This is a genomic window from Pseudomonas sp. GD03903 (assembly GCF_029840045.1).
Lineage (GTDB): Bacteria > Pseudomonadota > Gammaproteobacteria > Pseudomonadales > Pseudomonadaceae > Pseudomonas > Pseudomonas pseudonitroreducens.
In genome coordinates, this window is the sequence record NZ_JAOCBT010000018.1 from 53,249 (window position 1) to 109,475 (window position 56,227).

The 56,227-nt window shown below is 64.3% G+C and carries 52 protein-coding genes and 1 tRNA gene (1 of these 53 only partly in view); 27 read left to right on the forward strand and 26 right to left on the reverse strand.

Going from position 1 to position 56,227, the window contains the following annotated elements:
* Positions 1-94 precede the first annotated feature (94 nt).
* The 3 genes from modA to modC are packed head-to-tail and all read left to right on the forward strand — an operon-like array spanning position 95 to position 2,661.
* Positions 95-850, forward strand: a complete 756-nt coding sequence (gene modA / locus N5C91_RS23710) for a molybdate ABC transporter substrate-binding protein (RefSeq protein ID WP_279832437.1) — start codon at positions 95-97, stop codon at positions 848-850.
* A gap of 19 nt (positions 851-869) precedes the next feature.
* Positions 870-1,550, forward strand: coding sequence for a molybdate ABC transporter permease subunit (gene modB / locus N5C91_RS23715; RefSeq protein ID WP_236174956.1), 681 nt, complete (start codon positions 870-872; stop codon positions 1,548-1,550).
* Between the two features lie 7 nt (positions 1,551-1,557).
* On the forward strand, positions 1,558-2,661 hold the full coding sequence (gene modC / locus N5C91_RS23720) for a molybdenum ABC transporter ATP-binding protein (protein ID WP_279832438.1): 1,104 nt from the start codon (positions 1,558-1,560) through the stop codon (positions 2,659-2,661).
* A 188-nt stretch (positions 2,662-2,849) separates the two neighbouring features.
* Here modC and N5C91_RS23725 read toward each other — a convergent pair whose 3' ends face one another.
* From N5C91_RS23725 to N5C91_RS23735, 3 genes are all read right to left on the reverse strand, one after another.
* A complete protein-coding gene (locus N5C91_RS23725) occupies positions 2,850-4,244 on the reverse strand; it encodes an OprD family porin (protein ID WP_276574827.1) in 1,395 nt (464 codons plus the stop codon).
* 178 nt (positions 4,245-4,422) lie between these two features.
* Positions 4,423-5,145: a 4'-phosphopantetheinyl transferase superfamily protein gene (locus N5C91_RS23730; protein ID WP_279832439.1), complete on the reverse strand. Its 723-nt coding sequence runs from the start codon at positions 5,143-5,145 to the stop codon at positions 4,423-4,425.
* Positions 5,146-5,383: 238 nt separating this feature from the next.
* Positions 5,384-6,184, reverse strand: a complete 801-nt coding sequence (locus tag N5C91_RS23735; protein ID WP_279832441.1) for a dienelactone hydrolase family protein — start codon at positions 6,182-6,184, stop codon at positions 5,384-5,386.
* Between the two features lie 182 nt (positions 6,185-6,366).
* Between N5C91_RS23735 and N5C91_RS23740 the strand changes: the two genes are divergently transcribed.
* From N5C91_RS23740 to N5C91_RS23760, 5 genes are all read left to right on the forward strand, one after another.
* Entirely contained in the window at positions 6,367-7,038 is a 672-nt protein-coding gene (locus N5C91_RS23740) for a polysaccharide lyase family 7 protein (RefSeq protein WP_236174961.1), read from the forward strand.
* A complete protein-coding gene (locus tag N5C91_RS23745; protein ID WP_279832444.1) occupies positions 7,035-8,243 on the forward strand; it encodes a lytic murein transglycosylase in 1,209 nt (402 codons plus the stop codon). Before N5C91_RS23740 ends, N5C91_RS23745 begins: the two co-directional genes overlap by 4 nt.
* Before the next feature lie 260 nt (positions 8,244-8,503).
* A complete protein-coding gene (locus N5C91_RS23750) occupies positions 8,504-9,115 on the forward strand; it encodes a hypothetical protein (protein ID WP_279832446.1) in 612 nt (203 codons plus the stop codon).
* Positions 9,116-9,171: 56 nt separating this feature from the next.
* On the forward strand, positions 9,172-9,849 hold the full coding sequence (locus tag N5C91_RS23755) for a response regulator (RefSeq protein ID WP_236174964.1): 678 nt from the start codon (positions 9,172-9,174) through the stop codon (positions 9,847-9,849).
* Complete coding sequence (locus tag N5C91_RS23760; protein ID WP_279832448.1) at positions 9,846-11,189, forward strand: ATP-binding protein; 1,344 nt, start codon at positions 9,846-9,848, stop codon at positions 11,187-11,189. Before N5C91_RS23755 ends, N5C91_RS23760 begins: the two co-directional genes overlap by 4 nt.
* 334 nt (positions 11,190-11,523) lie before the next feature.
* Here N5C91_RS23760 and N5C91_RS23765 read toward each other — a convergent pair whose 3' ends face one another.
* A complete protein-coding gene (locus tag N5C91_RS23765; protein ID WP_279832449.1) occupies positions 11,524-12,525 on the reverse strand; it encodes an AraC family transcriptional regulator in 1,002 nt (333 codons plus the stop codon).
* Positions 12,526-12,886: 361 nt separating this feature from the next.
* Here N5C91_RS23765 and N5C91_RS23770 point away from each other — a divergent pair, with 361 nt between their 5' ends.
* Positions 12,887-14,188, forward strand: coding sequence for a dicarboxylate/amino acid:cation symporter (locus tag N5C91_RS23770; protein ID WP_138526068.1), 1,302 nt, complete (start codon positions 12,887-12,889; stop codon positions 14,186-14,188).
* A gap of 325 nt (positions 14,189-14,513) precedes the next feature.
* On the opposite strand, the gene N5C91_RS23775 is transcribed toward N5C91_RS23770, so the two are convergent.
* From N5C91_RS23775 to N5C91_RS23785, 3 genes are all read right to left on the reverse strand, one after another.
* Entirely contained in the window at positions 14,514-15,905 is a 1,392-nt protein-coding gene (locus N5C91_RS23775; RefSeq protein WP_279832454.1) for an adenylate/guanylate cyclase domain-containing protein, read from the reverse strand.
* 141 nt (positions 15,906-16,046) lie between these two features.
* Positions 16,047-16,631 carry an HD domain-containing protein gene (locus tag N5C91_RS23780; protein WP_236201195.1) on the reverse strand — a complete coding sequence of 195 codons (585 nt, stop codon included), beginning with the start codon at positions 16,629-16,631 and terminating at the stop codon, positions 16,047-16,049.
* A 167-nt stretch (positions 16,632-16,798) separates the two neighbouring features.
* Positions 16,799-17,602: a helix-turn-helix transcriptional regulator gene (locus tag N5C91_RS23785; protein ID WP_236174969.1), complete on the reverse strand. Its 804-nt coding sequence runs from the start codon at positions 17,600-17,602 to the stop codon at positions 16,799-16,801.
* A gap of 208 nt (positions 17,603-17,810) precedes the next feature.
* Here N5C91_RS23785 and N5C91_RS23790 point away from each other — a divergent pair, with 208 nt between their 5' ends.
* The gene (locus N5C91_RS23790) at positions 17,811-19,175 is read left to right on the forward strand and encodes an APC family permease (protein WP_236174970.1); all 1,365 of its coding nucleotides are present in this window, start codon (positions 17,811-17,813) and stop codon (positions 19,173-19,175) included.
* 28 nt (positions 19,176-19,203) lie between these two features.
* Positions 19,204-20,304, forward strand: coding sequence for a P1 family peptidase (locus N5C91_RS23795; RefSeq protein ID WP_279832459.1), 1,101 nt, complete (start codon positions 19,204-19,206; stop codon positions 20,302-20,304).
* A gap of 5 nt (positions 20,305-20,309) precedes the next feature.
* Here N5C91_RS23795 and N5C91_RS23800 read toward each other — a convergent pair whose 3' ends face one another.
* The 4 genes from N5C91_RS23800 to N5C91_RS23815 all read right to left on the reverse strand — a co-directional run bounded on the left by N5C91_RS23800 (position 20,310) and on the right by N5C91_RS23815 (position 25,299).
* Entirely contained in the window at positions 20,310-21,725 is a 1,416-nt protein-coding gene (locus tag N5C91_RS23800) for a glycerol kinase (protein WP_236174972.1), read from the reverse strand.
* 20 nt (positions 21,726-21,745) lie between these two features.
* Positions 21,746-22,978: an FAD-dependent oxidoreductase gene (locus N5C91_RS23805; protein WP_279832461.1), complete on the reverse strand. Its 1,233-nt coding sequence runs from the start codon at positions 22,976-22,978 to the stop codon at positions 21,746-21,748.
* Positions 22,965-24,374 carry an NAD(P)/FAD-dependent oxidoreductase gene (locus N5C91_RS23810; RefSeq protein WP_279832463.1) on the reverse strand — a complete coding sequence of 470 codons (1,410 nt, stop codon included), beginning with the start codon at positions 24,372-24,374 and terminating at the stop codon, positions 22,965-22,967. Before N5C91_RS23810 ends, N5C91_RS23805 begins: the two co-directional genes overlap by 14 nt.
* 148 nt (positions 24,375-24,522) lie before the next feature.
* Complete coding sequence (locus tag N5C91_RS23815; RefSeq protein WP_279832465.1) at positions 24,523-25,299, reverse strand: DeoR/GlpR family DNA-binding transcription regulator; 777 nt, start codon at positions 25,297-25,299, stop codon at positions 24,523-24,525.
* A gap of 370 nt (positions 25,300-25,669) precedes the next feature.
* Here N5C91_RS23815 and eutH point away from each other — a divergent pair, with 370 nt between their 5' ends.
* Both eutH and N5C91_RS23825 read left to right on the forward strand, forming a co-directional pair.
* Positions 25,670-26,905: an ethanolamine utilization protein EutH gene (eutH, locus tag N5C91_RS23820; protein ID WP_236174975.1), complete on the forward strand. Its 1,236-nt coding sequence runs from the start codon at positions 25,670-25,672 to the stop codon at positions 26,903-26,905.
* A 67-nt stretch (positions 26,906-26,972) separates the two neighbouring features.
* The gene (locus N5C91_RS23825) at positions 26,973-27,329 is read left to right on the forward strand and encodes a DUF1937 family protein (RefSeq protein WP_279832469.1); all 357 of its coding nucleotides are present in this window, start codon (positions 26,973-26,975) and stop codon (positions 27,327-27,329) included.
* Between the two features lie 43 nt (positions 27,330-27,372).
* On the opposite strand, the gene N5C91_RS23830 is transcribed toward N5C91_RS23825, so the two are convergent.
* From N5C91_RS23830 to gcl, 11 genes are all read right to left on the reverse strand, one after another.
* Positions 27,373-28,371, reverse strand: coding sequence for a sulfate ABC transporter substrate-binding protein (locus N5C91_RS23830; protein WP_236174977.1), 999 nt, complete (start codon positions 28,369-28,371; stop codon positions 27,373-27,375).
* A gap of 220 nt (positions 28,372-28,591) precedes the next feature.
* Positions 28,592-30,247, reverse strand: coding sequence for a mucoidy inhibitor MuiA family protein (locus N5C91_RS23835; RefSeq protein WP_279832471.1), 1,656 nt, complete (start codon positions 30,245-30,247; stop codon positions 28,592-28,594).
* Between the two features lie 136 nt (positions 30,248-30,383).
* Positions 30,384-31,244, reverse strand: a complete 861-nt coding sequence (locus N5C91_RS23840; protein ID WP_279832472.1) for an ion transporter — start codon at positions 31,242-31,244, stop codon at positions 30,384-30,386.
* Between the two features lie 89 nt (positions 31,245-31,333).
* Positions 31,334-32,578: a serine/threonine transporter SstT gene (sstT, locus tag N5C91_RS23845; RefSeq protein ID WP_279832474.1), complete on the reverse strand. Its 1,245-nt coding sequence runs from the start codon at positions 32,576-32,578 to the stop codon at positions 31,334-31,336.
* Between the two features lie 202 nt (positions 32,579-32,780).
* The gene (dapF, locus tag N5C91_RS23850; protein WP_279832475.1) at positions 32,781-33,617 is read right to left on the reverse strand and encodes a diaminopimelate epimerase; all 837 of its coding nucleotides are present in this window, start codon (positions 33,615-33,617) and stop codon (positions 32,781-32,783) included.
* Between the two features lie 33 nt (positions 33,618-33,650).
* The gene (locus N5C91_RS23855) at positions 33,651-34,565 is read right to left on the reverse strand and encodes an urea transporter (protein WP_279832476.1); all 915 of its coding nucleotides are present in this window, start codon (positions 34,563-34,565) and stop codon (positions 33,651-33,653) included.
* 551 nt (positions 34,566-35,116) lie between these two features.
* The gene (gene pyk, locus N5C91_RS23860; protein ID WP_236174983.1) at positions 35,117-36,547 is read right to left on the reverse strand and encodes a pyruvate kinase; all 1,431 of its coding nucleotides are present in this window, start codon (positions 36,545-36,547) and stop codon (positions 35,117-35,119) included.
* Positions 36,544-37,815, reverse strand: coding sequence for a glycerate kinase (locus N5C91_RS23865; protein WP_279832477.1), 1,272 nt, complete (start codon positions 37,813-37,815; stop codon positions 36,544-36,546). The genes pyk and N5C91_RS23865 overlap by 4 nt, the downstream gene beginning before the upstream one ends.
* A gap of 323 nt (positions 37,816-38,138) precedes the next feature.
* Positions 38,139-39,029: a 2-hydroxy-3-oxopropionate reductase gene (locus tag N5C91_RS23870; protein WP_279832478.1), complete on the reverse strand. Its 891-nt coding sequence runs from the start codon at positions 39,027-39,029 to the stop codon at positions 38,139-38,141.
* A 163-nt stretch (positions 39,030-39,192) separates the two neighbouring features.
* Entirely contained in the window at positions 39,193-39,975 is a 783-nt protein-coding gene (gene hyi, locus N5C91_RS23875; RefSeq protein ID WP_279832481.1) for a hydroxypyruvate isomerase, read from the reverse strand.
* 132 nt (positions 39,976-40,107) lie between these two features.
* Positions 40,108-41,883 carry a glyoxylate carboligase gene (gene gcl / locus N5C91_RS23880; RefSeq protein ID WP_279832483.1) on the reverse strand — a complete coding sequence of 592 codons (1,776 nt, stop codon included), beginning with the start codon at positions 41,881-41,883 and terminating at the stop codon, positions 40,108-40,110.
* Between the two features lie 357 nt (positions 41,884-42,240).
* On the opposite strand from gcl, the gene N5C91_RS23885 reads away from it, so the two are divergent.
* Complete coding sequence (locus tag N5C91_RS23885) at positions 42,241-42,672, forward strand: heme-binding protein (RefSeq protein WP_081518101.1); 432 nt, start codon at positions 42,241-42,243, stop codon at positions 42,670-42,672.
* A 194-nt stretch (positions 42,673-42,866) separates the two neighbouring features.
* On the opposite strand, the gene N5C91_RS23890 is transcribed toward N5C91_RS23885, so the two are convergent.
* Entirely contained in the window at positions 42,867-43,520 is a 654-nt protein-coding gene (locus N5C91_RS23890; protein ID WP_279832487.1) for a TetR/AcrR family transcriptional regulator, read from the reverse strand.
* 192 nt (positions 43,521-43,712) lie between these two features.
* On the opposite strand from N5C91_RS23890, the gene moaA reads away from it, so the two are divergent.
* The 5 genes from moaA (at position 43,713) to N5C91_RS23915 (ending at position 47,538) form a co-directional block, all read left to right on the forward strand.
* Positions 43,713-44,708 carry a GTP 3',8-cyclase MoaA gene (moaA, locus tag N5C91_RS23895; RefSeq protein ID WP_279832489.1) on the forward strand — a complete coding sequence of 332 codons (996 nt, stop codon included), beginning with the start codon at positions 43,713-43,715 and terminating at the stop codon, positions 44,706-44,708.
* Between the two features lie 66 nt (positions 44,709-44,774).
* Positions 44,775-45,605 carry a transporter substrate-binding domain-containing protein gene (locus tag N5C91_RS23900; protein WP_236174989.1) on the forward strand — a complete coding sequence of 277 codons (831 nt, stop codon included), beginning with the start codon at positions 44,775-44,777 and terminating at the stop codon, positions 45,603-45,605.
* Positions 45,606-45,664: 59 nt separating this feature from the next.
* Positions 45,665-46,000 (forward strand): low molecular weight protein tyrosine phosphatase family protein, encoded by a 336-nt coding sequence (locus N5C91_RS23905; RefSeq protein WP_279832490.1) that lies wholly within the window; start codon positions 45,665-45,667, stop codon positions 45,998-46,000.
* Entirely contained in the window at positions 45,997-46,482 is a 486-nt protein-coding gene (locus N5C91_RS23910; protein WP_279832492.1) for a hypothetical protein, read from the forward strand. The genes N5C91_RS23905 and N5C91_RS23910 overlap by 4 nt, the downstream gene beginning before the upstream one ends.
* A gap of 81 nt (positions 46,483-46,563) precedes the next feature.
* Positions 46,564-47,538 (forward strand): formate/nitrite transporter family protein, encoded by a 975-nt coding sequence (locus tag N5C91_RS23915; protein ID WP_236201209.1) that lies wholly within the window; start codon positions 46,564-46,566, stop codon positions 47,536-47,538.
* A 35-nt stretch (positions 47,539-47,573) separates the two neighbouring features.
* Here the strand turns inward: N5C91_RS23915 and N5C91_RS23920 are convergent, their stop codons facing one another.
* Positions 47,574-48,857 (reverse strand): FAD-binding oxidoreductase, encoded by a 1,284-nt coding sequence (locus N5C91_RS23920; RefSeq protein ID WP_279832495.1) that lies wholly within the window; start codon positions 48,855-48,857, stop codon positions 47,574-47,576.
* Between the two features lie 186 nt (positions 48,858-49,043).
* On the opposite strand from N5C91_RS23920, the gene N5C91_RS23925 reads away from it, so the two are divergent.
* Both N5C91_RS23925 and N5C91_RS23930 read left to right on the forward strand, forming a co-directional pair.
* Positions 49,044-49,120 (forward strand) — tRNA-Val (locus N5C91_RS23925).
* 139 nt (positions 49,121-49,259) lie between these two features.
* Positions 49,260-49,781 (forward strand): DUF4946 domain-containing protein, encoded by a 522-nt coding sequence (locus N5C91_RS23930; RefSeq protein ID WP_279832497.1) that lies wholly within the window; start codon positions 49,260-49,262, stop codon positions 49,779-49,781.
* 68 nt (positions 49,782-49,849) lie between these two features.
* Here N5C91_RS23930 and N5C91_RS23935 read toward each other — a convergent pair whose 3' ends face one another.
* Both N5C91_RS23935 and N5C91_RS23940 read right to left on the reverse strand, forming a co-directional pair.
* On the reverse strand, positions 49,850-50,074 hold the full coding sequence (locus N5C91_RS23935) for a hypothetical protein (protein WP_236174994.1): 225 nt from the start codon (positions 50,072-50,074) through the stop codon (positions 49,850-49,852).
* 440 nt (positions 50,075-50,514) lie between these two features.
* On the reverse strand, positions 50,515-50,868 hold the full coding sequence (locus N5C91_RS23940) for a histone-like nucleoid-structuring protein, MvaT/MvaU family (RefSeq protein ID WP_236174995.1): 354 nt from the start codon (positions 50,866-50,868) through the stop codon (positions 50,515-50,517).
* A 256-nt stretch (positions 50,869-51,124) separates the two neighbouring features.
* Here N5C91_RS23940 and N5C91_RS23945 point away from each other — a divergent pair, with 256 nt between their 5' ends.
* The 6 genes from N5C91_RS23945 to pheS all read left to right on the forward strand — a co-directional run.
* Positions 51,125-51,958 carry an alpha/beta hydrolase gene (locus N5C91_RS23945; protein ID WP_279832499.1) on the forward strand — a complete coding sequence of 278 codons (834 nt, stop codon included), beginning with the start codon at positions 51,125-51,127 and terminating at the stop codon, positions 51,956-51,958.
* A gap of 241 nt (positions 51,959-52,199) precedes the next feature.
* Positions 52,200-54,122 (forward strand): threonine--tRNA ligase, encoded by a 1,923-nt coding sequence (thrS, locus tag N5C91_RS23950; protein ID WP_138526039.1) that lies wholly within the window; start codon positions 52,200-52,202, stop codon positions 54,120-54,122.
* Positions 54,122-54,673, forward strand: a complete 552-nt coding sequence (gene infC, locus N5C91_RS23955) for a translation initiation factor IF-3 (protein ID WP_169942760.1) — start codon at positions 54,122-54,124, stop codon at positions 54,671-54,673. The genes thrS and infC overlap by 1 nt, the downstream gene beginning before the upstream one ends.
* Before the next feature lie 60 nt (positions 54,674-54,733).
* Positions 54,734-54,928: a 50S ribosomal protein L35 gene (gene rpmI, locus N5C91_RS23960; protein ID WP_017516491.1), complete on the forward strand. Its 195-nt coding sequence runs from the start codon at positions 54,734-54,736 to the stop codon at positions 54,926-54,928.
* A gap of 21 nt (positions 54,929-54,949) precedes the next feature.
* The gene (gene rplT, locus N5C91_RS23965) at positions 54,950-55,306 is read left to right on the forward strand and encodes a 50S ribosomal protein L20 (RefSeq protein ID WP_003099086.1); all 357 of its coding nucleotides are present in this window, start codon (positions 54,950-54,952) and stop codon (positions 55,304-55,306) included.
* Positions 55,307-55,403: 97 nt separating this feature from the next.
* On the forward strand, positions 55,404-56,227 hold the 5' portion of the coding sequence (gene pheS / locus N5C91_RS23970; protein ID WP_024763164.1) for a phenylalanine--tRNA ligase subunit alpha. The gene runs 193 nt beyond the window's last position; the window shows 824 of its 1,017 coding nt (coding positions 1-824); the start codon lies at positions 55,404-55,406; its stop codon lies beyond the right edge, outside the window.

Below are 56,227 nucleotides of genomic sequence, written 5' to 3' on the forward strand. Positions count from 1 at the left end.
GCTTCGCGCCGGATACATCGCGGGACTGAACTGAGGTTATAGACCAGTCCTGACCGTTCAACGCTTGAAAACAACAACCCACTGGAGCATCACGATGAAACACCGCTTCGCAAGCCTGTCCCTGCTGGTCGCTTCCTGCTTCACCCTGCACTCGGCCCTGGCCGATGAAGTGCAGGTCGCCGTCGCCGCCAACTTCACCGCGCCGATCCAGGCAATCGCCAAGGACTTCGAGAAGGACACCGGCCACAAACTGGTCGCCGCCTACGGCGCCACTGGCCAGTTCTACACCCAGATCAAGAACGGCGCGCCGTTCGAAGTCTTCCTCGCCGCCGACGACAGCACACCGAAGAAACTCGAAGCCGAGAAGGAAATCGTCCCCGGTTCGCGCTTCACTTATGCCATCGGCACTCTGGCGCTGTGGTCGGCAAAAGACGGCTACGTCGATGCCAAGGGCGACGTGCTGAAGAAGAACGAGTACAAGCACCTGTCGATCGCCAACCCGAAAGCCGCGCCTTACGGCCTGGCCGCTACCCAGGTGATCGACAAGCTCGGCCTGAAGGACAAGGTCGCCGGCAAGATCGTCGAAGGCCAGAACATCACCCAGGCCTTCCAGTTCGTTTCCACCGGCAACGCGGAGCTGGGCTTCGTGGCGTTGTCGCAGATCTACAAGGATGGCAAGGTGACCAGCGGTTCCGCCTGGGTCGTCCCGGCTGACCTGCACGACCCGATCCGCCAGGACGCCGTGATCCTCAACAAAGGCAAGGACAGCGCTGCCGCCAAGGCGCTGGTCGAGTACCTGAAAGGTCCGAAAGCCGCCGCGGTGATCAAGTCCTACGGCTACGAACTCTGATTTTCTGAAGGAATAGGCAATGCCCCTCACGCAGGAGGATTTCCTGGCCATCCGGCTCACCATCGAGCTGGCTGCCCTGAGCACCCTGATCCTCCTGCTGATCGGCACGCCGATCGCCTGGTGGCTGTCGCGCACCCGCTCCTGGCTGAAAGGCCCGCTGGGAGCGGTGGTGGCGCTGCCGCTGGTGCTGCCGCCCACGGTGATCGGCTTCTACCTGCTGATCACCATGGGCCCCAACGGCTTCATCGGTCACGCCACCGAGAGCCTGGGCCTGGGACGGCTGCCGTTCACCTTCGCCGGGCTCGTGGTGGGCTCGGTGTTCTATTCGCTGCCCTTCGTGGTGCAGCCGTTGCAGAACGCCTTCGAGGCGATCGGCGACAAACCGCTGGAGGCTGCCGCGACGTTGCGTGCGAGCCCCCTGGATACCTTCTTCTCGGTGGTCCTGCCGCTGGCGCGGCCGGGCTTCATCACCGCCAGCATCCTCGGCTTCGCCCATACCGTGGGCGAGTTCGGCGTGGTGCTGATGATCGGCGGCAACATCCCGGGCAAGACCCGCGTGGTGTCGGTGCAGATATTCGACCACGTCGAGGCCATGGAGTATGCCCAGGCGCACTGGCTGGCCGGCGGCATGGTGATCTTCTCCTTCTTCGTCCTGCTGGCGCTCTATGCGAGCCGCCGCAGCCGTTCGGCCTGGGCCTGAGGTGGGCATGCCGCAAGAGCTTTCCGCACGCGCCATCGAGGCCCGTTTCCAGATCGCCTATTCGGGCTTCAGCCTGGATGTCGACCTGCAGTTGCCGGGCAAGGGCGTGACCGCGCTGTTCGGCCATTCCGGCTCCGGCAAGACCACCTGCCTGCGTTGCGTGGCGGGCCTGGAACGTGCGCCGCTCGGCCGCCTGGTGGTGAATGGCGAGGTCTGGCAGGACAGCGCCAGCGGCGTGTTCCTGCCGCCGCACAAGCGCGCGCTGGGTTACGTGTTCCAGGACGCCAACCTGTTCGAGCACCTGTCGGTGAAGCGCAATCTCGCCTATGGCATGAAGCGCGTGCCGCGCGACCAGCATCGCGTCGAGCTGGAGCAGGCCTGCGAGCTGCTCGGTATCGGCCATCTGCTTGAGCGCATGCCGGGGCATCTCTCCGGTGGCGAACGCCAGCGCGTCGGCATGGCCCGCGCCCTGCTGACCAGCCCGCGTCTGCTGCTGATGGATGAACCGCTGGCGGCGCTGGACCTCAAGCGCAAGGCGGAAATCCTGCCGTACCTGGAACGCCTGCACGACGAACTGGATATCCCGATTCTCTACGTCAGCCACTCGCCAGACGAAGTGGCGCGGCTGGCCGATCACCTGGTGTTGCTGGACCAGGGCAAGGCGATTGCCAGCGGCCCGGTGATGGAAACCCTGGCGCGCACCGACCTGCCGATTTCCCATCTGGAAGATGCCGGCGTGGTGATCGACGGCCAGGTGCTCGGGCACAATGCCGACTACGGGCTGCTGACCCTGGCGTTGCCGCATTGCGAGCAGCGCATTCGCCTGGCCCACGCGCCGATGGACAAGGGCAGGGCACTGCGTATCAAGGTGCAGGCGCGGGACGTCAGCCTGAGCCTGGAGCCGGCGGCCCACAGCAGCATCCTCAACGTGCTGCCGGCGACCGTCGTCGAGATCGTGTCGACGGAGAACCCGGCGCATCGGCTGGTGAAGCTGGATGTGGCCGGCACGCCGCTGCTGGCGCGGATCACCCGCTATTCCCATGACCAGCTCGGCCTGCAGGCCGGGCAGGCCGTATGGGCGCAGATCAAGTCGGTGGCGTTGCTGGCATAGTTCAGCGCGCATCCGCGTTCGTAGGATGGGTGGAGCGCAGCGACACCCATGCTGTCGGTGTGCTGGAACGATGGGTATCGCTGCGCTCCACGCCATCCTACAAGCGCCATGTGTGCCGCGAATTTTTGCGAAAAAGTCAGAAAGAAAAAGGGCGGCTCATGGCCGCCCTTCCTGTTTCATTCCGCGCCTTACAGCAGCGGGATGGTGTAGCTGACGATCAGGCGGTTTTCGTCCTGGTCACGCTGATTGGGCACGCCCTGGGTGGAGGCTGCCGGCAGGCCGCTGCGCATGGTGGCGTTTTTCCAGGCCAGGCCCAGGCCCTTGAAGGTACCTTCCGGGACCACGTAGCCCAGGGCGATATCACGCTCCCACTCGCCCTTGTCACCTTGCTTGGTGTCGATGTTGTCGGCGTTCAGGTAGAGCACGCTGAAGGTCAGGCCCGGTACGCCGAGGTCGGCGAAGTCGTAAGCGTAGCGACCGATCCAGGTGCGCTCGCCGGCATGGTTGAACTTCAGCAACTGGGCGTCGGAAATCAGGTAGGTACTGGTGCCTTCACCGTCGCCACGGTTCAGATAGGGGAAGTCACTGTCGCCGGTCATGGTCTGGTAGCCGGCGCCGATGCTGTGGCCACCCAGGGCGTAGGTGAACATGCCGCTGTAGACGTTGTTGTCCACTTCGCCCTTGAGGCTGTTGCCACCGTAGTAGCCGCTGCTGACGTAGCCGTCGGCACGGCCGGAGGCGCTGCCGTTCTTGCCGTCGGAGTCACTGATGAAGACGCGGATATCCGATTTCAGCGTGCCCGGACCGATGGCCCAGTTGTGGACCAGGCCGAGGTAGTTCTGCTTGTAGAAGTTGTCCAGCTCGCCGTAGTAGTACGACAGCGTCAGGTTCTTGGTCGCCTTGTAGTCGCCGCCGGCGAAGTAGAACTTGTTGCTGTCGCGGGAGGTGGCGGTGCTGCCGTTGGCGCCGGCGATGGACATGCTGCGCCAGTCGGTGGAGTTGCGGCCCTTGGTGTGGGTCAGTTGGCCACCGGTCACGGTCAGGTTGTCGATGTCGGTGGAGGTGACCTGGCCACCTTCGTAGGTCATTGGCAGCAGGCGAGCGTCGTTGTAGACCACCACCGGCAGCTTGGGCTGCAGGGTGCCGTAGCGGAATTCGGTCTTGGAGATCTTCGCCTTGGCGGTCAGGCCCAGGCTGCTGAAGTCATCGACGGCGCTGCCATCGCTTTCCAGCGGGAAGATGGTCCCGGGTTGCCTGTCGCTGTTGAGCTTGCCGGCCCTGCCGCCGCCGTCCAGGCGCACGCCGAGCATGCCCAGGGCGTCAACGCCGAAGCCCACGGTGCCCTGGGTGAATCCGGAGGCGTAGTTGAGCATGAAGCCCTGGCCCCATTCTTCCTGCTTGCTGGGCTGGTTGGCGGCGTTGCCGTTGCGGTTGTCGGTGTTGATGTAGAAGTTGCGCAGGGTCAGGCTGGCCTTGCTGTCTTCGATGAAGCCGCCGGCGTATGCCGATTGCGCGATGAGGCCGAGCGAGCTGGCCGCAATGGCGAGCGCCAGGGTGTTTCTGGTCATTACGTTTGCTCCGATGGTCATTTCTTTTTGTGGGGACCCCAAGAACCAGACGTTGCCGTTTGGCTGTATATGATTCTATATACCGATAGACATTCTGACGATTCCTCTGAAGGAAAGCTCTGAGGATCAAAAGAGGTAGAGGGCGTCTGGGTGGCGTGCATGACGCCAAATTCTGACTTTTAAGTCAAGACTTTCAGTTATTTCTGTCAGCTGCGGGAATGGCGACCAGGCTCAGCAGGCGCTCATCGAACAGGCTGAACTGCCCGTCGATCTCCTTGCCGTGGTGCCATTCCGCCGACAGGTCGGTGAGCAGCCGCAGGCGTGCGTGGCCGCCGGCGGACCAGCTGAGCAGCTCGGCGTGCTCGAAGTAGAAGCGCTTGCGCACCAGCGGAAAGAGCGCCTTGAACAGGCTTTCCTTGAGGGAAAAGGTCAGGGTGACCTGCAGCGCCGCCTGCTGCGGATCGAGGCGCGCCAACTCGTCCTGCGTCAGGATTTCTGCTGCCAGCCGCTGCGCCCGCGCGGTTTCCAGACGGTTCTCCACATCCAGTCCGAGCCCGCGCCAGTGGCTGTCACGGGCGACGATCGCCGCTGCCCAGCCGTCGCCATGGGTGATCGAGCCGCAGAAGCCTGCCGGCCAGACCGGCGCTCGCTCTTCATCCGTACCGGGTACCCAGGCCTCGCTGCCTGCGGCCAGCAACGCCTCACGGGCGCACAGGCGCCCGGCGAGGTATTCGGCCTGACGCTTGGCCACGGACCGCTGGATATTGGCCGGCGCCTCCACCCGGCTCAGGGCGAAATCCCCGGCCTGCAGGCGCTGGCGGTCGAAGCGGGTGCTGCGCAACTGGCAGCCGGCCAGGGGCGTGGGCAGCGGCCAGTCGGCGTCGAGTGGAGTACAGAAGTCGGGGAGGGCGGTCATGGGAACATTCTGCCGCGCCAGAACGTGGCTCACCAGTCACGCGGCACTTACATTCGTTTGCAAACCTTCACCAAAGGCGTACGGATTCATCCGACAAGCTTTGACACACTGCGCCCCGCGTTCCCAAGGGGACGCAGGTGAGGTTGTTGTTGGAGTGCCGCCACGGTGGGCTCCGACCTTTACACTTGATTGAGTGCGGGAGCCCGAATGGGCTCCCGTTTTTTATTGCCTGGCGTTTTTACGCGCCCTCAGGCTTGACGTCGAAGATTTCCTTGAAGAAGGCCTGCAGGTCCGCCCAGGACTTCTGGTCGGCAGTCTTGTCGTAGCCCACGTCCAGGCCATGGCCCTTGTGCTTGTCGGCGTCCGGGCTGGTGAAGCTGTGCTTGGCGCCGGGCTGGACCACCAGCTTGTAGTCGGCGTTGGCGTTGTCCATCTCTGCCTTGAAGGCTGCGACGCTCTCGGCCGGCACCAGGGTGTCGGCGCCGCCATGCTCGACCAGAATCTTCGCCTTGATCGCCCCTGGCTGCGCCGGCGTCTGGGTCGCCAGCACGCCGTGGAAGCTGGCCACGCCGGCCAGCGGCAGGCCGGCGCGGGCCATATCCAGTACCACCTTGCCGCCGAAGCAGTAGCCGATCGCGGCGATCTTGCTCGGGTCGGTCTGCGGCTGCTTCTTCAGCAGTTCCAGCCCGGCCTGGAAGCGCGCCTTGGCGGCATCGGCGTTCTTCAGCGCCTCGGCCATGAAGGCCTTGGCGTCGTTGGGGTGTTCGGTGTGTTTGCCGTTGCCGTACATGTCGATGGCCAGTGCGCTGTAGCCCAGTTCGGCGAGCTGCCGGGCGCGGCTTTTCGCGTAGTCGTTCAGGCCCCAGAACTCATGGACGACGATGACGCCGGGACGAATGCCGGATTTGGCGTCGTCGTAGGCGAAGTAGCCGATCATCTTCGTGCCGTCAGTGGATTCGTAAGGGATTTCCTGGGTCTTGATCGCGGCGGAAGCGCTGGCCGCGAAGGCGAGCAGCAGCAGGGCGGTGAGCAGGCGCATGGTGAGACTCCTGAGCGGGGAACCTTGAAGATAGCCGTTGAGGCGGAAAACGCTCGTGCAGAATGCACGCAGCCGCTCAAGGGCGCGGTTGTTGGTCGAAAGATAGAACGCCGGACGAGTGAAAAGTCCGACAGCCTCGTCTACCCTTGCGCCCATGTCCTGACCCGCGAAGCGATAGGCCGATGTTGGACCTGAGCACCTGGAATCTGACCATTCCCCAGCGCGGCCCGGCCGCGACCATTTCCACGGCCAAGCTCGGCCGTGACTACGAGAGCGCGTATTTCCGCCGCAGCGCCGATGGTGTGGAGTTCTGGGTGCCGGTGAATGGCGCCCATACCAGCGGCAGCGAATTTCCCCGTACCGAACTGCGCGAGACCAGGCCGGACGGCCGCCTGGTGACCTGGCGCTATCCGTTGGCAGAGAACCAGATGGTCGCCACCCTGCGCGTGGAGGCCGTGCCTTCCAGTCGGCGCATGGTGATCGGGCAGATCCACAGCAACGGCAGCGGCAGCGCCGAGGCCTTGCCGCTGGTCAAACTGGTCTACCAGCAACGCCTGGACAAGGCGCGGGTGCAGGCACTGGTTCGCGATCGGCCGGATGACATCACCACGCGCACCTATACCGTCTATGACGGCATCCCCCTGGGCGATACCTTTACCTACCGGCTGGGCGTGTCCAGCAGCGGCGTGCTGAGCGTGCAGGTCGAGAATGGCCAGGTCAGCCAGCAACTGGATACGCAATGGGCCTACCAGGGCCTGTACTTCAAGGCAGGCCTCTACCTGCAGGACAATCGCGGGCCCGCCAGCGAAGGCGGGCGCGCCACCTTCACCGATCTGAGCATTCGACACCAATGAAGACTTCCTCCATCGTCCGCCGCGCTTCCCTGGCCTTGTCCCTGCTGCTGCCGGCGGCACTGGCGCAGGCCGCGCCGGGCGACGATTTCGGCGCCTGCCTGAACCGCCTGCAGGGCGCCGCCCAGGCCAAGGGCGTCAGTGCCGCGAGCTTCGCGCAGTTCACCCAGGGCCTGCAGCCGGACATGACCGTGCTGCCACTGCTGGATGCCCAGCCCGAGTTCACCACGCCGATCTGGGATTACCTGGCCGGGCTGGTGGACGAGCAGCGTGTCGCCGACGGCAAGGCGCGCATGGCCGAGCATGCCGACCTGCTGCGCAAGGTCGCCGCGCGCTATCAGGTCGATCCGGCCACGGTGGTCGCCGTGTGGGGCGTGGAGAGCGATTACGGGCGCATCACCGGCAAGCGGCCGCTGCTGGTTTCGCTGTCGACGCTGTCCTGCTACGGGCGGCGTCAGGCGTTCTTCCAGGGCGAGTTCATCGCTACCCTCAAGCTGCTGCAGCAGGGCGATATTCGTGACAGCGGCATCACCGGTTCCTGGGCCGGCGCCTTCGGCCAGACGCAGTTCATGCCCTCGACCTACGCGCGCATCGCCGAGGACTTCGACGGCGACGGCCACCGCGATCTGGTGGGCAGCACCGCCGACGCCCTGGCGTCCACCGCCAACTACCTGCGCAAGGCCGGCTGGCGTGAAGGCCAGCCCTGGGGCTACGAAGTGAAGCTGCCGGCGGGGTTCGATGCCTCCCAAGCCGGACGCACCAAGCGCCGGGCGCTGTCCGACTGGACCAGCCGAGGCGTGAAACGTATCGATGGCAAGCCGATCCCCAGCCTCGATTCCAAGGCGGCCGTCCTGCTCCCGGCGGGCGTCAACGGTCCGGCCTTCCTGGTGCTGCGCAACTATGACGCGATCTATTCCTACAACGCAGCGGAAAGCTACGCACTGGCCATTGCCCTGCTGTCCGACCGCCTGCGCGGCGAGCCGGGGCTGCGCACGCCTTGGCCGACCGACGATCCGGGCCTGAGCCGGGCACAGCGCAAGGAGTTGCAGGAGTTGCTGATCCAGCGCGGCCATGACATCGGCCAGGCGGACGGGATGATCGGCGACGTGACGCGCAAGGCGATCCAGCAGGAGCAGAACAGACTGGGTCTTACGCCGGCGGATGGGCGGGCTGGGCAGAAGATTCTCAAGGCGTTGAAGGGCGGCTGACAGCGCCGCTCTGTGATTTGGCGAAGCCCCGGCATGGCCGGGGCTTTTCGTTTGGCGTGAGGCACTGCTGTAGGAGCGAGCTTGCTCGCGAACCAGCGGCGCGCGCAGCGGTGTCCTGTGCATACGTATCTCGTGTATGAAATTTCCTTCAGCCGTATCGTTCAGCATTGGTTCAGCAGCCGGACAGGTTCGGTTCAGTGCCCCCCTCGTAACCTTCTCCCCGTCAACACATTACAGACATCCTTGACGGGAGAATCCCCATGAAAGCCATGAAGAAAATCGCCCTCGCCAGCGCCATCCTCGGTGCCAGCTTCGCTGCCACCGCCGCCAATGCCGCCGACACCTTCGTCGGCATGACCTGGGGCGAAACCAGCAACAACATCCAGAAGTCCGACGCGCTGAACCGCAACCTGAACAACCCGAAACTCGACAGCGTGATCAACAACAGCGGTACCTGGGGCGTACGCGCCGGCCAGCAGATGGAGCAGGGCCGCTACTACGTGACCTATGAAAACGTCTCCGACACCGAGAACGGCCTGAAGCTGCGCCAGCAGAACCTGCTCGGCAGCTACGATGCCTTCCTGCCGCTGGGCGACCAGGGCACCAAGCTGTTCGGCGGCGGCACCGCCGGCCTGGTCAAGCTGGAGCAGGACTCCAAGGGCTACAGCCGCGACAGCGATGTGGGTTACGCCATCGGCGCGCAAGCCGGTATCCTCCAGGAACTCGGCAAGAACGCATCCGTAGAAGGCGGCTACCGTTACCTGCGTACCAACGCGAGTACCGAGATGAGCCCGCACGGTGGCAGCAAGGTGGGATCCCTTGACCTGCACAGCAGCTCCCAGTTCTACCTGGGCGCCAACTACAAGTTCTGACCGGTACCGCAACCGGGCCCCGTGCGGCCCGGTTGCCTGACTCAGGGAGCACGCGCATGAAACTGCTGGTGGTGGAAGACGAGGCGCTGTTGCGCCATCACCTGTATACCCGGCTCGGCGAGCAAGGCCACGTGGTCGATGCCGTCGCCAATGCCGAAGAGGCGCTTTACCGCGCCAGCGAATACCATCACGACCTGGCGATGATCGACCTCGGCTTGCCGGGCATGAGCGGCCTGGACCTGATCCGCGAATTCCGCAGCCAGGGCAAGAGCTTCCCGATTCTGATCCTCACCGCTCGCGGCAACTGGCAGGACAAGGTCGAAGGCCTGGCCGCCGGCGCCGACGACTATGTGGTCAAGCCCTTCCAGTTCGAAGAGCTGGAGGCGCGCCTGAACGCGCTGCTGCGCCGCTCCAGCGGCTTCGCCCAGTCGAGCATCGAGGCCGGCCCGCTGGTGCTGGACATCAACCGCAAGCAGGCGCTGGTCAACGGCGAGTCGCTGCAACTGACCGCCTTCGAGTACCGCATCCTCGAGTACCTCATGCGCCATCACCAGCAGGTAGTGGCCAAGGAACGCCTGATCGAGCAGCTCTACCCGGACGACGACGAGCGCGATCCGAACGTCATCGAAGTACTGGTCGGCCGCCTGCGCCGCAAGCTCGAGACCGCCGCGGGCTTCAAGCCGATCGATACCGTGCGTGGCCAGGGCTACATCTTCAACGAGCTGTGTAAATGATCCGCTCGCTACGCCTGCGCCTGATGATCGGGGCGGCGATTCTCGCCGTGCTGTTCATGGCGGCGCTGCTGCCGGCTCTCCAGCGCGCGTTCAGCATCGCCCTGGAGAATGCCATCCAGCAGCGCCTGGCGGCGGACGTGGCGACCCTGGTGTCCTCGGCGCGTATCGATGGCAATGTCCTGAGCATGCCCGAGCACCTGCCGGTGGAGGATTTCAACCTTCCCGAGTCGAAGCTGCTGGGCTTCATCTACGACCAGTCCGGCAAGCTGGTGTGGCGCTCCACCTCGGCCCAGGACGAGACGGTCGAATACTCGCCCAAGTACGACGGCATGATCGACGAGTTCACCCGTATCCGCGATGCCGGCGGCCAGGAGTTCTTCGTCTACGACGTCGAGATCGACCTGCTCGGTGGCAAGCGCGCGGCCTACAGCATCGTCACCATGCAGCCGGAGAGCGAGTTCCGCGAACTGGTCAGCGGCTTCCGCGATCAGCTCTACCTCTGGCTGGGTGGCGCGCTGTTGCTGTTGCTGGGGCTGCTGTGGCTCGGCCTGGGCTGGGGCTTCCGCTCCATGCGCGGCTTGCGTTCGGAGCTGGACCAGATCGAGACCGGCGACCGCGAACGCCTGAGCGACGATCATCCTGCCGAGATGCTGCGCCTGACCGATTCGGTGAACCGCCTGCTGGACAGCGAACGCGCCCAGCGCGAGCGCTACCGCAATTCCCTGGGTGACCTTGCGCACAGCCTGAAGACGCCGCTGGCGGTGTTGCAGGGGGTCAGCGAAACCCTCGCCAGCGAGCCGAAGCACCGCGAGCAGGTGCTGGTACTGCAAACCCAGATCGAACGCATGAGCCAGCAGATCGGCTACCAGTTGCAGCGCGCATCCATGCGTAAAAGCGGTCTGATTCGCCACCGTGCGGCTCTCGATCCGCTGCTGGATACCATTGCCGGCGCGCTGGACAAGGTCTACCGCGACAAGCGCGTGAAGCTGGAGCGCGACATCCCGCCGGGATTGTCCCTGCCGCTGGAAAAGGGCGCGCTGCTGGAGATGCTCGGCAATCTGCTGGAAAACGCCTATCGGCTGTGCCTGACCACGGTAAAAGTCAGCGCGCGGAAGAGTGGCCGGATGTTCGAGTTGATCATCGAGGACGATGGCCCCGGGGTACCGGCCAGCCAGCGCGAGCGCATCCTCAAGCGCGGCGAGCGGCTGGACACCCAGCACCCCGGCCAGGGCATCGGTACGGCGGTGGTGAAGGACATCATCGACAGCTACGACGGCGAGCTGGCGCTGGAGGAGTCCGCGCTGGGCGGCGCCTGCTTCCGCATTCGCCTGCCGGGTTGAATCCTGAATTTGCGTAGGAGCAACTGTCTTCTCTGGATGGTCCGTCGCTGCGTCTTCCCCCTCACCCCAACCCTGTCTGCGCGCCCCGCTCCTCAGGGAGAGGGGCAGTCCGAGCCGACTGACGCTAAGGTTTGATCCTGCACCGAACGGTCCCCTCTCCCCTTGGGAGAGGGCTAGGGTGAGGGATGGCCTAAGCGCAGAGGTATCTCGTAGGAGCGGACTCTGTCCGCGATGAGTTCGCTGCGTGCCGGACGCCATCGCGGACGGAGTCCGCTCCTACAAGAGCTGATCACGCGGTGTCTGACGCGGAAGTGTCTGCGGCGCGGCACGTACCTCATTCCCCCTGCTGTGCCCGATACGCCCCCGGCGTCAGCCCCGTCCATTTCTTGAACGCCCGGTGGAACGCCGAGGGCTCGGAGAAACCGAGCTGGTCGGCGATGTCCTGGATGGAGAGCTCGTCGCGGCCCAGGTAGTAGATCGCCAGATCGCGGCGCAGCTGGTCCTTCAATTCCTGGAAGTTCGGCCCTTCCTCGCGCAGGTGCCGGCGCAGGGTCTGCGGGCTCATGTGCAGTTGCGCGGCGACCTGCTCGAGGTCCGGCCAACTGCGGCAGTCGCGGCCGAGCAGGCGGCGGATCTGGCTGGTCAGGCTGTCGCCGCCATCCGGGCGGGCGAGCAGGTCGGCCGGGGAGTCCTTGAGGAAGTGCTTGAGCGTGCGTTCGTCCTGCAGCAGCGGCATGTCGAGGTAGCGTGCCTGCAGCAGCAGGCTGGTGCTGCCGGCGGAAAAGCGGCGAGGGCAGGGGAACAGCAGGTCGTACTCGGCCTGGTGCTCGGGCGCCGGGTAGCTGAAGGTGGCTTCCTCCAGGCGGATGCGCTGGCCGATCAGCCAACTGGCCAGGCGGTGCCAGATCAGCAGCAGGCTCTCGGTGAGGAAGTGGTCCGGGTCGCGCAGGTGAGTCTCGTCCAGGGTCAGCCGGGCGCGGTCGCCATCGCGAACCAGCTCGATCCGTGGCGCCTCGGGAAACAACCCGTAGAACAGCGAACCACGGCCCAGCGCCTTTTCCAGCGTGCGGCAGTGGATGATCGCGTTGCACATCATGGCGAAGGTACCGCGCTTGCTCGGCAGGCTGCCGAAGCCCATGTATTCGTCGTCCAGCGCTTCCCAGAGGGTCTGCATCAGGCGGCTGAACTGCTCGGGATCGATCCGTGCGCGAGGCTCGTCGAGGATGGCCGGGACGATGCCGGCGTCGCGCAGCAGCGCCTGGACGTCGAGCCCCTTGCGCTGGGCGCCATGCACGGCGGCGCGGACGAAATGGCTGGCAATGGTGCGTTCTCGCATGAGCGGTCCTTGTTGTTCTGGCCGCGCGTCCAGGAACCGCGTGGCAAACCCGATCGAACCTGATCGGAGTTCTACAATCTACGGTACGAAGGCCGTGGCGGATACCCGCCAGAGGGCGGGAAACCCGCCAGCGAGAAGGCGGGTTTCCGCCAGAATCGTTGTCTTCCGTGCCGCGACTTTTCACGGAGCTCATTGAATTTAAAGGGATTAGATATTTTTTAAAGGTCTGGCACAGCACTTGCCATATGCGATCAAGGCCTGCCGTCTGGCATGCCCTGAAAACAAATTCTCCCATTGCAGGGAGATAACGCGTTCGGTCTTGCGCCTCCCCTGGAGCGCAGGCCCAGAGGACAGAGCTGCCATGACCAAGCAACCCTTCTACAAAAGCCTGTATGTGCAGGTGCTGATCGCCATCGCCATCGGTATCGCACTCGGCCACTTCTACCCCGACACCGCCAAACTGATGAAGCCGCTGGGCGATGGCTTCGTCAAACTGATCAAGATGGCCATCGCGCCGATCATCTTCTGCACCGTGGTTACCGGTATCGCCGGCATGCAGAGCATGAAGGCGGTGGGCAAGACGGGCGGCATGGCGCTGCTGTACTTCGAAATCGTTTCCACCGTCGCGCTGATCATCGGCCTGGTCGTGGTCAACGTCGTCCAGCCGGGCGCCGGCATGCACGCCGACGTCGCCACGCTGACCGCCGAAATGAACAAGAACGCGGCGCTCACCGGCTTCATCGCTTCGGGCGAGAAGCAGAGCACCATCGACTTCTTCATGAACGTCATCCCGAGCACCGTGGTCGGCGCCTTCGCCAATGGTGACATCCTCCAGGTGCTGTTCTTCTCCGTGCTGTTCGGTTACGCGCTGCACCGCCTGGGTGACTACGGCAAGCCGGTGTTCGAGTTCATCGATCGCATCACCCACGTGATGTTCAACATCATCAACGTGATCATGAAGGTCGCTCCCATCGGTGCCTTCGGTGCCATGGCCTTCACCATCGGTGCCTACGGCCTGGGCTCGCTGGTGCAGCTGGGCCAGCTGATGCTGTGCTTCTACATCACCTGCCTGCTGTTCGTGCTGATCGTGCTGGGCGGCATCGCCCGCGCCCACGGTTTCAGCATCCTGCGCTTCATCTCGTACATCCGCGAAGAACTGCTGATCGTGCTGGGCACCTCGTCCTCCGAATCGGCCCTGCCGCGCATGATCGCCAAGATGGAGAAGCTCGGCGCCGACAAGAGCGTCGTCGGACTGGTGATCCCGACCGGCTACTCGTTCAACCTCGACGGCACCTCGATCTACCTGACCATGGCTGCGGTGTTCATCGCCCAGGCCACTGACACCCCGATGGACATCACCCACCAGTTGACCCTGCTGGTCGTGCTGCTGATCGCCTCCAAGGGTGCCGCTGGCGTCACCGGTTCGGGCTTCATCGTGCTGGCGGCAACCCTGTCCGCCGTCGGTCACCTGCCGGTTGCCGGCCTGGCGCTGATCCTCGGCATCGACCGCTTCATGTCCGAAGCCCGCGCCCTGACCAACCTGGTCGGCAACGGCGTGGCCACCATCGTGGTCGCCAAGTGGTGCAAGCAGCTGGACGAGAAGACCCTGTCCGCAGAATTGGCCGCTGGCCCGGGCAACTCCGCGGAGCTGCAGCCGTCCTGACGCGCTTTTCAAAGAGCAATTCGGCCCGGTGAACGTGAAGCGCCGGAGCCTTTCCAGCCCGCTCAATTGAGCGGGCTTTTTTATGCGCGGGTGAAAAGCCGCGGCTCTTCGTAGGAGCGAGCTTGCTCGCGAACGGTTTCCCGGCAGCTTTGGAGGTGGGCGGGTTCGCGAGCAAGCTCGCTCCTACAGCTGGGCCTTGGCCGCGTGCAGGGGAGGCTGGGCTTTGTAGCGCGCGTGGGAGCGGACTCTGTCCGCGATTGGCCGGAGGGTGTGTATCAACGAGAAAGGCGCACGCAGAAGCGTGCGCTGAAGAAGCGGAAAGGAATCAGAGAATGATCTTGTCCTTGAGCTTCTCCGCGGCCTGCTGCAGCGCCTGGATGACCCGCTCCTTGTCGTAGTTCTGCACGTTGTTGGTGTCCAGGTACATGGAGAAGCCCGGCACCTCGTGTTCGACGAAGCTGGGGTTGGAGCCCAGGTCGCGGCGGAAGTCGACCACCTGGTAGATCTGCACCGGCTTGCTGAAGCCCTTCACGGCGATCTGCCCCTTGTCGCGGCACATCAGCACATCCTTCACCAGCGAGTAGGTCTCGTGGCTGATGAGGATCTCGCCGGCCTCGGCGGCGCTTTCCAGGCGGCTGGCGAGGTTCACTTCGCGGCCGATGATGGTGTAGTCCATGCGCGTGTCGGCGCCGAAGTTGCCCACGGTGCAGTAGCCGGTGTTCAGGCCCATGCGCACTTCCAGCGGCTTGGTGATGCCCTGTGCGCGCCACTGCTGGCGCATGACCTTCATGTGCTTGCGCATGGCCACGGCCATGGACACGGCGGCCACGGCGTCCTTTTTCGCGCCCTGGGTGGCCGGGTCGCCGAAGAACACCATCACGCAGTCGCCGACGAACTTGTCGATGGTGCCGCCGTACTTCAGGGCGATCTTCGACATCTCGTTGAGGTAGTTGTTGAGCATGTCGGTAAGGGCTTCGGCTTCGAGCTCCTCGGACAGTTCGGTGAAGCCCTTGATGTCGGAGAAGAACACCGTGAGCTTCTTGCGCTGGGTTTCCAGGCGCACCGTGCGCTTGCCGCTGAAGATCGATTCCCATACCTGTGGCGACAGGTACTTGGCCAGGTTGCTGGCCAGGCGCGCGGCCTTTTCCTGCTCCAGGGTGATGTCCGAGCGCGCCTGCGCCAGGCGCAGGCCCTGCTGGTGTACGAAGAAGGCGGTGATGCAGATGTACAGGGTGGAGAACAGCACGCTGACCAGCGCGACGATGCTCGGCGTCTGGCCCTTGTAGGTCGGCGAGATCAGCGCGGCGCTCAGCACCGCGGCGCTCAGCGCCACCAGCAGCGCCAGGCCCAGGGAGCGCAGGCCGCCGATGATCAACGCGGAGAATGCGAGGATCAGCACCAGCATCAGGCTGGGCACTTCGGAGAAGCCCAGCAGCGCGGTGGCAATGCCGGCGTGCAGGGCGTCGATGAACAGCAGCACCAGGCGGGTGCGTTGTGGGTTGTCGCGCTTGAAGCGGCGGCTGATCTGCTGTGCAAGGTGGGGGTAGAGCAGGGCGTACGGGATCATCCAGAGGATGTCGAAGCCGAAGTACTTGGCGAAGGTGCCGGCAGTAATGGTGGCGGCGATGGCGATATAGGCCAGCACGCGGGAATGGTATTCGCGCAGGGGGGCGGAGGTGAGCGGAGTGCTGGAGCGCTCGAGAACGTTAGGCTTCATGCGCAAGAAACTTCCCTGGTGCGCGTAGGCTCGTGGCCGATTGCGCGTCTGATTTTGGGAAGAATCTTATTCCATGCGCAGCCACCGGGCCAGCGGCGGTTCGCCACTCTTTATCGCGAACCACCGGTCGTCTCGAGACCCTCAGGCCATCGTGCCGTCGGGCTTCTGGTAGATCGAGCGGCGTGGCTGGGCGAAGACCCGGCGCAGCATGGGCTCGAAGAACTCCAGGGGCAGGACTTCGCCGTCCGGATCGAAGGCGGCGGCGTCGTAGCGCGCGCAGAATTCGATGGTCTGCTCGAACTGTGGGTGGTCCTTGAACTGCTCGCGCAGGTGCCGGTCCAGGCCCAGGTGATGGAAGAAGTAATAGCCCTGGAAGATCGCGTGCTTCTCGATCATCCACAGGTTCTCTTCGCTGACGAAGGGCTTGAGGATGGCCGCGGCGATGTCGGCGTGGTTGAACGAGCCGAGCGTGTCGCCGATGTCGTGGAGCAGGGCGCAGACCACGTACTCCTCGTCGCGACCGTCGCGGTGGGCCAGGGTGGCGGTCTGCAGCGAGTGGGTCAGGCGGTCCACCGGGAAGCCACCGAAGTCGCCGTCGAGCAGGCGCAGGTGGGTCATGATGCGGTCCGGCAGAAGGGCGGCGTACTGGCCGAAGTCCTTGGCGATGATCGCCCAGTCCTCGGCGCTGCCGTCTTCCATGTGGGTGAAGTTGGCGCGTGCGTTCATCAGGCTGTGCTCTCTTGTGATTGTCGTGGCGTGTCTGGATGGCACCGATCCAGTCTAGAAGCCTGACGGCCACGCGGTAGTGTCCGTGCAGCGCCAGCGGGGTGTCCCGGCGCGCGCGAATGGTGCGGCATCAGTCGCGCGGATGGCGGCTGGCATGCAGGGCGTGCTCAGGGGTTCTGCGGGTCGTGCCCCAGCGACTGGAGGAACAGCGAGAACAGCTCTGGCTGCGAGGAAATGTCGAGCTTGTTGTACAGGTGGCGGCGGTGGACCTTGATGGTTTCCGGGGAGATCGCCAGGCGCTCGGCCATGGCCTTGGAGGAGTAACCCCTGAGGATCAGCCGGGCGATCTCCAGTTCGCGCTCGGACAGCACGCCGGCGCCGAAGTGGCTCAGGGCGTCACGTACCTGTACCGCCACACCGTCGCTGGCGCCCGGCAGCAGGCGCTGGCTGCGTTGCTGCCAGTGCTGCTGCATCAATGCCAGCACCCAGGGGCAGAGCATCGCCAGCAGGCCGGTCTGCTCGCCATCGAACAGCCTGCGCATACCCAATGACAGCGACAGCGCGCCCTGGCCGGGCAGCTGCAGGATGAACTGCACCTCGTCCTCCAGCACGTTGTCGTGGAAGTAGCTGAGGAAGTACTCGCTCTGGCGGAACTGGTCCGGGGCGATTTCCTCCAGCCGGTACAGCCCGCTGGACACGCCTTCGCGGCAGGCCTGGTAGAACGGGTCGAGCTGGTACAGGCCGTCCAGATAGATAGCCATCGCCGCCGGGCCGGCGCTGGGTTCGGCGTCGTATTCCTCCAGCGCCACCGGGGTGCCGCCGGCCGGGTAGAACATCGCCAGGGCGTTGTCGAACGGCAACCACTGGTGCAGCAGCAGGATCAGTTGCTTCCAGAAGCGCGGCTGGCCGATCTGCTCGATGGCGCGGCCGAGGTTGGCGTGCATGCCGACTTCGCGGAACAGGTTGTGCATCCGAGTGGGTTCTCTGAGGGGGCTGAGGAGTCGGCCCACGGTTTCCTCCTTTTAGCCCGTCGCCGTCAAGGGGGCGTAACCCCAAATGGTGATTGGCCGCCCCTCTCGCCATGCCCAGACTGCACCCCACGCAGCGCCCCGCTCAGAGGGCGCATCAAGGTCTTCGTTCCTGCCTCAGCCACCAATAACAACACGAGGAAACAACGATATGAGCGCTTCCCCTGCGCCAGCGAGCGCGCTCAAGCCCAGCCTGGGCGTGCTCGACGTAGTCGCCATCACCGTCTCGGCGGTTACTCCCGCCAGCTCCGTTTTCGTCATCGCTCCCTTCGCCATCCAGCAGGCCGGCAGTGGCGCCTTCCTGGCGTTCGTCTTCGCCGGATTCCTGGCCCTGATGTTCGCCTGGTGTTATGCCGAACTGGGCCGGGCCCACAGCTCCGCCGGCGGCGAGTACGTCTACGCCAAGCGCGTATTCGGCGGCCTCGCCGGCTACGCCACCTTCCTTACCGTGCTGGTCTCGCTGCTGTTCATCCCGCCGGTACTGGCGACGGGCGCGGCGACCTACCTCAACAATGCCCTGGGGACGAACTTCGACACCCAGACGGTCGCCCTGGTGATAGTCGCCGCCAGCTACGTGCTGGGCATCCTGAATATCCGCGTGAACGCCTGGATCACCGGCGTGTTCCTGCTCTGCGAAGTGGCGGCGCTGCTGGTGATCGTGGTGCTCGGCTTCGGCCACGTCAGCCAGCCGGTGAGCGTGCTGGTGCAGCCACAGCACATCGACGGCGGGATTCTGGCCGCCGCGCCCTGGGCGCTGGTGATCGGCGCCGTCGGTACCGCGCTGTTCTCCTACAACGGCTTTGGCGGCGCGGTGCTGCTGGCCGAGGACATGAAGTGCGGCGGGCGCAATGTGCACCGTGCGGTGATCTGGTCGCTGGTGCTGGTGGTGGCGATCGAGATCGTCCCGCTGACCGCGCTGCTGCTGGGGGCGCCTTCGCTGCAGGAGATGATCGCCAGCCCTGACCCGGTCGGTTACCTGCTCACCGCCCACGGCAACGAAACGCTGTCGCGGCTGGTCAGTGCCGGGATCTTCCTCTCGGTGTTCAACGCCATCGTCGCCATCGTCATCCAGGTCGGCCGGGTGATCTTCAGCAGCGGCCGCGACGAGTTGTGGACGCCGCTGATGAACCGTGCCTTCACCCGCATCCATCCGCGCTGGGAGTCGCCATGGATCGCCACGCTGTTCCTCGGCGTGCCCTCGGCGGCGCTGAGCTTCAGCTCGAACCTGGAAGAGCTGACCTCCTTCACGGTCCTGCTGCTGGTGATGGTCTACCTGGTGGTGGCGCTCTGCGCGTTGTTCAGCCGCGTGCTGCGCCGCGACCGCGAGCACCCGTACCGCATGCCGCTGTGGCCGTTGCCGGCAATGCTGGCGGTGGTTGGCGCCGGCTACCTGTTGCTCAACCTGCTGATGGACGCTTCCTCGCGGGACGTCATGATCATTGTCGGGATACTGGCCGTGTCGGTGATTCTCTACAGCACCTACGGCAAGCTCAGCCCGGCCTTCCAGAAACTCTGAAACCCTGCTCGACAACCAAGGAGACAGCATGCGCGCTCGTCAACTCGGCATCACCCTCGGCCTGGGCACCCCCGGCGAGTTCAACGCCATCACCGATGTTCCCGGTATCCGCGTCGGCCACAGCACCTTGATCGGCGAGCGCGATGGTCGCGCCGTGCGCACCGGGGTCACGGTGGTCCAGCCGCGCGATGGCGCAGCGCGGCAGCAACCCTGCTTTGCCGGCTGCCATGTGCTCAATGGCAACGGCGACGCCACCGGGCTTGAGTGGATTCGCGAGGCGGGGCTGCTGACCACCCCCGTCGCCATCACCAACACCCACAGCGTGGGCACGGTGCGCGATGCGCTGATCGCCGCCGAGCATGCCGAACTGGCCGACCCGTCCATCTACTGGTGCATGCCGGTGGTGATGGAAACCTACGACGGGCTGCTCAACGACATCTGGGGCCAGCACGTCGGTGCCGAGCAGGTGCGTGAAGCGCTGGCCGCCGCCGAGTCCGGCCCGGTGCGGGAAGGCCCGGTGGGCGGCGGCACGGGGATGATCTGCCACGAGTTCAAGGGTGGCATCGGCACGGCCTCGCGCAAGTTGCCGGCGGAGCAGGGGGGCTGGACGGTGGGCGCGCTGGTGCAGGCCAACCACGGCCAGCGCCGCGAACTGCGGGTGGATGGCTACCCGGTCGGCCGCCACCTGGGCGACCTGCCGTCGCCCTTCGCGGAGCAGGGTACGCCGGGCATGGGCTCCATCGTGGTGATTCTCGCCACCGATGCGCCTCTGCTGCCGCACCAGTGCCAGCGCCTGGCGCAACGTGCTTCGCTGGGAATCGCCCGCACCGGCGGCGGGACCGACGACTCCAGCGGCGACATCTTCCTCGCCTTCGCCACCGGCAACCGCGACCTGCCGCCGGCGGACTACGGGCGCAAGAACCTGCCTTTCGCCACGGCCCTGGAGATGGTCAACAACGACCACATCTCGCCACTGTTCGCCGCCGCCGCCGAGGCGGTGGAAGAGGCCATCGTCAACGTGCTGCTGGCCGGCAAGGACATGCGCAGCGATGACGGCGTGCTGGTGCCGGCGCTGACCAGCGAGCGCTTGCTGGCGGCGCTACGCGAGGCCGGGTGGCGGCGTGGCTGAGGCGCTCAGCGCCAGCCGCGGCTGCGCCCGATGGCCTCGCTGAAGCGCGCCTGCCATTGGCTTGCCGTGGCGCCATCGATGCGCGGGCGGAACTCGGTGCAGGTATTGCGCGGCGGCTTCAGCTCGATGCCCATGCCGCGCGCCGCCAGGGCGGCGCAGCCAAACGCGGTGAGTTCGTCGAAGCGCTGGGTGACTATGTGGCGCTGCAGGATGTCGGCCAGGAACTGGGCGAAATAGGGGCTGCGGGCGAGACCACCGTCGATTGACAGGCGGTCGGTCACGGTGAGGAACCCGTCCATGGCGCTGATCACCTCCGCGCTACGCAGGGCTACCCCTTCGAGCAGGGCCTGGCACATGTCCTGGCGTGTGGTGGCGGCGTTCATTCCCAGCCACAGTGCGCCGGCGCTGCGATCCCAGTGCGGGCAGGCGAGCCCGGACAGCGCGGGGACAAAGGCCAGCCCACGACTGATGGCGGCCGGTTGGTCGAACCCGGCGAGTTCCGAGAAGTCGCTGAACAGTCCCAGTCGGCCGGCCCATTCGACGGCCGCGCTGGCGTCGTAAACGCCGCCGTCCATGGCATACACGGGTTTGCCGTCGATCTGCCAGGCAATGGTGGCGAGCAGGCCATTCTCCGGTGAGCGGATGATGCGCTCGCCGCTGAGCGTCAGGGCGAAGGCACCGGTGCCGAAGGTGATCTTCGCGTCGCCCGGCTGACGGCAGCCGTGGCCATAGAGGGAGGCCTGCTGGTCCACGACCGAGGCGGTGACCGGGGTCACGCCGATTTCGCCGAAGTGCCCGACGGTGTCGCGAATCTCCGGCAGGGCTTCGATGGGCACGCCGAACAGGGCGCACAGGTCCGGGTCCCACTGGCCGCTGGCGAGGTTCATCAGGCTGGTGCGCGACGCCGTGGTCACATCCGTGGCATAGACTCCGGCCAGGCGATCGAGGAACCAGGCATCGCTGGTTCCCAGACGCAGCCTTCCGGCGCTTAGCGCCTGGCGAGCGGCGGGCAGGTTGTCGAGGATCCAGCCCAGTTTGCTGGCTGAGAAGTAGGCATCCAGCGGCAGCCCGGCGCGTTCGAGGGTCAGGGCTTCGCCACCCTGGGCGCGTAGCTGCTCGATGTGCCCGGTGGTGCGGTTGTCCTGCCAGACGATCAGGGGCGACAGCGGCTCTCCGCTGACGGCATCCCAGGCCATGCAGCTTTCGCCCTGATTGGCCAGGCCGATGGCATCGACCGGCCCGGCGGCCTCCAGGCAGCGTTGCAGGTTGGCCAGCAGTTCCAGCGGGTCATGTTCGACCCAGCCGGGATGTGGATGGTGTTGCTGATGGCGAAGCGACAGGTGGATATCCGCGGAACCGTCCTGAGTGGTAACCAGGACGCGGGTGCTGGTGGTTCCCTGGTCAAGGGCTGCAATGTGCATGAGGCTGTCTCGGGTGGCGGTCAGCTGGGGAGGAAGGCGATATCGAGGCGCTGCGCGCCCGGTGTCAGCGCAAGTTCGCGCAGCGGTATCAGCAGGCGTCGCTCGGGCAGGCAGGAAAGCTGCCGGCGCCAGATTTCGCGGCCATCCAGGCGTACCTGCAACTGGCCGCTGACCGCCCGTTCCACGCGTAATTGCAACTGCTCCATGCCGGGCGTGTCACTGCACAGCAGGCGCTGCGGCACACAGAGTCGCAGGGGCGCGGCACACTTCACGGTAATCGGCTCGCAAGGCGCTGGGAGCGACTGCAGCAGATCGCTGGCGATCAATTGGGCGATGCGCTTGCCTTCGCGGTACGACCAGCCTGCGGTCTCGATCGGCCGGAGCAGGTTGCCAGCCGCGAAGTAGCTGGAGTCCGAACAGCGGCCGAACTGGTCGATGCTCGGACCGCCGCTGGCGGGGTCCAGGTGCAGGTGGCTCATTCGCACCAGGCTGGCTTCCGGGGTGAAGCGTCCGCTCAGCAGCACACCGTCGCAGTCGATCTGCCGAATGCTGCCGTCGGCCAGGCGTATGCGTGCCGACTCCACACGCGTGGTGCCCTGGATATCCAGCAGCTCGCAGCCAAAATGCATCGGCACGCCGCACAGGCGGGGGAACAGGCCCATCGGCCAGCGCACCGTGGGGCGCTGGCGCGCTTCGATCATTGCCACCGGGCGGATGCCGGCGCGTCGACAACTCATCACCGCCGACAGACTGACCAGTTCGGTGCCGACGATCAGCGGGCGCTCGAAGGGCTTGAGCCCTTGCAGGTAAAGGTAGGATTGCAGCGCCCCGGTATTGATCACTCCCACAGGCCGGTCGCCGCCCAGCAGGCGTGCCGAGCGCGGGGTTTCCCGGGCCCCGGTGGCCAGCAGTACACGCTTGGCATGGACTGTCAGCGGGCCGTCCGGGGTCGCTATTTCGAGCTGACCCTGCAGGCCCAGGTTGACCACACTGTGGCGCAGATGGATGTCCACGCCGGCGCGCCGCGCGCTTTCCACGTTGAAGCGTGCATAGGCCGGGCCGGTCTGCAGGCGGCCATGCTCGCGCAGGCCGAACGGCGGATGGGCGCAATGCCGGGGTATCCCGCCGGCTTCTCCTTCGCGTTCGAAGACGCTGACGCGGGCGACTCCCAGGCGCTTGAGTTCGGTGGCGGCGGCCAGGCCGGCGGGGCCCGAGCCGATGATGGCGACGTCGGTAGTCTCAGTGCGGCTCATGGCAGGTCCCGGTGGCGAGTGGAGTGGCGAGGTGTCCGGCGCTCAGTTCGGCCACCCGGGCGTTGCAGTAGAACCCCTGGCAGCGTCCCATGCAGGCACGTGTGCGCCGGCGCAGCCCGCCGAAGTCGCCGGGGGGCAGCGGGGCATCGAGTGCTTCACGGATTTCCCGTTCGGTGACCATCTCGCAGTGGCAGACGATTTCCCCGTAGCCGGGTCGTTGCCAGTCGCGCGGCAGGTGTTCGGCGAGGTTGGGCATTTGCGGCCACTGGAGGTTTTCCAGGGGCGTGTGTGTCTGTTCCTCGGCGTACAGCCGGTGGATGTGCCAGGCAATGCCCAGTGCGGCGGTCAACCCGGTGGAGCGGATGCCGCCGACGGTGATCCAGTTGCGTTCGCGCACCTGGCGGATGCGGTACTCCTTCTTGTCGCTGGCGGGCCGCAGCCCGGCGTAGGTCGCGGTGACTGGCATGCCGGCGAGCCCGGGGATGCGCTCCTGGGCGGCGTCCATCAACTGCTGCAGCGTCTGCGTGTCCAGCCCGGCATGCACGCGGTCGTCCTGCTCCTCGGCCGTCGGGCCGACCAGCAGGTTGCCGAAGATGGTGCGGGTGAAGACGATGCCTTTGGTGCGCTCGTTGGGCACCGGCAGGATGATGTGGCCGATCAGCTGTGCGGCAGCCTTGTCGTACACCACGAACTGGCCCTTGCGCGGGTGGATGCTGAACGACGCCTCGCCCAGCAGGCGCTGCTCCAGGGTGTCGCCGAACAGGCCGGCGCAGTTGATGACTGTCCGTGCGCGCAGGCTGCTGGTTGCTGCTCGCAGCGTCCAGTACTCGCCGTCGAATTCGCCTGCGAGAATTTCCGTTCCCAGGCGCACCTGGGCGCCGTGGGCGAGCGCCTGGCGCAGGTAGGCGAGTGGCGCAGACCAGGGGTCGATCAGATGCTCGCCGGGGACGCGCACCGCGGCCAATGCGCTTGCCGCCAGCGCGGGTTCATAGGCGCGCAGCTCCGTGCGGTCGATCAGCCTGGTATCGGCCACGCCGTTGGCGTGGGCCTGGGCCACTATCGACTCGAGCCGGGCACGGTCCTCTTCGCTCCAGGCCACCACCAGGGCGCCGGTTTCCAGCAGCGGAAGGTTCAACTGCCGGTGGATCTCGAGGTACTCCCGGTACCCTTCCCGCATGCAGGCCAGTTCGACGCTGCCAGGCGGGGCATCGAATCCGGTATGGAGTATCGCGCTGTTGCCCTTGCTGGCGCCGGAGAGGATGTCGGCACCGCGCTCCACCAGCACGACCCGCGCGCCTTCCAGCGTGAAGCGGCGAGCCATGGCGCATCCCACCACGCCACCGCCGATCACGGCGATATCAAAGGGAGCGTCGTCCTTTACCGCGGATTCGGTCATTTTATTGCTGTTTCCTAAGGTAACACTCCATTTTTTGAAGGTTTGTTACCTGTTTAGTCAAAATTAATGTTGGAAATCTGTTGTTTTAATGTGGCTTTTAATTTTGACTCAGTCAACAGCTGATCCGGCGGACGCTTTCGCAGGGGCATCAGTCGAGTGGGTTGCGCACCGGCGGCACGTGGACTTCCACGCCGGCCTCCTGCAGGGCCTCAAGGAGCTCCCCGGTCGGTGCGCGGTCCACCACCAGGCGGTCGATCCGGCTCAGGGGGAACACCTTGAACAGTGCGCGGCGTCCCAGTTTCGACGAGTCGGCGATCACGGTCAGGCTGCGTACCTGACCGATCATGGCGCGGGCGACCTCCGCCTCTTCGATGGAGAAGTCCATGGCACCATCACAGTCCAGGGCGCCAATGGTAATCACCGCATGTTCGGCGTTGAATCGGCTGATCTGCTCCAGGGCCAGTGCGCCGACGTTCTGCTGCGATTCCGGGCGGAACTCGCCACCGATCATGAACACCCGGTTGCCGGAGGCGCTGGCCTCGTTGGCGATCAGCAGCGAGTTGGTGATCACCGTCATGCGGTTGAGGCGCGCCAGTTCGCGGCCGAACAGCAGGGTGGTGGTGCCCGTGTCGATGAAGATGCTGTCGCCCGGAGCGAACAATCCCGCGGCGTAGCGGGCCACGGTGCGCTTTTCCTGGGCGTGCTCGTTCAGCCGGGTCTGGAACGCGTTCTCGTGTTCGCCGCTGGGAGGCAGGGCGGCGCCACCGTGGAATTTGCTGACTTGTCCGGTAGCGGAGAGCTCGCCGAGGTCGCGGCGGATGGTTTCCTGCGAGGTGGCCAGAATCCGCGCCAGTTCATCCACCGAGATGCGCTCGCGCTGGCGGAGCAGTTCAAGGATCTGTTGCCGTCTTTCATTGGGGCGCATGCGCCAGTCTCCGGGTTGTCGCCGTGCCACCTGCCGGGGCGGCGATTGTTACCAAGGCACACCTTGAGGGCGCCGGGATAATCGCAGCATGGACCGGATGAGGTTTGCCGGGGCTGCTTTCTGAACGAATGGAAAACCAATCCCACAGGCGGTTAGGGCTTTTCCGAGTAATACGCGGAAGCGGCCGTCTGTGGTTTTTATGACAATTTAGGCAGTTTAAAACTTCAAATCAACACAAAAACCAAGCATTGGCACGACCCGTGCGAACAGGAGATGCGCAGAGGCAAGGGCGGGAACGCCCAAGCGCATCGGTGTTCGATCAACAGCGGTACCACACCGCATTCAAGGCTGAATAAGGGGAGCACGGCAGATGGCCGAGTTCGGAAATTATGTGATTTACCTGATCATGCTCGGCGCGGTGATCGGGGCGCTCGCTTCTATCCTGCGGCCGGAAAGCGGGCTGGGGCGCGAGTTCGTCAACGGTATCCACTCCATCGGCCCGGTATTCCTGGCTCAGGCCGGCATCATGGTCGCGATCCCGTATCTGTCGAAGGTGATCTCCCATGTATTGGGGCCGTTCTTCCAGGCCCTGGGGTCGGACGTCTCGATTGCCGCGCTGTCGATCATCGCGGTAGACATGGGGGGGTATCAGCTGGCCGATGCCCTGACGGCCAATCGCGACATGTGGATTACCGCCATGCTGGTGGGCTACACCTCGGGCGCGACGATCGTCTACCTCATTCCGGTGGGCCTGACGATGCTCGAGCGCAAGGACCACAAGTACCTGGCGCTGGGCGCGATGGCAGGGCTGATCAGCATTCCCTTCGCGGTGCTGGCGTCGCTGCTGCTGATTACCCTGGGCAACCTGCCGGTGCGCGAACTGGTCTCCACGTCCACGGTCGCCACGCATTATCTGGCGCTGGACCTGGTCGGCATGCTCAAGCTGCTGGCGCCGCTGTTCGTCTTCTGCTTCCTGCTGGCAGCCGGCCTGAAGTACCGGGCGAACATGATGGTCACCGGCTTCCTGGTGTTCGGCAAGGTCATGGACGCGTTCATCAAGATCGCCCTGGCGCTGTCCATCGTCGAGCATTTCACCGGGGTGTTTACCAAGGTGTTCGGCGGTTGGGGCTTCGACCCGATGTTCGCTGACCAGAAGGAATTGATCCGTGCAATCGAGATCGCCGGCTATATCGGCATCATGCTCGCCGGCACGTTCCCCATCTGCTACCTGTTCCAGCGTTATTGCCGGCGGCCCATGGAAGTGCTCGGGCGGCAGCTGGACCTGACGCGCATCGGCGCAACCGGGTTCGTCATGGTGCTGGCCAACATCATCGCCACCTACCACCTGTTCAAGTACATGAACGCGCGCGACAAGGTGCTTTGCGTGGCGCTTGGGGTCTGCGCCCAGGCCACCATCGGCGACCACCTGGCCTTCACCGCCAACTTCCAGCCCACGCTGATTCTGCCGATCCTGCTGGGCAAGCTGTTTGGCGGACTGTTTGCGGTGTTCATCGCGATCAAGATTTCCGTTCCGGCCGCCCAGCGCTACGCCCTGCAGGAAGCGGAGCCGGAACAGCTGGTCGACGGCAAGCTGCCCGCCGTCTGAGTCGATTTTCCCCAAGGCCCGCGCTGCGCTGAGCAGCGCGGGCCGTTTTCATTGCACGAGGTTATTCATGCGCAAGATCTTTCTAGCCTGCCCCTACAGTCACGCGGACGCTGACGTTGTCCAGGGGCGCTTCGCCGCCTGCAACGAGGTGGCCGCCGCCATGGTCAAGGCCGGTCACGCGGTCTACAGCCAGGTATCCATGTCCCACCCGATCAATGGCTGTTTGCCGGAGCTGGACAGGGCGGCCATCGGCAAGATGTGGGCGCCGGTCGATAGCTTCTTCATGGAGGTGCTCGGGGAGCTGGTGGTGCTGGATCTGGAAGGCTGGGAGCAGAGCGCGGGCATCCGTCGGGAAATCGAATTCTTCGAGGAGCGTGGTCGGCGGGTAAGTCTGTGGAGCGAGGTGCAGAACGAGTTCCGCTGATGGCGCGCATCGGGAGCGGCTGGCCGCTCCCGATGTATCCGGCTTAGTTCGGGGTGTAGATCTGGTCGAACACGCCACCGTCGGCGAAGTGGGTCTTCTGCACGGTGCGCCAGTCACCGAAGGTCTTCACTACAGAGAAGAAGTCCACCTTCGGGAAGCGGTCGGAGAACTTGGCCAGCACTTCCGGATTGCGCGGGCGCAGGTAGTTGTTCGCCGCGATGGTCTGGCCTTCGTCGGACCACAGGTACTTCAGGTAGGCCTCGGCCTCGGCGCGGGTACCTTTCTTGTCGACCACCTTGTCGACCACGGCCACCGGCGGCTCGGCTTCGGCGGAGACGCTCGGGTAGACCACTTCGAAGCCGCCACGGCCGAACTCGCGGGCGATCATCTCGGCTTCGTTCTCGAAGGTCACCAGCACGTCGCCGATCTGGTTCTGCATGAAGGTAGTGGTTGCCGCACGGCCGCCGGTATCCAGCACCGGGACGTTCTTGAACAGCTGGGCGACGAATTCCTTGGCCTTGGCTTCATCCGCGCCGTGCTTCTGCGCGTAGCCCCAGGCGGAGAGGTAGGTGTAGCGGCCGTTGCCCGAGGTCTTCGGGTTCGGCACCACGACCTGTATGCCCGGCTTCACCAGGTCGTTCCAGTCCTTCAGGCCCTTGGGGTTGCCCTTGCGCACGATGAACACGGTGGCGGAGGTGAACGGCGCGCTGTCGTTGGGCAGGCGAGTGGCCCAGTCCTTCGGCACCAGCCCGCCATTGTCGGCGAGGGCGTCGATATCGGTGGCCTGGTTCATGGTGATGACGTCGGCCGGCAAGCCGTCGATCACGGCGCGCGCCTGCTTGCTGGAACCGCCGTGGGACATCTGGATGGTGATCTTCTCGCCTTTCTCGGCCTGCCAGTGCTTCTGGAAGGCGGCGTTGTAGTCCTTGTAGAAGTCGCGCATCACGTCGTAGGAGACGTTGAGCAGGGGCTGGGCGGCCTGGGCGGTGGAGGCCAGGGCGAGGCCGGCGGCCAGCAGCGAGGCGCTGAACAGACGTTTCACGAGCAGTTCCTTTTGGCAGTGATGTTGGGTGTCGATTATGCCGACAGGTTATATGCCACTTAAATACTTAAAGGCTATTTGCTTATGCGGGGACTGGGGTTGGCAAGCTCCCTGCGGGGCGCTTTCCCCGCGCCCCTGGCGCCGTGCTTGCTGCCCCCATGCCGAGAGCGGTTACCCGGCAGCCTAGCAGGCCGGCCGGGCAATGGCTGCAGTGCAGGGCTCAGTCCAGCCCGCTGACTTCCAGCTCCTTGGGATACTCGACGCTGAACTTGAGGGTCGTGCTGCGTTTCTCGCCCGGCTTCAGTTGCCAGTCCCACAGCAGCTTGCCGTCGTCCTCGCGGGCGATCGCCTGGCCTTCGGGCTCCAGCAGCGCCACCTTGATCTGTTCGTTGCGCGAGACTGGCAACTGGTCCTTGAACTGCAGGCGCTGCTCACTCTTGTGGTTGTTCTGCGCATCGATGCGGAACTCGTAGGTGACGCGCTTGCGGCCGCCAGTGAGGCCGGTGTAGTCGGTGTAGCGGTTGACCAGCTTGCGCTTGATCGACATTGCCTCGTCGCCGCCCAGGGCCAGCTCGAAGGTCTCGCCCGGCATCACCGCGCGCAGTTGGCCGCTGGCGACGAAGGTGTTACCCAGATAGGTGTTGAGTGTGCCGGGCAGCAGCGGATAGTCGCTGGCGTTGCGGGTGTCGGCCTGCAGGTAGGCGGCTTCGCGCAACGAAGGCGTGGCGAGGTAGCGGAAGGTCGCCGGCAGCTTGAACTGGGCGATGGATACCTTCTGCGAGCTGCCGTCGCTGTTCAGCGTGGCGCGGGTCGGGATATGGAAGGAGGCGCTGGTGGTGGCAGCGCTGACTTCGGCGACGGCAACCGGCATTTCCGCCAGTGAGCCGGCCACGGCCTGCTCGTCCGCGACGAAGCGCTGGGCCTTCTTCGCTTCCATCGCCATCATCGGCGCGGCGGGTGCCGGAGCGGGCCTGGCGGCCAGTGCCGTGCGCGGATCGAAGGTGTCGACGAACCACGGCGAAAGCGCCGGCACGCTGCTGCCCAGGTTGGGGCGCGCGGTGGACAGGGTGAGGTCGACGTTGGTCCAGTCCTCGCCGCTGCTCTGCCGGACGATGCCCTGGTAGCTCATCTCGATCTTGTCCTCGCCGTCGCGCAGGCGGGCGTCGTAGGCCGGGCGCCAGGAGGCGTCGTAGAGCGTGTAGCTGAGCTGCAGGCGGACCTGCGCGGGCTTCTCCAGCGCCACGCGGAGGATGGCTCGCTTGTAGTGGGTGCCGTCGCCGGCCAGGTGGCTGCGCTGGTTTTCCAGCTCCTGCCTGCGCTGCTGCAGTTCCTCGCTCTGCTGGTCGAGCTTGCGCTGCTCGTCGAGGATACGGCCCAGGTTTCCCTCGCTCATCTGCAGGAGATTCTTCAGTTCGTCGATGCTCGGCAGCGCCTGGTTCTTGCCTGGCTTGGTACTGCTGGCCTGGATGTCGGCGAGGAACTGCTTCTGGTTTTCCAGCACGCTGCCGCGGTCGCTGATCTCGCGTTCCTGCCGTTCGATGTCGCGCAGCTGCGCGTCCAGTTGCTGCAGGCGATTGTCCTCCGAGGGCGGCGATACCTGCGGGGCGCTGCTGACGTCGAGCAAGGTCGCGGCGGCGCTGGCGCTGAGCGAAGCCTGCAGGCTGTTGTCGTCGATGCGCAGGGGCAACTGTTCGAGGGCGATCTCGTGCTGGCCAGCGGGCAGCTGCAGGGTGGCGGTGCGGGTGACGATGGCGCGGTCGGTGTAGACGGTCACTGCGCTGATACGGCTGTCGGCCACCTGCGGGGCGGCCAGCAGCGGGGTGCTGGCCAGCGCGCCGGCCATTGCCAGGATCAGTGGGTGGAATCGGAAGGGCATGTGCTCACCTCGGGCCTGAAGGGCGGCCGGCACGGCGGAGCACCACGATGGCGTCCGTCCATGCTGCTTGTGACGAGGGGAACACGAACAACGGGTTGGCCTTGCTGGCAGTCATGCCGTTACCGGCGACGAACGGTCATTCGGTCTCGGCCCGGGCGCTGTCGTCTGCCCGTGGAAACAGGGGATTGCCGCAGCGCGAGCAGAACGCTGCGGCGGCCTCGTGGCTGCCTTTGGCGCAGGCCGGGCAGGGCTTGTCCAGTTGCCCCGGCGGGTGCTCCGGGCGCATGGCGTTGTGCAGCTCGGCGCTGAAGATGCCGGTGGGCACGGCGATGATCGAATAGCCGGTGAGCATCACCAGGCTGGCGATGGCCTGGCCCAGCGGCGTTTTCGGGGTGATGTCGCCGAAGCCCACGGTGGTCAGGGTGACGATGGCCCAGTAGATGCTGCGCGGAATACTGGTGAAGCCGTGCTCGGGGCCCTCGACTACGTACATCAGCGAGCCGAACACCGTCACCAGGCTCATTACCGAGAGGAAGAACACGGTGATCTTCTGCCGGCTGCCGCGCAGTGCCGTGAGCAGGAAATCGGCCTGGCGCAGGTACTGGCGCAGCTTGAGGATGCGGAAGATGCGCAGCAGCCGTACCACGCGCACCACCAGCAGGTACTGGGCATCGGGATAGAACAGCGCGATGACGCCGGGCAGCACTGCCAGCAGATCGATCAGCCCGTAGAAGCTCAAGGCATAGCGCAGTGGTTTGGGCGAGCAGTACAGGCGCAGCAGGTATTCGATCAGGAACAACCCGCTGATGAACCATTCGACACCGCTGAGCAGGCTGCCGAATTGCTGGTGGATGCGTCCGACGCTGTCGAGGAAGGCCACCAGCAGGCTGGCGAGGATGAACACCAGCAGCGCACTGTCGAAGCGCCGTCCGGCGATGGTGTCGGACTGGAAGATGATGACGTAGAGACGCTGGCGCCAGTTGGGAGAGTCGGCCATGGGGGAATCCGCAGAGGCGATTCAGACACCTTAGCCGAGATGCGCCGGGGTGGCCGCAGCCACCCCGGTCCGCGTCTGGGAAGGCCCGGTCAGGCGCGTTCGCCTGCCGAGGGTTCGTCCACGTCGCCCTCGGCGATGCAGGCCGCAGCGGTGAACAGCACGTCGGTGGAAGAGTTCAGCGCGGTCTCGGCCGAGTCCTGGAGGATGCCGATGATGAAGCCGACCGCCACCACCTGCATCGCCACTTCGCTGGAGATACCGAACAGGCCGCAGGCCAGCGGGATCAGCAGCAGCGAGCCGCCGGCCACGCCGGACGCGCCGCAGGCGCAGACCGAGGCGACCACGCTGAGCAGTATGGCTGTGGGCAGGTCCACGGCTATCCCTAAGGTGTGCACCGCCGCCAGCGTCAGCACGCTGATGGTGATGGCGGCGCCAGCCATGTTGATGGTCGCGCCCAGCGGGATCGACACCGAGTAGGTGTCCTCGTGCAGGCCCAGGCGTTCGCACAGTTGCAGGTTGACCGGGATGTTGGCTGCCGAGCTGCGGGTGAAGAAGGCGGTGATGCCGCTTTCGCGCAGGCACAGCAGCACCAGCGGATAGGGGTTGCGGCGGATCTTGCTGAAGACGATCAGCGGGTTGACCACCAGCGCCACGAACAGCATGCAGCCCAGCAGCACGGCCAGCAGGTGCAGGTAGCCGAGCAACGCGTCGAAGCCGGATTCGGCGATGGTGCCGGTCACCAGGCCGAAGATGCCCAGAGGGGCGAAGGCGATTACCACGCGGACGATCAGGGTCACGCCGCCTGCCATGTCATCGAGCAGGTCGCGGGTGCTCTGGCGAGCGTGGCGCAGCGCGATGCCCAGGCCGATGGCCCAGGCGAGGATGGCGATGAAGTCGGCTTCCAGCAGCGCCTTCACCGGGTTGGTGGTGACGCTGAACAGCAGGGCGCGCATGACTTCACCGATGCCACCGGGCGGCGCCAGTTCGCTGGTCGGCGCGCTCAGCACCAGGGTGGAGGGGAACGTGAAGCTGGCGATCACCGCGACCACCGCTGCCGAGAAGGTACCGATCAGGTACAGCAGCAGGATCGGCCGGATGTGGGTGCGCTGGCCCTGCTTGTGGTTGGCGATGGAGGCCATCACCAGCACCAGGACCAGTACTGGCGCCACGGCCTTCAGGGCGGAGATGAACAGTTTGCCGAGCAGGCTGACCGCGACCGCGCCTTGCGGCCAGAGCACCGCGAGGGCGATGCCGCAGAGCATGCCGATGAAGATCCGCAGGACCAGGCTGGTGCCCTTGAGCCGCTGCAGGAGGGTGGGAGTTGGAAGCGTCATGACATCGTTCGCTGCTGGAAGTGGGATCGCCCCGGTGGGCCGGGTGCGAAAGGGCGCGGATTATGCCGTCTGAGGGCGGCGAATGCGCGGCTATCCGTCGATTGATCGGTCAGGTTGGGCTTCTTCAGGTGTCTGGGCGAGTCTGGACGGCCAGGCGCGAGCCGGCATTGATCCATGCCGGTCACTTGGGGAAAAGTGGCTGTCAGCCGAGGTCGGCGAAGGACTCAGGGTCCAGGTCGATACCGGCGACCCGCTGCACGGCGCCGCGCATGGTCACCTGGCAGTGATCGTCGACGCGGATCTGCAGCAGCCCGCCGGCCAGGTGCAGTTCGATCTTCTCGTCACACAGGCCGAGCCGGCGTGCCACCGAGGCGGCCGCGCAGCTGCTGGTACCTGACGACAGCGTGTAGCCGGCGCCGCGCTCCCAGATTTCCACGCGCAGCGCATCGCGAGCGAGCCATTGGACGAACTGCACGTTGCTGCGGCGGGGGAACAGCGGGTGGTTTTCCAGCAGCGGACCAAGACGGCGGGCCAGCTCGGGGCTGGTCTGTTCGACGAAGACCACGCAGTGCGGATTGCCCATGGAAATGGCGTTGATCTTCAGCGACATGCCGTCGACTTCCAGTGGATAGTCCAATGCCTCGGGGGCATCGATCAGTACCGGAATCCGTGCACAGGCGAACTCGGCGCGGCCCATGGAAACCTCCACGCTGCGGCCCTCGTCGAACACCTGGCTGGTAACGGTGCCGCCGGCGGTGACGATGTCGAACGGCTGTCCGGCAACCAGTCCGCAGTCCCATAAATAGCGGGAGAAGATGCGCAGGCCGTTGCCGCTCTTCTCCGCTTCGGAGCCGTCCGGGTTGAGGATGCGCAGGCCGAAGGCGCTGTCGCTGTGATTCGCCAGCAGGATGCCGTCGGAACCGATGCCGAAGTGGCGGTCGCAGACCCGGCCGATCTGCGCCGACGTCAGGGCAAAGGGTGCCTTGCCGGCGTACACCAGATAGTCATTGCCCAAAGCCTGGTATTTCACGAAGTGCATGGTCGCGGTCCGTCGCCAGTGGGGAGGCCCCGACTATACACGCGGCCCGGTGCGCTCCGTTCCCTGGCTCAGCAGCGCATCCAGCACGCGCAGGCCGAGGATCACCAGCCAGCAGGCAAGGATGAAGGGCGCGGTGAAGGCGGGCAGGCCGACCAGCGCAAAGCATGGCTGCAGCAGCACCGCCAGGAGGATGCCGCACAATGGCGCCAGGGGGCTGCGGAAGCGCAGCGCCAGGGCGATCCCGGCCAGTGCGCCGTTCAACCCGAGCAGCCCGGCCTCAGCGGAGGCGGCAGGCAGGCCGAACAGCGGCGCGATGGCCAAGGCGCCCGCGGCGCCGACCAGCGCCCAGAACGCGGCGCGACGATCCGCCAGGAGCAGGCCGAGGGCGATGGTCAGGCCGGCGAGCGGTTCGCCGAGGAAGATCACCTCGCCGAAGCCCAGCGTCGTCGAATCCAGCAACGGGTTCACCGTGCCGCAGGACAGGCAGGCGGTCGCGGCCGCCGGCGCTAAGCCAAGGGCCTGGCCCAGCGTCACCGACACCCAGCCCAGCAGCACGAAGGCCGAGGTATAGGCCGGCAGACCGAAGCGCTGGCGTGACTGGCGCAGCAGCACGGCCTGCACCGCCACGATGGAGAGGATGGCGGCGATGGTCAGCATCACCAACCCCAGCGACCACTGAAACACGAAGGGCAGCAGCAGGCCGATGAGGATCGGGTTGTAGTCGTGCAGGCCGGCGTCGATGTCGGCCTGCGGCTCGCGCACGAAGCGCGCAGTGAGCGGGCCGAGCAGAGCGCCGAGCAAGGCGCCGGGCAGTAGCTGCGGTGCGGCCCAGGCAATGGTCAGCAGCAGGATCAGGCCGAAACGGGCGTCGGCCTGCAGGTAGATCTGGCCGAAGCCGATCAGCCGGGTGCGGAGCTGATGTTTCCAGGAGAGGGGGTTCAGGTGCATGGGGATACAGGGCAGGTTGAATGGGGCTCCGCAGCGCTTCGCTAGGTGTGGGGCGTCGTGGCCCCATCGACGAGCAGTGCGTGAGCATTGTGTGACGCCGCCATACGGGGCCGCGCCACGGGGGTGGAAAAAGAAAAGAGGCTGCCGGCGGGATCGCCGCCAACAGCCTCAAAGTTCCATGGCCAGCATTGGGAGTTGCTGCGTGGGGGCCATGGACCGACAAGCATTCGGTGCTCATGTTTCTGCTGCTGAAGCACTCAGTAGCAAGGTCAAACCCGGACGGACGGGGACGCGGCCCCGTATTCCCGGCCCCGTCCGTCCGGGAGTGACTCGGTGCGGAGGCACGCTGTCGAGCGTGGCTCCTGAACTCGGTGTTTCTCCTGTCAGATCGCTGTCCCTCACCCCAGCCCTCTCCCAGGGGGAGAGGGGGCCGCTCGGCGTTGCCGGTAACTCCGGCGTTCGCCTGCTGCCGTTCAAGCTCCCTCTCCCGCTTGAGGAGCGGGGCGCGCAGCCAGGGTTGGGGCGAGGGGCTTTTGCTTTTCCTTAAATCATCAAGCTCCCAGCGCCGGCGCCACCGTCTCGATGCGCAGCATATTGGTGCTGCCCGGCTGGCCGAAGGGCACGCCGGCGGTGATCACCACGGTGTCGCCACGGCGCGCCATGCGCTGGGCCAGGGCGATGTCCAGGGCGGTGGAGCAGATCTCGTCGACATGGGCGAGCTGCGCATTGACCACCGAGTGGACGCCCCAGGCCACGGTCAGGCGGCGGGCGGATTTCAGTTGCGGGGTGAGGCTGAGGATCGGTGCCTTGGGCCGCTCGCGGGAGGCGCGCAGGGTCGAGGCGCCGGACTCGGTGTAGTTCACCAGCACCGCCACCGGCAGGATGCGGCTGATCCGGCGGATCGCGCAGCTGATGGCGTCGGACACGGTGGCGTCCGGCTCCGGACGGTTGATCTCCAGGGTCGCCTGGTAGTCCGGCTCGGCTTCGACCTGGCGGATGATCTTCGCCATCATCTCCACCGCTTCACGCGGGTACTGGCCCGAGGCGCTTTCGGCGCTGAGCATCACGCAGTCGGCGCCTTCGCTGACGGCGTTGGCGACGTCGGTCACCTCGGCGCGGGTCGGCGCCGGGGAGAAGCGCATCGATTCGAGCATCTGCGTTGCGACCACCACCGGGCGGCCGAGCTGGCGGCAGACCTGGATGATGCGCTTCTGGATGCCCGGCACGCTTTCCGCCGGCATCTCAACGCCCAGATCGCCACGGGCGACCATGATCGCGTCGGACAGGCGAGCGATGGCCTCGATGGATTGCACTGCCGAGGGCTTCTCGATCTTGGCCATGAGGAAGGCCTTGTCGCCGATCAGCGCTCGGGCTTCTTCGATGTCTTCGGGGCGCTGCACGAAGGACAGGGCGACCCAGTCCACACCCAGCTCCAGGCCGAATTCCAGGTCACGGCGGTCCTTGGCGGTCAGCGGGCTGAGCTTGAGCACGGCCTCGGGGACGTTGACGCCCTTGCGGTCGGACAGTTCGCCGCTGTTCATCACGCGGGTCTCGATGGCATCGCTGTGGGCATTGAGCACCTGCAGGCGAATCTTGCCGTCGTCCAGCAGCAGGCTCATGCCCGGTTCCAGCGCCTGGATGATTTCCGGGTGGGGCAGCATGACACGCTGGGCATCGCCCGGTGCGTCGTTGAGGTCGAGGGTGAAGGTCTGGCCCTTCTCCAGTTGCACCGCGCCCTCGGCGAAACGGCCCACGCGCAGCTTCGGCCCTTGCAGGTCCATGAGGATGCCGATGGGGTAGTTCAGTTCGGCTTCCACTTCGCGCACCCAGGCGAAACGCTGGGCGTGGTCGCTGTACTCGCCGTGGCTGAAGTTCAGGCGGAACAGGTTGGCGCCGGCTTCCACCAGAGCGCGGATGTCGTCGCGGCTTTTGATCGCCGGGCCCAGGGTCGCGAGGATTTTTACTTTCTTGTCAGGAGTCATTTGTCGTTCTCGAGGACCAGGATGGCGCGGAAGTCGTTGACGTTGGTGCGGGTCGGTCTGGTGATCACCAGGTCGCCCAGTTCGGCGAAGAAGCCGTAGCCGTTGTTGTTGTCCAGTTCGTGCAGCGGGTTCAGGCCTGCCTTGAGGGCGCGGCTGTAGCTGCACGGGCTCATCAGGGCACCGGCGTTGCTTTCCATGCCGTCGATGCCGTCGGTGTCCCCCGCCAGGGCCCAGATGTTCGGTTCACCTTTCAGGTCGGCGGTGAGGCTGAGGAGAAACTCGGCGTTGCGCCCGCCACGGCCGTTGCCGCGCACGGTGACGGTGGTCTCGCCACCGGAGAGGATCAGGCACGGCGCCTTCAGCGGCTGGCCATGCTTGCGAACCTGCTGGGCGATGCCGGCGTGGACCTTGGCCACCTCGCGGGATTCGCCTTCCAGGTCGCCGAGGATCAGTGTCGGAATGCCTGCGGCTTCCGCCTTGGCGGCTACCGCGTCGATGGCATGCTGGGGGGTGGCGATCAGCTTGAAGTGGCTGCGCGACAGGCATTCGTCACCGGGCTTTACCGTTTCCGAGCGCGGGTCTTCCAGCCAGGCACGCACGTTCGCCGGGACTTCGATGGCGTAGCGCTTGAGGATCGCCAGGGCGTCGGCCGAGGTGGTCGGGTCGCCCACGGTGGGGCCGGAGGCAATTACCGTGGCTTCGTCGCCGGGCACATCGGAAATCGCGTAGGTGTACACACTGGCCGGCCAGCAGGCGCGCGCCAGGCGACCGCCCTTGATGGCGGAGAGGTGCTTGCGCACGCAGTTCATTTCGCTGATGGCGGCGCCGGATTTCAGCAGTGCCTTGTTCACGCTGCGCTTGTCGTCGAGGCTGATGCCTTCGGCCGGCAGGGCGAGCAGGGCAGAGCCGCCGCCGGAGAGCAGGAAGATCACCCGGTCGTTCTCGGAGAGGCCGCTGATGAGCTCCAGCACGCGACGGGCAACGCGTTCGCCGGCGTCGTCCGGTACCGGGTGCGAGGCTTCCACCACTTCGATGCTGCGGCACTGCGCGCCGTAGCCGTAGGGCGCGACGACCAGGCCTTCGACCTGGCCGTTCCAGTGTTGCTCGGCGACTTCGGCCATGGCCCCGGCGGCCTTGCCGGCGCCGATGACGATGGTGCGGCCACCTTTATCGGTGGGCAGGTGCTGCGCCAGTACCTGGGCCGGGTGCGCGGCGGCAATGGCGGTGTCGAACAGCTCGCGCAGGAAGGCGCGTGGGTCCAGGCTCATGACAGGCTCCCGTGATTCTTGTTGTGGTGTATCCATGGCTCAGTCGCCTTGAGGAAGGAGACTCAGCGATGGATTCGAACACCCCGGCCGGCAAGGCCGTGATTCCCACCGGCCGGGTGTTCGAGTCGCTTTGCAGCATGGCGGGCGACGCCACTCCCATAACCTCGCCCGTCACCTTGCTCTGGCTGGCGGATAACGCCGTGGCGTTATCCGCCCTACGCCTTGCTTTCGTAGGATGGGTGGAGCTTGCGATACCCATCACCCAGAGGTGCCGGGATCGATGGGTATCGCTGCGCTCCACGCCATCCTACGGGCGTGCTTCTTCAGTCCTTGCGGATGGAGAAGTTGGCCATGTGCTCCAGGCCCTTGATCAGGCCGGAGTGGTCCCAGTTGCTGCCGCCGATGGCCGCGCAGGTGCTGAACACCTGCTGGGCGTTGGCGGTGTTGGGCAGGTTCAGGCCCAGTTCGCGCGCGCCGGCCAGGGCCAGGTTGAGGTCCTTCTGGTGCAGGCTGATGCGGAAGCCCGGATCGAAGGTGCCCTTGACCATGCGGTCGCCGTGCACTTCGAGGATGCGCGAGGAGGCGAAGCCGCCCATCAGCGCTTCACGCACCTTGGCCGGGTCGGCGCCGTTCTTGGCGGCGAACAGCAGGGCTTCGGCGACGGCCTGGATGTTCAGAGCGACGATGATCTGGTTGGCCACCTTGGCGGTCTGGCCATCGCCATTGCCGCCGACGCGGGTGATGTTCTTGCCCATGGCCTGGAACAGCGGCAGGGCGCGTTCGAAGGTGTTCGGGCAGCCGCCGACCATGATGCTCAGGGATGCGGCCTTGGCGCCGACTTCGCCGCCGGAGACCGGGGCGTCCAGGTACTGCGCGCCGGTGGCCTTGATCTTCTCGGCGAAGGTCTTGGTGGCGGTGGGGGAGATCGAGCTCATGTCGATCACCACCTTGTTCGGACCCACGCCCTCGGCGATGCCGTCCTTGCGGAACAGTACGTCGTCGACCTGCGGGGTGTCCGGAACCATCACGATGATGAACTCGGCTTCCTGGGCGACTTCCTTCGGGTTGGCCAGGGCGACGGCGCCGCCGCTGGCCAGCTCGGCCGGAGCGGCATCGTGATGGGTGGAAACGAAGATCTGGTGACCTGCTTTCTGCAGGTTCAGCGCCATGGGCAGGCCCATGATGCCGGTGCCGATGAATCCGATTTTGGCCATGAGGAATTCTCCTGGTTGTTCTTGTTGGGTTTCGGCTCCCCGCGTACCCAGGGAGTCGATGTGCAGGCCGTAGGATGGGTGGAGCTTGCGATACCCATCACCAAGTGGTGCCGGGGTCGATGGGTATCGCTGCGCTCCACGCCATTCTACGAAGTGAGTCGGGTCACACGACGTTGTGGCTCTTCAGCCAGCCAAGGCCGGCTTCGGTGGTGGTCTTGGGCTTGTATTCGCAGCCGACCCAGCCGCGGTAACCGATGCGGTCCAGGTGGTCGAACAGGAAGCGGTAGTTGATCTCGCCGGTGCCCGGCTCGTGGCGGCCGGGGTTGTCGGCCAACTGCACGTGGTTGATCGAGGCGAGGTTCTTCTCGATGGTCCGCGCCAGGTCACCTTCCATGATCTGCATGTGGTAGATGTCGTACTGCAGGAACAGGTTGGCACTGCCGACCTTCTCGCGGATGTCCTGAGCCTGCTGGGTGGTCTGCAGGTAGAAGCCGGGAATGTCGATGGTGTTGATCATTTCCATGACCAGCTTGATGCCCGCGGCTTCGAGCTTGCCGGCCGCGTACTCGAGGTTGTTCAGGAAGGTGTTTTCGATGGTCGCGCAGTCGTAACCCTGCGGACGGATGCCGGCCAGGCAGTTGACCTGGGTGTTGCCCAGGACCTTGGCGTAGGCGATGGCCTTGTCGACACCGGCGCGGAATTCCTCGACGCGGTCCGGGTGGCAGGCGATGCCGCGCTCGCCCTTGGCCCAATCGCCGGCAGGCAAATTGAACAGCACTTGCTCGAGCTTGTTGGCGTCCAGGCGGGCCTTGATCACCTCGGCCTCGACGTCATACGGAAAAAGGTACTCGACACCGCTGAAACCGGCTCGTGCGGCGGCGTCGAAGCGGTCGAGGAAGTCCACCTCGGTGAACAGCATGGACAGGTTGGCGCAGAAACGGGGCATGGGGTCACTCCTGTTGAACGGGTGGTGCGTGGTGCTCGGCTTCTTCTTGAAAGAGAGCAGGGGGTGGAGGACTCTCCGCCAGGAAATGTCCACCCCCAGCTCCTCCCCGCAGGGAGGAGTCGTTCGGTTCTATCAGTCCAGCAGCGAGATGGCAGTCGGCGCGTCGACGCCTTTCAGAGCCAGCTCTTCGAACTCGTTGACCGCGTTGATCTCGGTACCCATGGAGATGTTGGTAACGCGCTCCAGGATGACCTCGACCACCACCGGTACACGGTGCTGCTGCATCAGCTCGCGAGCCTGGGCGAAGGCCGCACCGATCTGGTTCGGATCGAACACGCGGATTGCCTTGCAACCCAGACCTTCCACCACGGCGACGTGGTCCACGCCGTAGCCGTTGAGCTCCGGCGCGTTGACGTTGTCGAAGGCCAGCTGCACGCAGTAGTCGATCTCGAAGCCGCGCTGTGCCTGGCGAATCAGGCCCAGGTAGGAGTTGTTCACCAGCACGTGGATATACGGCAGGTTGAACTGCGCACCGGCGGCCAGCTCTTCGATCATGAACTGGAAGTCGTAGTCGCCCGACAGTGCAACGACCTGGCGGCTCGGGTCGGCCTTGACCACGCCCAGGGCAGCCGGAATGGTCCAGCCCAGTGGGCCGGCCTGGCCGCAGTTGATCCAGTGGCGCGGCTTGTAGACGTGCAGGAACTGGGCGCCGGCGATCTGCGACAGACCGATGGTGCTGACGTAGCAGGTGTCCTTGCCGAAGAACTCGTTCATCTCTTCGTAGACGCGCTGCGGCTTGACCGGCACGTTGTCGAAGTGGGTCTTGCGCTGCATGGTGCGCTTGCGCTCGCGGCAGGCTTCGACCCAGGCGCTGCGGTCCTTCAGCTTGCCGGCGGCTTTCCATTCGCGGGCCACTTCGAGGAACACGTCCAGGGCGGAGCCGGCGTCGGAGACGATACCCAGGTCCGGGGTGAATACGCGGCCGATCTGGGTCGGTTCGATGTCCACGTGGACGAACTTGCGGCCAGCGGTATAGACGTCGACCGAACCGGTGTGACGGTTGGCCCAGCGGTTGCCGATGCCGAGCACCATGTCCGATTCCAGGACGGTGGCGTTGCCGTAGCGGTGCGAGGTCTGCAGGCCGCACATGCCGGCCATCAGCGGGTGATCGTCAGGGATGGTGCCCCAGCCCATCAGGGTCGGGACCACCGGCACGCCGGTCAGCTCGGCGAATTCCACCAGCTTGTCGGAAGCGTCGGCGTTGATGATGCCGCCGCCGGCGCAGAGCAGCGGGCGCTCGGCGTCATTGAGCAGGGCCAGGGCTTTTTCGGCCTGGGCGCGGGTGGCCTTGGGCTTGTTGACCGCCAGCGGCTCGTAGGCGTCGATGTCGAATTCGATCTCAGCCATCTGCACGTCGAACGGCAGGTCGATCAGCACCGGACCGGGGCGGCCGCTGCGCATTTCGAAGAAGGCCTTCTGGAAGGCGTAGGGCACCTGGCCCGGCTCCAGCACGGTGGTCGCCCACTTGGTGACCGGCTTGACGATGCTGGTGATGTCCACGGCCTGGAAGTCTTCCTTGTGCATGCGCGCACGGGGAGCCTGGCCGGTGATGCAGAGAATCGGGATGGAGTCGGCGGAAGCCGAGTACAGGCCGGTGACCATGTCGGTGCCGGCCGGGCCGGAGGTGCCGATGCACACGCCGATGTTGCCGGCGTTGGTGCGGGTGTAGCCCTCGGCCATGTGCGAGGCGCCTTCCACGTGGCGGGCCAGGACGTGATCGATGCCACCGAGTTTCTTCATGGCCGCGTACATGGGGTTGATGGCGGCGCCCGGTACGCCGAAGGCGGTATCCACACCTTCGCGACGCATGACGAGTACGGCAGCCTCGATTGCTCTCATTCTGGCCATATTTTGTTCCTCGGTTCTTATACTGATTGTGTACAAAAGTTGAGGCGATTCTAGGCAGGCAATTCGACGAAGGTCAAGACGGGTTGTATACGAGGGACTGAGCGGTCATTTTTCTCTGAAAGCCTTCTACTACGCTGGTTTCGGAGAAAACCTGAACGCAGGGTCAAACTATCGTTTGAAAAAATGTATACAAAAATAGATGCATATTGTCCTTTTAAGTTGCTTTGGGTGAGACCTTCGGCTACTAGATTGCGTACAGATTTCTGATACGCGTGTGCGCAGCATTCATCTGTGTGCATGGCGCGGCCCCGGCTTATCGACCTTGACCTGCCTTATCAACTTGAAGAGGAAAACCTCATGAGCACCCTGAGTCTGGAAACTGCACTGGACATCACCCGTCACGCCCTGGTGGCCAGTCGCGAGCTGTCCACCGCACCGCTGACCATCGCCGTGCTGGACGCTGGCGGACACCTGCTGAGCCTGCAGCGCGAGGACGGCGCGAGCATGCTTCGCCCGCAGATCGCCATCGGCAAAGCGTGGGGTGCGGTGGCGCTGGGCAAATCGTCGCGGGTGCTGGCGGCGGATGCCCAGCAGCGCCCATCGTTCATTGCCGCGGTGAATACGCTGGCGCAGGGCAATGTGGTGCCGGCGCCGGGTGGCGTGCTGATCCGCAATTCGGCCAACGAGGTGATCGGCGCCATCGGCATCAGCGGCGATGTCTCGGATATCGATGAGCAATGCGCGATCCGCGGTGTGCAGGCGCTGGGCCTGGTCGCGGACGCGGGCTGATCGAAGAAGGGAAGGGCGCGCCAAGCCGCGCCACGCGCTTTTTTGTAGGAGCGAGCTTGCTCGCGAACCGCCAAATGCGCCGGATGTATCAGGTGTAAAGCGAGTTCGCGAGCAAGCTCGCTCCTATGCGTTTCCGCGGCACCGGTAGGATGGGTGGAGCGAAGCGATACCCATGCGGCAGCGGTTGAAAACCGTTAGATCGACAACGGCCGCAAACGCCCCTGCGGCTTGGGCTCGCTGCCGTTGTCCGGCGCGGTGCCGCGCAGCACCAGGCGGGTAATGGTGTCAGTGGCTGCCTCGAAATCCGCGTCGCTCAGGCTGGTCTTGCCGGTGACCATGGAGATCTGCCAGTCGAAATCGGCATAGGTCTGGGTTGCCGCCCAGATGGTGAACAGCAGGTGGTGCGGGTCCACCGGCGCCAGCAGGCCGCGGTCGATCCAGCTCTGCAGGCAGGCAATGTTGCGCTGGGCCTGGGCGTTCAGCTCGTCCAGATACTCTTTGGGCAGGTGCGGCGCACCGTGCATCAGTTCACTGGCGAACACCTTGGAGGCGTGCGGCAGCTCCTGGGAAATCTTCACCTTGGAGCGGATATAGGCACGCAGCGCCTCGCTCGGTTCATCGTCCTCGCGGAACGGCGCAGAGGCCTGCAGTAAAGGCTCCACCACGCTTTCCAGCACGCTGCGGTAGAGGTTTTCCTTGGACTGGAAGTAGTAGTAGACGTTGGGCTTGGGCAGCCCGGCGCGAGCGGCGATGTCGCTGGTCTTGGTCGCCGCGAAACCCTTCTCGGCGAATTCCTCGCTGGCTGCGCGCAGGATCAGGCGGCGGTTACGCTCGCGAATGCTGGTCATTGGCTGGTCTTCTTTCTTGTATTGCGTGGTCACCCAACTAAGCCGGGCATGGTAGCACCGGGCTCCGGAAGCCCTCAACTCAGGCGCTTGTACGCATTTTCCTGACTCGCGGGTCGGTTTTCTGTGTACAGCAGCGTAGTTCTGAGGTATTTCTAGCGCACTTTCGTTCGGCACCTGCCATCCGGAACCCCAATGTCCGATTCCCAGTTGGTCGACCCCTTCGGTCGACGCATCACCTACCTGCGCCTGTCGGTCACCGACCGCTGCGACTTCCGCTGCACCTATTGCATGAGCGAAGACATGCAGTTCCTGCCGCGCGACCAGGTGTTGAGCCTGGAAGAACTGGAGGCGGTGGCCGATGCGTTCATCGGCCTGGGCGTGAAGCGCATCCGCATCACCGGCGGCGAGCCGCTGGTGCGCAAGGGCCTGACCGGCCTGCTGGCGCGCCTGGGCGCTCGGCCTGAACTGGACGACCTCTCCATCACCACCAATGGCTCGCAGCTGCGTGAGCGCGCGGCGGAGCTGCGTGCTGCCGGCGTGCGCCGTCTGAACATCAGCCTGGATTCCCTGCGCCGCGAGCGCTTCGCCGCCTTCACCCGTTCCGACAAGCTGGAGCAGGTGCTCGATGGCATCGACGCTGCGCGGGAATCCGGCTTCGAGCGCATCAAGCTCAACGCTGTGGTGCAGAAGGGTCGCAACGACGACGAAGTCTGCGACCTGGTGGAGTTTGCCCTGGCCAAGGGTATCGATATCAGCTTCATCGAGGAGATGCCGCTGGGCAGCGTCAGCAGCCATGAGCGCAAGCAGACGCTGTGCAGCAGCGATGAAGTCCGCGCGCAACTCGCCGAGCGCTGGCAGTTGCTGCCCACGCCCGAGCGCAGCGGCGGGCCTTCGCGCTACTACCGCATCGACGGTTACGCCAGCCGCATCGGCTTCATCTCCCCGCACAGCCACAACTTCTGTGGCGACTGCAATCGGGTACGGGTGACTGCCGAAGGCAAGCTGGTGCTCTGCCTCGGCCATGAAGGCGCGCTGGACCTGCGCCAACTGCTGCGCGAACACCCCGGCGACAGCGCCCGGCTGCGCGAGGCGCTGATGCAGGCGCTGCAACTCAAGCCCGAACGACACCACTTCGAAGCGGATCAGCAAGTACAGGTGCTGCGCTTCATGAGCATGACCGGCGGCTGAGTCCGCCACGGCGGGTTGCCTGACCTGCCCGATAGAACAACAACAACACGTCACAAGGAGAGTCGTTTGAAGCTCAAGGCCTTCTGCTGGGCGCTCGCCAGCATCCTGTCCCCCCTCGTTTGTGCTCCTGTCGTGGCGCAGACCTACGTGGTCGGCGTCGAGAACCTCCCGTTCGCTCCGCACTACAGCACCGATGCCCAGGGCAATTACCAGGGCTTTGCCCGCGATGTGCTGGACCTGTTCGCCAGCGCCAGTGGCATTACCCTGGAGTACCGTCCGCTGCCGGTGGATGCGCTGCTGCCGGCGCTGTTTTCCGGCGAGGTCGATCTCAAGTATCCAGACAATCCCGACTGGGCTCCGGAGCAGAAGGCCGGCAAGACCCTGCGCTATAGCCAGCCGGTGACGCAGTACGTCGATGGCGTGCTGGTGGCGCCGGAGCGACTGGGGCAGGGCATCGGCGCGCTGAAGCGGCTGGCGCTGGTGGAAGGCTGGACGCCGCGGGGCTACGAGGCGCCGATCCAGGCCGGGCAGATCAGCCTGGCGCCCAGCGCTGACCTGCGGCAGATGGTGCATGCCGCGCTGAAGAAACAGGCCGACGGCGCCTACTTCAATGTGGTGGTCGCCACTTACTACCTGGACAACATCCGCGCAAAGCCCGGTGCGCTGGTGTTCGATCCTTCGCTACCGCATACCCGCAGCACGTTCCACCTTTCCAGCGTGAAGCAGGGCGAACTGATCCAGCGCTTCGACCGCTTCCTCGTCGACCATGCCAAGGAGGTCGCCGCGCTCAAGGCCAAGTATGGCGTCGAGGCGAGCCTGGACTCCGAGCACCTAGGCGTCGAGCAGTGGAAGGTGGATTTCCTCGAGCGGCAGAAAGCGAAACAGAAGTCGCCGTAAGTTGCCATCTTCCCTAGAATCGCCGCTGTCGTTTGCGCGCCAGCCGTAGGGAGGATGAAGTGCGCCGCGCTTTGTTCATCTGTAGCCGCAACCGCTTGCGCAGTCCCACTGCCGAAGTTGTCTTTGCCAACTGGCCGGAGGTCGAGACCGACTCCGCCGGTCTGGCCCTGGACGCGGAGGTACTGCTGGGTGTCGAGCAGCTGGAATGGGCCGACCTGGTGTTCGTCATGGAGCGCCGGCATCGGCAGGCGTTGCTGCGCCGATTCCCCGTGGCGATGCGCGGCAAGCGCCTGGTGTGCCTGGATATCCCCGATGACTACGACTACCTGCAGCCCGAGCTGGTGCGGGTTCTCGAACTCAAGGTCGGGCCTCTTCTGCGGCAGGGGCAGGCGTGAGCGCAGTCCGTATTGCACTCCGGGATGCAGTGCTGGTCTGCCTGGGGTTCCGTATCCAGGCCCAGCCCGAGCCTTCGCTGGAAATCGATGGCGACCTGCTCTGGGCGCTGGAGCAGCCGCAATGGTGTGAGCTGGCCGTGTCGCTGGAAGAGCGCGGCGGCGGGTTGTGGATTGTGCCGCTGCCGCTTGCGCAGCAGGCGGGGTTCGATCCGCAGCGGGTGATCGGCTGGCGTGATGAGCCTGTGCGCATCGTGGAGCCCGAAGGCGTCGAGGATGCCGAGGCCGCCATCCATTGGTGGCGCGGCGGGACGGTCGAAGACGTGCGCGGGCGAGTCAGTCATCACCCCTGGGGGCGTTTGCTGCGTCTTGAGGGGCCAGGGATCGGTCCTGAGCACATACTCTTTCCCCGTGGTCTCGGCTGCGTCTATCTCGGCCATCTGCACACCGACTGGCGCCAGTTGCGGATCGAGCCGAGTTCCTGAGTTCGGCCCAAGCCAAGATTTCCGGAACCGAAGCGCAGCGGTCGCAGCCTAAATCTGCACTGACCCAGCGAGGTGCTCCGCATGGCCACCGAAAAACCGCCCGCTCGCGGCGCAGCCCAGTCGCGGCCGCGTAGCAAAGGCAGCGACTCTGCCGCAAAGCGCAAGACCGCACCGCGCACCCAGGCCAGGGAGTCGAAGGCGAGCGGGGATACCGCGGACGACCTCTCTGCCGAAGAGCGTCGCAAAGTCGAGAAGAGCCAGCCGCCCCGCGCACTGGTGCTGCACGAAGTCATCCGCCTGCAGGGCAATCACGAACTGGAGCGTACCCTGGCGGCGCTCTGGTGGTCGGCGCTGGCCGCCGGGCTGACCATCGGCCTGTCGCTGATGGCGATGGGGCTGTTCCGCGCGCGTCTGCCGGACCACGATATGGCGGTGATCACCACCAGCCTCGGGTATCCGGTCGGCTTCCTGGCAATCATCCTCGCGCGCCAGCAACTGTTCACCGAGAACACCCTGACGGCGGTACTGCCGGTGATGAGCGAGCCGACCCTGGAGAAGTTCGGCCAGTTGCTGCGCCTGTGGTCGGTGGTACTGCTGGGCAACATCGTCGGTGCCCTGCTGTTCGCCTACGGCATGCTGCACCTGCCGATCTTCGACACCAAGGCGGATCAGGCTTTCCTGGAGATCGGCCGCGAGGTCATGGAGAACGACCATTGGCAGATGTTTTCCAAGGGCATCGTCTCCGGCTGGATGATCGCCACCATGGTCTGGCTGGTACCGGCGGCGGAGAACGCCAAGGTGTGGATCATCTTCCTGGTCACCTACCTGATGGCGCTGGGCAGCTTCAGTCACATCGTGGTCGGCACCTGCGAGGTGGGCTACCTGATGTTCGCCGGAGAAGTGGGGCTGGCGGCGTTCGTCATCGATTTTGCCTTGCCCACGCTGGTAGGCAACATCGTGGGCGGCAGTCTGATCTTCGCCCTGATGAGCCATGCCCAGGTGCGCAGCGATACGTCACCGCCGGAGAAGTCCCCGAAAAGAAAAACGGCGCCCTGAGGCGCCGTTTTTTTCGTGCGGTGTGAAGCGAGGCGTCAGATGCCCAGCTTGTCGCGCATGGTGTAGTACCAGGCACCGATCGCGGAGAACGGCACCTGGAACATGCGGCCGCCCGGGAACGGGTAGTGCGGCAGGGTGGCGAAGGCGTCGAAGCGCTCGGCCTGGCCGCGCAGCACTTCGGCCAGCAGCTTGCCGGCCAGGTGGGTGTAGGTCACGCCGTGACCCGAACAGCCCTGGGAGTAATAGATGTTGTCGCCGATACGGCCAACCTGCGGCAGGCGCGAAAGCGTCAGCAGGAAGTTGCCGGTCCAGGCGAAGTCGATCTTCACGTCTTTCAGCTGCGGGAAGACCTTGAGCATCTTCGGACGAATGATCGCCTCGGTGTTCGACGGATCGCGCGCACCGTAGACCACGCCGCCACCGAAGATCAGGCGGTTGTCGCCGGTCAGGCGGTAGTAGTCGAGCAGGTAGTTGCAGTCCTCGACGCAGTAGTCGGTCGGCAGCAGGGACTTGGCCAGGTCGGCGCTCAGCGGCTCGGTGGTGATCACCTGGGTGCCGCACGGCATGGACTTGGAAGCCAGTTCCGGCACCAGGCCGCCGAGGTAGGCGTTACCGGCTACCACGATGAACTTGGCTTTCACGCGACCTTTCGGGGTGTGCACCACCGGATTGGCGCCACGGTCGATCTTCACGGCAGGGGACTGCTCGTGGATCACGCCGCCCAGGGATTCCACGGCTGCTGCTTCGCCCAGGGCGAGGTTCAGCGGGTGAATGTGGCCGCCGCTCATGTCGAGCATGCCGCCGACATAGCTGTCGGTGCCGACGACTTCGCGGATGCGCTTGGCGTCCATCAGTTCCAGCTGGGTGTGGCCGAAGCGTTCCCACAGCTTTTTCTGCGACTCCAGGTGGCCCATCTGCTTGGCGCTGAGGGCCGCGAACACGCCGCCGTCTTTCAGGTCGCACTGGATGTTGTACTTGGCGATGCGCTCGCGAATGATGCGGCCGCCTTCGAAGGCCATGTCGCCCAGCAGCTTGGCCTGCTTGGCGCCGACGGTGCGCTCGATGACGTCGATGTCGCGACTATAGCTGTTGACGATCTGGCCGCCGTTACGGCCCGATGCACCGAAGCCGACCTTGGCGGCTTCCAGTACGGTGACCTTGAAACCGTTTTCCAGCAGGAACAGGGCGGTCGACAGGCCGGTGTAGCCAGCGCCGATCACGCAGACATCGGTTTCCACCTCGCCCTGCAGTTCAGGACGGGCCGGGACCGGGTTGGCCGAAGCTGCGTAATAGGAAGAGGGGTAGGAAGTGTGCGGCATAATGCACCTGTGTTTGTTATTTTTTACGAGATGTGCGGATGCTACCTGAGTCGAATCTGGCCGGCTAGTGCCCGTGCAAAATAATTTACGGACGGTCGAACATAAAAAAATTCACTTTTTCAGTGGCTTAGCTGAAAAAAGTGCTTGACCGGTGAAAACGATCGCGTAGAATGCGCCCCACACGACAGGCACATAGCTCAGTTGGTTAGAGCACCACCTTGACATGGTGGGGGTCGTTGGTTCGAGTCCAATTGTGCCTACCAAACAAAATCGCTACGGCGATTTCAAAAAGGGCGATCCGAAAGGATCGCCCTTTTTGTTTGCCCGCAGGAAAGCTGTCGACTCGCGGTAACGGCTGGTGTGCCTGCTATGGTGTCCACTTGGGATGTCTCGGAGGTGGTGATGGGTGGTCTGCGATTCTGGTGGGTGCTCGGAGCTCTGTTGGTGCCGTTGCCTGCGTTGGCGGAAATGCAGGTGATCTGGCCGCAGGGCTGGGAGGTTTCGCGCTCGCCTGCGGATGTGGCGGCCGATGCGCCGGTGGTTCGCCAGCGCGGCGTGCGCGTGGCCGAGGATGGTTCTCAGGAGTTGGTAATGGAGGTGACGCGCAGTCGCCTTGGTTCCGGCGTCACTGTCAGTGTCGAGAATGTCATCGTCGAGATGCGCAAGGCGCTGCAGAAGGATTTCATGCGCCAGGGGTTTCAGGCTGCATGTAGCAAGCCGCTGGATGCCAGACTCGGCGGGCTCGACGGTCTGGAGGTGCGCTGTGGCATCAGCCAGAACGGCACTGAGGTTCTGAAGCAGACTGTTCAGGTTGCGTTGGGTGAGGGGGCGGCTTACTCACTGACCTACGCGGCACCGTCAGAGCGTTATGCGGACCTGGCGGGAGAGATTGAATCGGTGAAGGCGGGGATCAGCCTGCGCTGATTGCTTCCTTTATATAGAAGGCAGAAAAGCAAAAGCCCCGCTCATGCGGGGCTTTTTCGTTTTCAGGCTCAGGCAGCGATGGTGGCTTGCACTCGCTGGATAACCGCGTTCAGCGGGGCTTCGCCCAGGTATTGCTGGGGGTAGAGGCGTTCGGTGTGCTTGGCAATGCCATGCTCGTTCACCAGGGTGAAGCTGAAGCCGTGCTTGCGCTTGGCCTGGATGACGCAGTTCAGAGGGGCGAAGGCCGCCGAAAGGGTGCGAATCGCCTCCTGGATTTGCAGGGAGGTTTTCATTGTCTTGTCTTTCCAAATAGGTAACGGTCCTATGACCGTTGAATTCGTCAAAAGCTCCGGGTGCGATCTGAGAATGCAGAAGGCGTGTGACCGGAATATGGCAGCGAGTGGAAACTTCGGGGTCTGGTCGCGTCAGGCTGCGGCGTTGGGTCGGGCAGGTGTTCTGACGTGGGGCGCTGGTCGCTCGGGCAAATGTTCCTGGCGCGGTTGGCGCGCTCTGGAATCGATGCGGAGGATGCGCTGGCCGTGGCCCTGTAGAGCCCAGCTTCTGCCCTGGATCAGGTAGGGAGTGCTGGGAGGGGCGACCTTGGGTTTGGTGTTCGCTCTGGCGATTATAAGGATTTCTGCTGGCGATGGCTAGTTTTTATACAGCCGTCGGTCAGTGCGAGGTGAGCGAGTGGGGACTCCGCGGAGCGGGAGCGCTCCGCGGAAGCTCAGACCTATTGCAGCCAGGACTCCACGGTGTCGCCACCGTACTGTTGTTTCCAGGCCTTCAGGGTCTTGTGGTTGCCACCCTTGGTCTCGATGGTTTCACCATTGTGCGGGTTCTTGTAAACCTTCAGTTGGCGAGTGCGGCGCGGCTGCTGCGCGCTGGCAGGTTCGGCGGAAGTCTGCGGGTCGAGAATGTCGATGACATTGCGCAGGTTCATGCCGTACTGGTCCATCAAGGCTTGCAGTTGATCCTTGAACTCCAGTTCTTTCTTCAGGCCGCCATCGCTCTTGAGTTTTTCGAGCAGCGCGAGTTGCTCCTGGAGTTTGCGCTCGGCTTCGCGGAATTCCGCAAGTTTGGACATCTGGTTGCTCCCGTATGTAGGGTTGATTAGTACGGCGTGATTCTGTGTTCTGGTGGTTGTTCGCGTCAACTGAATATATGAATTATTGCGATTGGTGAAACACACTTTAAATATTGGCTGGGCTCGCCAGGTTGGCAGATTAATTGATCGATGATGGATAATGCGCGCGATAAAGGTTGTGGCGGGATTTTCTGTGGGGCAGTAATCCCTGCAAAAATTGTGTGCTTTATTGTGGTGCGTTGCGTGCGAGTGCCGGATGAATAACGAGATAGTGCAGTATTGGGTCAATGATTATGAACTGACGTGCCAGGTTTCCGGACGGGGTGCGCCGCTGCTTTTGGTGCACGGGTCGCTTTGTGATTACCGCTACTGGCGGGGGCAGGTCGAGGTCTTGTCGGCCCGGTATCGCGTAATAGTGCCCAGTTTGCGCCACTGTTTCCCGGAGCAGTGGGATGGCGAGGGGGTCGGCTTTACGACGAAGCAGCATGTTGACGACCTGCTGGCATTGATCGATCAAATACCTGGTCCGGTACATCTGCTGGGGCATTCGCGCGGAGGGAATATCTGTCTGCGGCTGGCGTTGATGGCTCCTCGTAAATTACTTTCGTTGACGCTTGCTGATCCGGGTGGCGACTTTGCCGATGATGTTTTTGCTGGGGTAAACATCGAGGCGCCAAATTCTCCCGTCGAGCGCAATCAATTTCGTCTTCAGGCTCTGCAGATGATTCGCGCGGGGGCGACGGAGGAGGGGCTTCGGCTGTTTGTCGATACCGTTAGTGGCGCGGGAGTCTGGTCGAAGTCCTCGCGTCAGTTTCGTGAAATGGCAACAGCCAATGCCATGACATTGGTCGGGCAGGTCGCTGATCATCCCGTGCCAATTAGTCGCGAGCAGATCGCGCAATTGCAGTTGCCGGTATTGCTGATCGGTGGGGCTAAAAGTCCGGAGCCGTTTCCGCGAATCATCCAAGCGTTGCAGTCGACCCTTGCTGATGCTCGGTCAGTGATGATTTCCGGTGCCTCCCATGGCATGAATGTGATCCGCCCGGCGTCCTTCAATCGAGCCGTTCTCGAATTTGTCGAGCAATACTGAGCGAAGTCAGGGTTGCCGCTCGTCAGTTCCTCTGAGTTGCAGTAACATCCTCCGCCTTGCCCGCTATCGTTTGCGGGCAGGTTTTCGATTTCTTCCAGTGATCTCCGTCCGCGCGCGAAAGCGCAGGGTGCCGACAAGGCGCCTGCCACTGTGAGGCAGGCCTGCCCGGCGGGCGACGCTTACTGGCACATCCCAACCCATGTGGCCTTTCGTAGGGGTCACCACTAGGAGAGGAGGCGCCATGCCCATCATTACTCTTCCCGACGGTAGTCAGCGTTCTTTCGATCATCCGGTCAGCGTGACCGAGGTGGCGCAATCCATTGGCGCAGGCCTGGCGAAAGCCACCCTGGCCGGCAAGGTCAACGGCCGTCTGGTCGATGCCTGCGACATCATCGACAGCGACGCGACCCTGCAAATCATTACCCCGAAGGACGAGGACGGGCTGGAAATCATCCGCCACTCCTGCGCCCACCTGGTGGGCCATGCGGTCAAGCAGCTGTATCCGACCGCCAAGATGGTCATCGGCCCGGTGATCGATGAAGGCTTCTATTACGACATCGCCTTCGAGCGTCCCTTCACTCCGGAAGACATGGCAGCCATCGAAAAGCGCATGGCCGAGCTGATCGAGAAGGATTACGACGTCATCAAGAAGATGACCCCGCGTGCTGAAGTCATCGAGACCTTCAAGGCCCGTGGTGAGGAATACAAGCTGCGCCTCATCGACGATATGCCGGACGAGAAGGCCATGGGCCTGTACTTCCATGAGGAGTACGTGGACATGTGTCGCGGCCCGCACGTGCCGAATACTCGTTTCCTGAAAGCCTTCAAGCTGACCAAGATTTCCGGCGCCTACTGGCGTGGCGACTCGAAGAACGAGCAGTTGCAGCGCGTCTATGGCACCGCCTGGGCGGACAAGAAGCAGCTGGCTGCCTACGTCCAGCGTATCGAGGAGGCCGAGAAGCGCGATCACCGCCGCATCGGCAAGCAGCTCGATCTCTTCCACCTCCAGGAAGAAGCGCCGGGCATGGTCTTCTGGCACCCGAACGGCTGGACTGTCTATCAGGTGCTCGAGCAGTACATGCGCAAGGTGCAGCGTGACCACGGATACGTGGAAGTCCGCACTCCGCAGGTCGTCGATCGCATCCTCTGGGAGCGCTCCGGCCACTGGACCAACTACGCCGAGAACATGTTCACCACTTCGTCGGAAAGCCGCGACTTTGCGGTCAAGCCGATGAACTGCCCGTGCCATGTGCAGATCTTCAACCAGGGCCTGAAGTCCTACCGTGACCTGCCGCTGCGCCTCGCCGAGTTCGGGGCCTGCCACCGTAACGAACCGTCCGGTGCGCTGCACGGCATCATGCGTGTGCGTGGCTTCACCCAGGACGATGCGCACATTTTCTGCACCGAAGAGCAGGTAAAGAAGGAAGCGGCCGACTTCATCAAGCTGACCTTGCAGGTCTATTCGGACTTCGGCTTCAGCGATGTCTCCATGAAGCTGTCCACTCGTCCGGCCAAGCGCGTCGGTTCCGAAGAGCTGTGGGATCGGGCCGAAAGTGCTCTGGCCGATGCTCTGAACGAATCCGGCCTGGAGTGGGAATATCAGCCGGGCGAGGGTGCCTTCTACGGTCCGAAGATCGAGTTCACCCTGAAGGACTGCCTCGGCCGTAACTGGCAATGCGGCACCCTGCAGTACGATCCGAACCTGCCGGAGCGTCTGGATGCCAGCTATATCGCCGAAGATAACAGCCGTACCCGCCCGGTTATGCTGCACCGCGCGATCCTCGGCTCCTTCGAGCGCTTCATCGGCATGCTCATCGAGCACTACGCCGGTCTGTTCCCGGCCTGGCTCGCACCGACCCAGGCGGTGGTGATGAATATCACTGACAAGCAGGGCGAATGGGCCGAAGAAGTGGTGCGTCAGCTCGAACAAAGCGGATTCCGTGCCAAGTCTGACTTGAGAAACGAGAAAATTGGCTTTAAAATCCGCGAGCATACTTTGCTCAAGGTTCCCTATCTGCTGGTTATCGGTGATAGGGAAGTTGAATCGCAGGCCGTCGCCGTACGTACGCGCGAAGGGGCAGACCTCGGCTCGATGCCGGTCGCCCAGTTCGCGGAGCTTCTCGCTCAGGCGGTTTCCCGGCGTGGTCGCCAAGACTCGGAGTAATCATTATTAAGCGTGAAATGAGACAGGATAAGCGGGCTCTCCCGAAACCACCGATCAACGAAAACATCACCGCCCGTGAGGTGCGTCTGATTGGTGCCGACGGTCAACAGATTGGCGTGGTCTCCCTCGATGAGGCCCTCCGTCTAGCCGACGAGGCCAAGCTGGACCTGGTGGAAATTTCTGCTGATGCGGTGCCCCCTGTCTGCCGCATCATGGACTACGGCAAGCACCTCTTCGAGAAGAAGAAGCAAGCCGCTGCTGCGAAGAAAAACCAGCACCAGCAACAGATCAAAGAAATCAAGTTTCGTCCAGGGACGGAAGAAGGGGATTACCAGGTAAAACTACGCAACCTGGTACGTTTCCTTAATGAAGGGGACAAGGCCAAGGTATCGCTTCGATTCCGTGGTCGTGAGATGGCCCACCAGGAGCTGGGCATGGAGCTGTTGAAGCGGGTCGAAAACGACCTCGCGGAAATCGGCACCGTGGAACAGCATCCCAAGCTGGAAGGACGCCAGCTGATGATGGTCATCGCTCCCAAGAAGCGTAAATAACCTCCCGGGCACTGGCAGGCCTGATGGTTATCAGTTGTTAACGAATGCGGAGTACTAAACATGCCAAAGATGAAAACCAAGAGTGGCGCCAAAAAGCGCTTCAAAGTGACTGCTGGTGGCATCAAGCACAAGCACGCTTTCAAGAGCCACATCCTGACCAAAATGACCACCAAGCGTAAGCGTCAGCTGCGCGGCACTTCGATGCTCGCTGCTTCCGACGTTCGCCGTGTAGCACGCTCCCTGCGTCTGCGTTGATTTCTGGTAGAGGATAAATAAATGGCTCGTGTTAAGCGTGGCGTGATTGCACGTCGTCGTCACAAAAAGATTCTGAAGCTCGCAAAAGGCTACTACGGCGCGCGTTCGCGTGTGTTCCGTGTTGCCAAGCAGGCGGTAATCAAGGCTGGCCAATATGCCTACCGTGACCGTCGTCAGCGCAAGCGTCAGTTCCGCGCCCTGTGGATCGCCCGTATCAACGCTGGTGCTCGTCAGAACGGTCTGTCCTACAGCCGTCTGATCGCCGGCCTGAAAAAGGCGGCCATCGAGATCGACCGTAAGGTACTGGCCGATCTGGCTGTGAACGAAAAAGCGGCGTTTACCGCGATTGTCGAGAAAGCGAAGGCCAGCCTGGCTTAAGCCCCACGACAGTTACCGGATCTCGGTCCGGACGTAACGTCACCGATAGGGGAAGAGCCTTACCGCTCTTCCCCTATTTTGTATCTGGAGTTGGTACATGGAAAACCTGGACGCGCTGGTTTCGCAGGCCCTGGACGCCGTGCGAAACACCGAAGACGTCAACGCCCTGGAGCAGATCCGGGTTCACTACCTCGGCAAGAAAGGCGAGCTGACCCAGGTCATGAAGACCCTGGGCGATTTGCCGGCCGAAGAGCGCCCCAAGGTCGGTGCGCTGATCAACGTCGCCAAGGAAAAGGTTCAGGATGTGCTGAACGCCCGCAAGGCCGAGCTGGAGGGCGCTGCCCTCGCCGCCAAGCTGGCAGCCGAGCGCATCGACGTGACCCTGCCGGGCCGTGGCCAGTCCTCCGGCGGCCTGCACCCGGTCACTCGCACCAAGGAACGCATCGAGCAGTGCTTCACCCGCATCGGCTATGAAGTGGCCGAGGGGCCGGAAGTCGAAGACGACTACCACAACTTCGAAGCGCTCAACATTCCGGGTCACCACCCGGCTCGTGCCATGCACGACACCTTCTACTTCAATGCGAACATGCTGCTGCGCACCCATACCTCGCCGGTACAGGTCCGCACCATGGAAAACCAGAAGCCGCCGATTCGCATTGTCTGCCCGGGCCGCGTTTACCGCTGCGACTCCGACCTGACCCACTCGCCGATGTTCCATCAGGTCGAAGGTCTGCTGGTCGATGAAGACGTCAGCTTCGCCGACCTCAAGGGCACCATCGAAGAGTTCCTCCGCGCCTTCTTCGAGAAGGAATTCTCCGTCCGCTTCCGTCCGTCCTTCTTCCCCTTCACCGAGCCTTCGGCGGAAGTCGACATCCAGTGCGTGCTTTGCAGTGGCAAAGGCTGCCGTGTCTGCAAGCAGAC

Bases quoted from the DNA above. Each gene is read 5' to 3' on its own strand.
- eutH (WP_236174975.1), top strand. From the start codon at position 25,670: ATGGCCGAGTTCGGAAATTATGTGATTTACCTGATCATGCTCGGCGCG.
- N5C91_RS23815 (WP_279832465.1), bottom strand. From the start codon at position 25,299: ATGCGCCCCAATGAAAGACGGCAACAGATCCTTGAACTGCTCCGCCAG.
- N5C91_RS23785 (WP_236174969.1), bottom strand. From the start codon at position 17,602: ATGCACAACCTGTTCCGCGAAGTCGGCATGCACGCCAACCTCGGCCGC.
- N5C91_RS23805 (WP_279832461.1), bottom strand. From the start codon at position 22,978: ATGAGCCGCACTGAGACTACCGACGTCGCCATCATCGGCTCGGGCCCC.
- rplT (WP_003099086.1), top strand. From the start codon at position 54,950: ATGGCTCGTGTTAAGCGTGGCGTGATTGCACGTCGTCGTCACAAAAAG.
- N5C91_RS23935 (WP_236174994.1), bottom strand. From the start codon at position 50,074: ATGAAAACCTCCCTGCAAATCCAGGAGGCGATTCGCACCCTTTCGGCG.
- N5C91_RS23940 (WP_236174995.1), bottom strand. From the start codon at position 50,868: ATGTCCAAACTTGCGGAATTCCGCGAAGCCGAGCGCAAACTCCAGGAG.
- N5C91_RS23835 (WP_279832471.1), bottom strand. From the start codon at position 30,247: ATGCCCTTCCGATTCCACCCACTGATCCTGGCAATGGCCGGCGCGCTG.
- sstT (WP_279832474.1), bottom strand. From the start codon at position 32,578: ATGACGCTTCCAACTCCCACCCTCCTGCAGCGGCTCAAGGGCACCAGC.
- N5C91_RS23745 (WP_279832444.1), top strand. From the start codon at position 7,035: ATGAAGACTTCCTCCATCGTCCGCCGCGCTTCCCTGGCCTTGTCCCTG.
- dapF (WP_279832475.1), bottom strand. From the start codon at position 33,617: ATGCACTTCGTGAAATACCAGGCTTTGGGCAATGACTATCTGGTGTAC.
- N5C91_RS23920 (WP_279832495.1), bottom strand. From the start codon at position 48,857: ATGCCGCACACTTCCTACCCCTCTTCCTATTACGCAGCTTCGGCCAAC.
- N5C91_RS23840 (WP_279832472.1), bottom strand. From the start codon at position 31,244: ATGGCCGACTCTCCCAACTGGCGCCAGCGTCTCTACGTCATCATCTTC.
- hyi (WP_279832481.1), bottom strand. From the start codon at position 39,975: ATGCCCCGTTTCTGCGCCAACCTGTCCATGCTGTTCACCGAGGTGGAC.
- modC (WP_279832438.1), top strand. From the start codon at position 1,558: ATGCCGCAAGAGCTTTCCGCACGCGCCATCGAGGCCCGTTTCCAGATC.
- N5C91_RS23930 (WP_279832497.1), top strand. From the start codon at position 49,260: ATGGGTGGTCTGCGATTCTGGTGGGTGCTCGGAGCTCTGTTGGTGCCG.
- N5C91_RS23775 (WP_279832454.1), bottom strand. From the start codon at position 15,905: ATGAAGCCTAACGTTCTCGAGCGCTCCAGCACTCCGCTCACCTCCGCC.
- N5C91_RS23795 (WP_279832459.1), top strand. From the start codon at position 19,204: ATGCGCGCTCGTCAACTCGGCATCACCCTCGGCCTGGGCACCCCCGGC.
- N5C91_RS23810 (WP_279832463.1), bottom strand. From the start codon at position 24,374: ATGACCGAATCCGCGGTAAAGGACGACGCTCCCTTTGATATCGCCGTG.
- N5C91_RS23855 (WP_279832476.1), bottom strand. From the start codon at position 34,565: ATGCACCTGAACCCCCTCTCCTGGAAACATCAGCTCCGCACCCGGCTG.
- N5C91_RS23780 (WP_236201195.1), bottom strand. From the start codon at position 16,631: ATGAACGCACGCGCCAACTTCACCCACATGGAAGACGGCAGCGCCGAG.
- modB (WP_236174956.1), top strand. From the start codon at position 870: ATGCCCCTCACGCAGGAGGATTTCCTGGCCATCCGGCTCACCATCGAG.
- modA (WP_279832437.1), top strand. From the start codon at position 95: ATGAAACACCGCTTCGCAAGCCTGTCCCTGCTGGTCGCTTCCTGCTTC.
- N5C91_RS23870 (WP_279832478.1), bottom strand. From the start codon at position 39,029: ATGGCCAAAATCGGATTCATCGGCACCGGCATCATGGGCCTGCCCATG.
- N5C91_RS23890 (WP_279832487.1), bottom strand. From the start codon at position 43,520: ATGACCAGCATTCGCGAGCGTAACCGCCGCCTGATCCTGCGCGCAGCC.
- pyk (WP_236174983.1), bottom strand. From the start codon at position 36,547: ATGACTCCTGACAAGAAAGTAAAAATCCTCGCGACCCTGGGCCCGGCG.
- N5C91_RS23825 (WP_279832469.1), top strand. From the start codon at position 26,973: ATGCGCAAGATCTTTCTAGCCTGCCCCTACAGTCACGCGGACGCTGAC.
- N5C91_RS23790 (WP_236174970.1), top strand. From the start codon at position 17,811: ATGAGCGCTTCCCCTGCGCCAGCGAGCGCGCTCAAGCCCAGCCTGGGC.
- moaA (WP_279832489.1), top strand. From the start codon at position 43,713: ATGTCCGATTCCCAGTTGGTCGACCCCTTCGGTCGACGCATCACCTAC.
- N5C91_RS23865 (WP_279832477.1), bottom strand. From the start codon at position 37,815: ATGAGCCTGGACCCACGCGCCTTCCTGCGCGAGCTGTTCGACACCGCC.
- N5C91_RS23770 (WP_138526068.1), top strand. From the start codon at position 12,887: ATGACCAAGCAACCCTTCTACAAAAGCCTGTATGTGCAGGTGCTGATC.
- N5C91_RS23915 (WP_236201209.1), top strand. From the start codon at position 46,564: ATGGCCACCGAAAAACCGCCCGCTCGCGGCGCAGCCCAGTCGCGGCCG.
- N5C91_RS23800 (WP_236174972.1), bottom strand. From the start codon at position 21,725: ATGCACATTGCAGCCCTTGACCAGGGAACCACCAGCACCCGCGTCCTG.
- N5C91_RS23765 (WP_279832449.1), bottom strand. From the start codon at position 12,525: ATGCGAGAACGCACCATTGCCAGCCATTTCGTCCGCGCCGCCGTGCAT.
- N5C91_RS23735 (WP_279832441.1), bottom strand. From the start codon at position 6,184: ATGCGCCTGCTCACCGCCCTGCTGCTGCTCGCCTTCGCGGCCAGCGCT.
- N5C91_RS23750 (WP_279832446.1), top strand. From the start codon at position 8,504: ATGAAAGCCATGAAGAAAATCGCCCTCGCCAGCGCCATCCTCGGTGCC.
- rpmI (WP_017516491.1), top strand. From the start codon at position 54,734: ATGCCAAAGATGAAAACCAAGAGTGGCGCCAAAAAGCGCTTCAAAGTG.
- N5C91_RS23760 (WP_279832448.1), top strand. From the start codon at position 9,846: ATGATCCGCTCGCTACGCCTGCGCCTGATGATCGGGGCGGCGATTCTC.
- N5C91_RS23740 (WP_236174961.1), top strand. From the start codon at position 6,367: ATGTTGGACCTGAGCACCTGGAATCTGACCATTCCCCAGCGCGGCCCG.
- N5C91_RS23730 (WP_279832439.1), bottom strand. From the start codon at position 5,145: ATGACCGCCCTCCCCGACTTCTGTACTCCACTCGACGCCGACTGGCCG.
- N5C91_RS23755 (WP_236174964.1), top strand. From the start codon at position 9,172: ATGAAACTGCTGGTGGTGGAAGACGAGGCGCTGTTGCGCCATCACCTG.
- N5C91_RS23885 (WP_081518101.1), top strand. From the start codon at position 42,241: ATGAGCACCCTGAGTCTGGAAACTGCACTGGACATCACCCGTCACGCC.
- thrS (WP_138526039.1), top strand. From the start codon at position 52,200: ATGCCCATCATTACTCTTCCCGACGGTAGTCAGCGTTCTTTCGATCAT.
- N5C91_RS23945 (WP_279832499.1), top strand. From the start codon at position 51,125: ATGAATAACGAGATAGTGCAGTATTGGGTCAATGATTATGAACTGACG.
- gcl (WP_279832483.1), bottom strand. From the start codon at position 41,883: ATGGCCAGAATGAGAGCAATCGAGGCTGCCGTACTCGTCATGCGTCGC.